The organism is Bacillus spizizenii TU-B-10, assembly GCF_000227465.1.
Lineage (GTDB): Bacteria > Bacillota > Bacilli > Bacillales > Bacillaceae > Bacillus > Bacillus spizizenii.
The window spans coordinates 648,783-706,453 of record NC_016047.1; the positions used below are offsets into that span (position 1 = coordinate 648,783).

60 protein-coding genes and 2 pseudogenes (2 of these 62 cut by a window edge) are annotated in these 57,671 nt (G+C 37.3%); 35 read left to right on the forward strand and 27 right to left on the reverse strand.

What is annotated here, in order from left to right:
- Positions 1–221: the beginning of an alpha/beta hydrolase gene (locus tag GYO_RS25050; protein WP_014112743.1), read on the reverse strand. 907 nt of this gene lie to the left of the window's left edge; 221 of the gene's 1,128 nt are visible here — the first part of the coding sequence; its start codon is at positions 219–221; its stop codon lies off the left edge, out of view.
- 224 nt (positions 222–445) lie between these two features.
- Here GYO_RS25050 and GYO_RS25055 point away from each other — a divergent pair, with 224 nt between their 5' ends.
- The gene (locus GYO_RS25055) at positions 446–991 is read left to right on the forward strand and encodes a TetR/AcrR family transcriptional regulator (RefSeq protein WP_014112744.1); all 546 of its coding nucleotides are present in this window, start codon (positions 446–448) and stop codon (positions 989–991) included.
- A gap of 41 nt (positions 992–1,032) precedes the next feature.
- Here GYO_RS25055 and GYO_RS44265 read toward each other — a convergent pair.
- Positions 1,033–1,426: pseudogene (locus GYO_RS44265) on the reverse strand (SMI1/KNR4 family protein).
- Between the two features lie 218 nt (positions 1,427–1,644).
- Positions 1,645–2,931 carry an APC family permease gene (locus tag GYO_RS25065; RefSeq protein ID WP_014112747.1) on the reverse strand — a complete coding sequence of 429 codons (1,287 nt, stop codon included), beginning with the start codon at positions 2,929–2,931 and terminating at the stop codon, positions 1,645–1,647.
- A gap of 153 nt (positions 2,932–3,084) precedes the next feature.
- Between GYO_RS25065 and GYO_RS25070 the strand changes: the two genes are divergently transcribed.
- The 4 genes from GYO_RS25070 (at position 3,085) to GYO_RS25085 (ending at position 7,046) form a co-directional block, all read left to right on the forward strand.
- Positions 3,085–3,528, forward strand: coding sequence for an Lrp/AsnC family transcriptional regulator (locus tag GYO_RS25070; protein ID WP_014112748.1), 444 nt, complete (start codon positions 3,085–3,087; stop codon positions 3,526–3,528).
- Between the two features lie 861 nt (positions 3,529–4,389).
- Positions 4,390–4,965: a TetR/AcrR family transcriptional regulator gene (locus GYO_RS25075; RefSeq protein ID WP_014112749.1), complete on the forward strand. Its 576-nt coding sequence runs from the start codon at positions 4,390–4,392 to the stop codon at positions 4,963–4,965.
- A 59-nt stretch (positions 4,966–5,024) separates the two neighbouring features.
- Positions 5,025–5,774 (forward strand): SDR family NAD(P)-dependent oxidoreductase, encoded by a 750-nt coding sequence (locus GYO_RS25080; protein WP_014112750.1) that lies wholly within the window; start codon positions 5,025–5,027, stop codon positions 5,772–5,774.
- Positions 5,775–6,032: 258 nt separating this feature from the next.
- Complete coding sequence (locus GYO_RS25085; protein WP_014112751.1) at positions 6,033–7,046, forward strand: NADP-dependent oxidoreductase; 1,014 nt, start codon at positions 6,033–6,035, stop codon at positions 7,044–7,046.
- Positions 7,047–7,890: 844 nt separating this feature from the next.
- On the opposite strand, the gene GYO_RS25090 is transcribed toward GYO_RS25085, so the two are convergent.
- A complete protein-coding gene (locus tag GYO_RS25090; protein ID WP_014112752.1) occupies positions 7,891–8,892 on the reverse strand; it encodes an LLM class flavin-dependent oxidoreductase in 1,002 nt (333 codons plus the stop codon).
- Positions 8,893–9,154: 262 nt separating this feature from the next.
- Here GYO_RS25090 and lrpA point away from each other — a divergent pair, with 262 nt between their 5' ends.
- From lrpA to GYO_RS25135, 9 genes are all read left to right on the forward strand, one after another.
- A complete protein-coding gene (lrpA, locus tag GYO_RS25095) occupies positions 9,155–9,565 on the forward strand; it encodes a transcriptional regulator LrpA (RefSeq protein ID WP_041521128.1) in 411 nt (136 codons plus the stop codon).
- Positions 9,566–9,914: 349 nt separating this feature from the next.
- On the forward strand, positions 9,915–10,679 hold the full coding sequence (locus GYO_RS25100; protein ID WP_014112754.1) for an MBL fold metallo-hydrolase: 765 nt from the start codon (positions 9,915–9,917) through the stop codon (positions 10,677–10,679).
- Positions 10,680–10,871: 192 nt separating this feature from the next.
- Positions 10,872–12,182, forward strand: coding sequence for an MFS transporter (locus tag GYO_RS25105; RefSeq protein WP_014112755.1), 1,311 nt, complete (start codon positions 10,872–10,874; stop codon positions 12,180–12,182).
- Between the two features lie 753 nt (positions 12,183–12,935).
- Entirely contained in the window at positions 12,936–13,733 is a 798-nt protein-coding gene (locus GYO_RS25110) for a dihydrodipicolinate synthase family protein (RefSeq protein ID WP_014112756.1), read from the forward strand.
- 154 nt (positions 13,734–13,887) lie between these two features.
- Positions 13,888–15,135 carry a CynX/NimT family MFS transporter gene (locus GYO_RS25115; protein ID WP_041521130.1) on the forward strand — a complete coding sequence of 416 codons (1,248 nt, stop codon included), beginning with the start codon at positions 13,888–13,890 and terminating at the stop codon, positions 15,133–15,135.
- 96 nt (positions 15,136–15,231) lie between these two features.
- Positions 15,232–16,122 carry a LysR family transcriptional regulator gene (locus tag GYO_RS25120; protein ID WP_014112758.1) on the forward strand — a complete coding sequence of 297 codons (891 nt, stop codon included), beginning with the start codon at positions 15,232–15,234 and terminating at the stop codon, positions 16,120–16,122.
- 75 nt (positions 16,123–16,197) lie between these two features.
- Positions 16,198–16,830 (forward strand): MOSC domain-containing protein, encoded by a 633-nt coding sequence (locus GYO_RS25125; protein WP_014112759.1) that lies wholly within the window; start codon positions 16,198–16,200, stop codon positions 16,828–16,830.
- 95 nt (positions 16,831–16,925) lie between these two features.
- Positions 16,926–17,552: a LysE family translocator gene (locus GYO_RS25130; RefSeq protein ID WP_014112760.1), complete on the forward strand. Its 627-nt coding sequence runs from the start codon at positions 16,926–16,928 to the stop codon at positions 17,550–17,552.
- A gap of 119 nt (positions 17,553–17,671) precedes the next feature.
- Positions 17,672–18,043, forward strand: a complete 372-nt coding sequence (locus GYO_RS25135) for a DUF1304 domain-containing protein (protein ID WP_014112761.1) — start codon at positions 17,672–17,674, stop codon at positions 18,041–18,043.
- A 368-nt stretch (positions 18,044–18,411) separates the two neighbouring features.
- Here GYO_RS25135 and desA read toward each other — a convergent pair whose 3' ends face one another.
- Positions 18,412–19,440: a Delta(5) desaturase DesA gene (gene desA / locus GYO_RS25140; RefSeq protein WP_014112762.1), complete on the reverse strand. Its 1,029-nt coding sequence runs from the start codon at positions 19,438–19,440 to the stop codon at positions 18,412–18,414.
- A 187-nt stretch (positions 19,441–19,627) separates the two neighbouring features.
- Here desA and GYO_RS43230 point away from each other — a divergent pair, with 187 nt between their 5' ends.
- On the forward strand, positions 19,628–19,720 hold the full coding sequence (locus GYO_RS43230) for a molecular chaperone TorD family protein (protein WP_080010053.1): 93 nt from the start codon (positions 19,628–19,630) through the stop codon (positions 19,718–19,720).
- A gap of 467 nt (positions 19,721–20,187) precedes the next feature.
- Positions 20,188–20,388, forward strand: a complete 201-nt coding sequence (cspC, locus tag GYO_RS25145) for a cold shock protein CspC (protein ID WP_013351108.1) — start codon at positions 20,188–20,190, stop codon at positions 20,386–20,388.
- Between the two features lie 778 nt (positions 20,389–21,166).
- Here the strand turns inward: cspC and GYO_RS25150 are convergent.
- The gene (locus GYO_RS25150) at positions 21,167–21,628 is read right to left on the reverse strand and encodes a CarD family transcriptional regulator (RefSeq protein WP_041521131.1); all 462 of its coding nucleotides are present in this window, start codon (positions 21,626–21,628) and stop codon (positions 21,167–21,169) included.
- Positions 21,629–22,055: 427 nt separating this feature from the next.
- On the opposite strand from GYO_RS25150, the gene GYO_RS25155 reads away from it, so the two are divergent.
- From GYO_RS25155 to GYO_RS25165, 3 genes are all read left to right on the forward strand, one after another.
- The gene (locus GYO_RS25155; RefSeq protein ID WP_014112767.1) at positions 22,056–22,748 is read left to right on the forward strand and encodes a FadR/GntR family transcriptional regulator; all 693 of its coding nucleotides are present in this window, start codon (positions 22,056–22,058) and stop codon (positions 22,746–22,748) included.
- Positions 22,745–23,953, forward strand: a complete 1,209-nt coding sequence (locus tag GYO_RS25160) for a CynX/NimT family MFS transporter (RefSeq protein WP_014112768.1) — start codon at positions 22,745–22,747, stop codon at positions 23,951–23,953. The genes GYO_RS25155 and GYO_RS25160 overlap by 4 nt, the downstream gene beginning before the upstream one ends.
- A 416-nt stretch (positions 23,954–24,369) precedes the next feature.
- A complete protein-coding gene (locus GYO_RS25165; protein ID WP_014112769.1) occupies positions 24,370–25,155 on the forward strand; it encodes a helix-turn-helix domain-containing protein in 786 nt (261 codons plus the stop codon).
- A 399-nt stretch (positions 25,156–25,554) separates the two neighbouring features.
- Here GYO_RS25165 and GYO_RS25170 read toward each other — a convergent pair whose 3' ends face one another.
- Positions 25,555–26,427: an AraC family transcriptional regulator gene (locus GYO_RS25170; protein ID WP_014112770.1), complete on the reverse strand. Its 873-nt coding sequence runs from the start codon at positions 26,425–26,427 to the stop codon at positions 25,555–25,557.
- 499 nt (positions 26,428–26,926) lie between these two features.
- On the opposite strand from GYO_RS25170, the gene GYO_RS25175 reads away from it, so the two are divergent.
- Positions 26,927–27,301: a YdeH family membrane protein gene (locus GYO_RS25175; RefSeq protein ID WP_041520863.1), complete on the forward strand. Its 375-nt coding sequence runs from the start codon at positions 26,927–26,929 to the stop codon at positions 27,299–27,301.
- Positions 27,302–27,689: 388 nt separating this feature from the next.
- A complete protein-coding gene (locus GYO_RS25180; RefSeq protein WP_014112772.1) occupies positions 27,690–28,283 on the forward strand; it encodes a YdeI/OmpD-associated family protein in 594 nt (197 codons plus the stop codon).
- A gap of 195 nt (positions 28,284–28,478) precedes the next feature.
- On the opposite strand, the gene GYO_RS25185 is transcribed toward GYO_RS25180, so the two are convergent.
- The 5 genes from GYO_RS25185 to GYO_RS25200 form a co-directional block, all read right to left on the reverse strand.
- Positions 28,479–29,087 (reverse strand): CPBP family intramembrane glutamic endopeptidase, encoded by a 609-nt coding sequence (locus GYO_RS25185; protein WP_174269683.1) that lies wholly within the window; start codon positions 29,085–29,087, stop codon positions 28,479–28,481.
- A gap of 131 nt (positions 29,088–29,218) precedes the next feature.
- Positions 29,219–29,392: a hypothetical protein gene (locus GYO_RS43945; RefSeq protein ID WP_165762157.1), complete on the reverse strand. Its 174-nt coding sequence runs from the start codon at positions 29,390–29,392 to the stop codon at positions 29,219–29,221.
- A gap of 610 nt (positions 29,393–30,002) precedes the next feature.
- A complete protein-coding gene (locus GYO_RS25190; RefSeq protein WP_014112775.1) occupies positions 30,003–30,716 on the reverse strand; it encodes a YdeJ family lipoprotein in 714 nt (237 codons plus the stop codon).
- A gap of 303 nt (positions 30,717–31,019) precedes the next feature.
- Positions 31,020–31,727, reverse strand: a complete 708-nt coding sequence (locus tag GYO_RS25195; protein ID WP_014112776.1) for an SDR family oxidoreductase — start codon at positions 31,725–31,727, stop codon at positions 31,020–31,022.
- A gap of 249 nt (positions 31,728–31,976) precedes the next feature.
- The gene (locus GYO_RS25200; protein WP_014112777.1) at positions 31,977–32,252 is read right to left on the reverse strand and encodes an HPr family phosphocarrier protein; all 276 of its coding nucleotides are present in this window, start codon (positions 32,250–32,252) and stop codon (positions 31,977–31,979) included.
- A 333-nt stretch (positions 32,253–32,585) separates the two neighbouring features.
- On the opposite strand from GYO_RS25200, the gene GYO_RS25205 reads away from it, so the two are divergent.
- Positions 32,586–33,131: a TetR/AcrR family transcriptional regulator gene (locus GYO_RS25205; RefSeq protein WP_014112778.1), complete on the forward strand. Its 546-nt coding sequence runs from the start codon at positions 32,586–32,588 to the stop codon at positions 33,129–33,131.
- A gap of 420 nt (positions 33,132–33,551) precedes the next feature.
- Here GYO_RS25205 and GYO_RS25215 read toward each other — a convergent pair whose 3' ends face one another.
- Entirely contained in the window at positions 33,552–34,313 is a 762-nt protein-coding gene (locus GYO_RS25215; RefSeq protein ID WP_014112780.1) for an MBL fold metallo-hydrolase, read from the reverse strand.
- Positions 34,314–34,585: 272 nt separating this feature from the next.
- Here GYO_RS25215 and GYO_RS25220 point away from each other — a divergent pair, with 272 nt between their 5' ends.
- Positions 34,586–34,996: an Lrp/AsnC family transcriptional regulator gene (locus GYO_RS25220; RefSeq protein WP_014112781.1), complete on the forward strand. Its 411-nt coding sequence runs from the start codon at positions 34,586–34,588 to the stop codon at positions 34,994–34,996.
- Positions 34,997–35,149: 153 nt separating this feature from the next.
- On the opposite strand, the gene GYO_RS25225 is transcribed toward GYO_RS25220, so the two are convergent.
- Positions 35,150–36,013, reverse strand: a complete 864-nt coding sequence (locus GYO_RS25225; protein WP_014112782.1) for a DMT family transporter — start codon at positions 36,011–36,013, stop codon at positions 35,150–35,152.
- Between the two features lie 160 nt (positions 36,014–36,173).
- On the opposite strand from GYO_RS25225, the gene pdxR reads away from it, so the two are divergent.
- Both pdxR and GYO_RS25235 read left to right on the forward strand, forming a co-directional pair.
- Entirely contained in the window at positions 36,174–37,565 is a 1,392-nt protein-coding gene (gene pdxR, locus GYO_RS25230) for a MocR-like pyridoxine biosynthesis transcription factor PdxR (protein ID WP_014112783.1), read from the forward strand.
- Positions 37,566–37,841: 276 nt separating this feature from the next.
- Entirely contained in the window at positions 37,842–38,267 is a 426-nt protein-coding gene (locus GYO_RS25235; RefSeq protein WP_014112784.1) for a MaoC family dehydratase, read from the forward strand.
- Between the two features lie 52 nt (positions 38,268–38,319).
- Here GYO_RS25235 and GYO_RS25240 read toward each other — a convergent pair whose 3' ends face one another.
- On the reverse strand, positions 38,320–38,892 hold the full coding sequence (locus GYO_RS25240) for an alpha/beta hydrolase (RefSeq protein ID WP_014112785.1): 573 nt from the start codon (positions 38,890–38,892) through the stop codon (positions 38,320–38,322).
- A gap of 83 nt (positions 38,893–38,975) precedes the next feature.
- A pseudogene (locus GYO_RS25245) lies at positions 38,976–39,304 on the reverse strand (winged helix-turn-helix transcriptional regulator).
- 254 nt (positions 39,305–39,558) lie between these two features.
- On the opposite strand from GYO_RS25245, the gene GYO_RS25250 reads away from it, so the two are divergent.
- Positions 39,559–40,431 carry a YitT family protein gene (locus tag GYO_RS25250; RefSeq protein WP_014112786.1) on the forward strand — a complete coding sequence of 291 codons (873 nt, stop codon included), beginning with the start codon at positions 39,559–39,561 and terminating at the stop codon, positions 40,429–40,431.
- A gap of 178 nt (positions 40,432–40,609) precedes the next feature.
- On the opposite strand, the gene GYO_RS25255 is transcribed toward GYO_RS25250, so the two are convergent.
- Complete coding sequence (locus GYO_RS25255; RefSeq protein ID WP_041520865.1) at positions 40,610–40,996, reverse strand: winged helix-turn-helix transcriptional regulator; 387 nt, start codon at positions 40,994–40,996, stop codon at positions 40,610–40,612.
- 109 nt (positions 40,997–41,105) lie between these two features.
- Here GYO_RS25255 and GYO_RS25260 point away from each other — a divergent pair, with 109 nt between their 5' ends.
- From GYO_RS25260 to GYO_RS25280, 5 genes are all read left to right on the forward strand, one after another.
- A complete protein-coding gene (locus GYO_RS25260) occupies positions 41,106–41,702 on the forward strand; it encodes an NAD(P)H-dependent oxidoreductase (RefSeq protein WP_080010054.1) in 597 nt (198 codons plus the stop codon).
- Positions 41,703–42,049: 347 nt separating this feature from the next.
- A complete protein-coding gene (gene aseR / locus GYO_RS25265; RefSeq protein WP_041521134.1) occupies positions 42,050–42,364 on the forward strand; it encodes a metal-responsive transcriptional regulator AseR in 315 nt (104 codons plus the stop codon).
- 12 nt (positions 42,365–42,376) lie between these two features.
- Positions 42,377–43,684 (forward strand): arsenical efflux pump membrane protein ArsB, encoded by a 1,308-nt coding sequence (locus GYO_RS25270; RefSeq protein ID WP_014112791.1) that lies wholly within the window; start codon positions 42,377–42,379, stop codon positions 43,682–43,684.
- Between the two features lie 15 nt (positions 43,685–43,699).
- Positions 43,700–44,119, forward strand: a complete 420-nt coding sequence (gene arsC / locus GYO_RS25275; RefSeq protein ID WP_014112792.1) for an arsenate reductase (thioredoxin) — start codon at positions 43,700–43,702, stop codon at positions 44,117–44,119.
- Positions 44,120–44,339: 220 nt separating this feature from the next.
- Positions 44,340–45,119 (forward strand): GNAT family N-acetyltransferase, encoded by a 780-nt coding sequence (locus GYO_RS25280; RefSeq protein WP_014112793.1) that lies wholly within the window; start codon positions 44,340–44,342, stop codon positions 45,117–45,119.
- Positions 45,120–45,197: 78 nt separating this feature from the next.
- Here the strand turns inward: GYO_RS25280 and GYO_RS25285 are convergent, their stop codons facing one another.
- The 6 genes from GYO_RS25285 to GYO_RS25310 all read right to left on the reverse strand — a co-directional run bounded on the left by GYO_RS25285 (position 45,198) and on the right by GYO_RS25310 (position 51,799).
- Positions 45,198–46,085: an LCP family glycopolymer transferase gene (locus tag GYO_RS25285; RefSeq protein ID WP_080010055.1), complete on the reverse strand. Its 888-nt coding sequence runs from the start codon at positions 46,083–46,085 to the stop codon at positions 45,198–45,200.
- A 212-nt stretch (positions 46,086–46,297) separates the two neighbouring features.
- The gene (locus GYO_RS25290) at positions 46,298–47,128 is read right to left on the reverse strand and encodes a polysaccharide deacetylase family protein (RefSeq protein WP_014112795.1); all 831 of its coding nucleotides are present in this window, start codon (positions 47,126–47,128) and stop codon (positions 46,298–46,300) included.
- 248 nt (positions 47,129–47,376) lie between these two features.
- Positions 47,377–48,510 (reverse strand): hypothetical protein, encoded by a 1,134-nt coding sequence (locus GYO_RS25295; protein ID WP_014112796.1) that lies wholly within the window; start codon positions 48,508–48,510, stop codon positions 47,377–47,379.
- Positions 48,507–49,958: a sensor histidine kinase gene (locus GYO_RS25300; RefSeq protein ID WP_014112797.1), complete on the reverse strand. Its 1,452-nt coding sequence runs from the start codon at positions 49,956–49,958 to the stop codon at positions 48,507–48,509. Before GYO_RS25300 ends, GYO_RS25295 begins: the two co-directional genes overlap by 4 nt.
- Before the next feature lie 3 nt (positions 49,959–49,961).
- Positions 49,962–50,663 (reverse strand): response regulator transcription factor, encoded by a 702-nt coding sequence (locus GYO_RS25305; RefSeq protein WP_041521135.1) that lies wholly within the window; start codon positions 50,661–50,663, stop codon positions 49,962–49,964.
- 233 nt (positions 50,664–50,896) lie between these two features.
- Positions 50,897–51,799 carry a DMT family transporter gene (locus GYO_RS25310; RefSeq protein WP_014112799.1) on the reverse strand — a complete coding sequence of 301 codons (903 nt, stop codon included), beginning with the start codon at positions 51,797–51,799 and terminating at the stop codon, positions 50,897–50,899.
- A 133-nt stretch (positions 51,800–51,932) separates the two neighbouring features.
- Between GYO_RS25310 and GYO_RS25315 the strand changes: the two genes are divergently transcribed.
- On the forward strand, positions 51,933–53,381 hold the full coding sequence (locus tag GYO_RS25315) for an aminotransferase-like domain-containing protein (RefSeq protein ID WP_014112800.1): 1,449 nt from the start codon (positions 51,933–51,935) through the stop codon (positions 53,379–53,381).
- A gap of 118 nt (positions 53,382–53,499) precedes the next feature.
- On the opposite strand, the gene GYO_RS25320 is transcribed toward GYO_RS25315, so the two are convergent.
- Positions 53,500–54,123, reverse strand: a complete 624-nt coding sequence (locus tag GYO_RS25320) for a flavin reductase family protein (RefSeq protein ID WP_014112801.1) — start codon at positions 54,121–54,123, stop codon at positions 53,500–53,502.
- Positions 54,124–54,212: 89 nt separating this feature from the next.
- On the opposite strand from GYO_RS25320, the gene GYO_RS25325 reads away from it, so the two are divergent.
- Entirely contained in the window at positions 54,213–54,893 is a 681-nt protein-coding gene (locus GYO_RS25325; protein ID WP_014112802.1) for an ArsR/SmtB family transcription factor, read from the forward strand.
- Between the two features lie 64 nt (positions 54,894–54,957).
- On the opposite strand, the gene GYO_RS25330 is transcribed toward GYO_RS25325, so the two are convergent.
- The 3 genes from GYO_RS25330 to GYO_RS25340 all read right to left on the reverse strand — a co-directional run bounded on the left by GYO_RS25330 (position 54,958) and on the right by GYO_RS25340 (position 55,833).
- Entirely contained in the window at positions 54,958–55,401 is a 444-nt protein-coding gene (locus GYO_RS25330; RefSeq protein WP_014112803.1) for a carboxymuconolactone decarboxylase family protein, read from the reverse strand.
- Positions 55,402–55,489: 88 nt separating this feature from the next.
- A complete protein-coding gene (locus GYO_RS43240) occupies positions 55,490–55,666 on the reverse strand; it encodes a hypothetical protein (RefSeq protein WP_072183088.1) in 177 nt (58 codons plus the stop codon).
- Entirely contained in the window at positions 55,663–55,833 is a 171-nt protein-coding gene (locus GYO_RS25340) for a hypothetical protein (RefSeq protein WP_014112805.1), read from the reverse strand. The genes GYO_RS43240 and GYO_RS25340 overlap by 4 nt, the downstream gene beginning before the upstream one ends.
- 271 nt (positions 55,834–56,104) lie before the next feature.
- Between GYO_RS25340 and ydfH the strand changes: the two genes are divergently transcribed.
- Together ydfH and ydfI are read left to right on the forward strand one after the other, a co-directional pair.
- On the forward strand, positions 56,105–57,328 hold the full coding sequence (gene ydfH / locus GYO_RS25345; protein ID WP_087941762.1) for a two-component system sensor histidine kinase YdfH: 1,224 nt from the start codon (positions 56,105–56,107) through the stop codon (positions 57,326–57,328).
- Positions 57,321–57,671, forward strand: partial view of a two-component system response regulator YdfI gene (ydfI, locus tag GYO_RS25350; RefSeq protein ID WP_014112807.1) — the 5' portion only. 291 nt of this gene lie beyond the right edge of the window; the window shows 351 of its 642 coding nt (coding positions 1–351); it begins with the start codon at positions 57,321–57,323; the stop codon falls past the right edge of the window. The genes ydfH and ydfI overlap by 8 nt, the downstream gene beginning before the upstream one ends.

Here is a 57,671-nt window from a genome sequence, read left to right on the forward strand (position 1 = left end):
TTAAACGAAACATTCTTTTTGTTTACCTTGTTGCTTTTGTAAAAGTTGTCTGCTCCATTGGACAGATCCGGCTTGTATCCAACGGTGGTCTTGGATACAGTGTCAACGCTAGCCTTTGATGCAACGTCAGCACTAGTCTTTGATGCAAAGGTCACCGCGGATAAAAGCAAGCCCAATGATATCCCTGTGAGTACAAGCGTGATAGTAAACTTTTTTTTCAATTTTACATAACACCCTTTCTTACTTTTGTTTTAAAAATAATTCTCTTGTAATTAAATGGTGTATATTGACTTTGTTGAAAGCATCGTTGATTGATTAATCAACATTTGTTTATAATTATAAATAGATCCACGATGCTCTCAATGGTTAAATGAAAGCAATTCGTTGATTAATCAACACTTCAACCTAAATTGTTGATGATCTTAAGAAAGTGTGGTGACCAGCTATGTCCAAAGTGGATAGAAGAATAACCAAAAGTCAAGAAGCGATTAAGAGTGCTCTGATTGAGCTGATGAGTGAAAAAAGTTTTGATCACATTACAATTAAGGATATTGCTGACAGAGCAAATGTTAATCGAGGAACCATTTATCTTCATTACTTAGATAAATTTGATCTATTAGATAAGATTATGGAAGAACATATAAACAATATGGGGGATTTTTGCGAGTCAGCTACTGAAATGGATTGGATTGAATCGACTGTTCACTGCATGGAATATCTTGAGAGTAATTATTTATTCTTTTCGACGATGTTGGCCAGTGAGGGAGCTCGATATTTTCGCAGTCAGTTCCTTAAGTTTAATATCGAAGAGTTTAAGAAAGATGTAGATATAACGAAAGGCAAAAATTATGGCCAAAGTGAAGATGTCATTGTTGAATTTGTTGCAAATGCTTACGTGGGAGTAGTGGAATGGTGGCTAAAAAATGAAATGCCTTATCCACCTCGTGCTATGGCAGAAAAAGTGGGAGAGTTGTTAGAGAGGATTATATAATCACTACTATCAAAATTTCATATCATCAATGAACCAAGGGGTTATTCAAGAAAATTATTTACAGCAGTATAACCGTATCCTTCATGGTTGTCCCAAAGGATAACAGGATATTCGCCATCTACCATTTTATTTGTATCAAGACAATAAGAGTATTCATCTATATACTCAATAACAACTAGACCTGGTATAAGTTTGTAAAACGTTCTGTATTCTTTTGTTTGCTCTACAACTTCAGCTCCATGAGAGTCATAACCGAGTATCATAGTCCGAACGTGCCTCCTGAACCATACTCAGTTAAAACCACTTATAACTGTCTGGAAGGGTTACTCTGAGAACTTCTTCTATCTCTTTAATTTGTTTATCAATGACTTCTCCAGTAAGAATTGAATATTTTTTATTCTCATCAAAGAATTTTTTCACTTTAGAGTAATTCACATTTAGCCTCACGTACATTTAATTTTGGTTTGCAATTCATCGATCTTATTAAGTTCGTACTCATAATCACAGTTTTCTTCTCAAAAAAGTTCATAGGAGTAGTATTTATTTTCATATGCCTATTTTAATAGACATGCCACCAAGTTCATGTCATGGGAAAGAGATAGGCAATATACATCAGCCTACCTCAGCGATTTTAAAGAATACCATACCCTCTATTATTTATTTTCTTCTCTTTTAGCTCTCCAGGTGATGTATCCAATACATGAAAGTGCAACAATAATAGGAATAGTAATAAAGGAACCAATAAAAGGATAAGCCGCAAGGCATAATAGACAAGCAATAACAGCTAGCAACTTGCCGAAGGCATTTGTAATCAGCCGAACTCCTGCTGCTGTACCAAATATATAGGTGGCTATCGCTAATGAATTAGGAATAAACACTAACTGGTCTAATCCAATATGAAAAATACAACTAAATAGTAAGCCAATCCCTGCAATTGATCCTACTAATAGTACAGCACGGCTAGGGGTTGAATATTTTTGATTCAGGTTATCCAGCCATGAGGGAGCAAGACGTTTATGAGATAAGGAATAACCTAATCGGCTCATACTTGCCACAAACGCATTGTTAGTTCCTAAACATATGATAAAGGCAAGTATTGCTGTTGTCCAAGCACCATTTACTCCTGCCACTTTTTCAACAACATGTGCTATTGAAGCATTATTCATAGCACTATCAACGGTTTGTTCCCCAGTTGAATAAGAGTTTGTGCCAATGACAGCCAAAGCAATGCCTATGTATAATACACCAATTATAATAATGGCCCACCATGTTGATCGCATGATGTTTTGTTTTCTTGGGCTTTTAAATTCAGGTGCCAGACTAGATATTGCTTCCCACCCAAAGAATGACCAAAAAATGAGCATTGCGGATTGGCCGATTGGCATGATGCTGTGTTTTGTGATGTGTGGTGTTATGCTCTCATGGTCAATTGCTGGAAATGCTAAAACTGATGTACCTAATAATATCAATAAAGTAAGTCCGGCTAATACCAATTGAATTTTTCCACTTGTTTGTAGACCTACATAGTTTCCGATTACAGCGATTGAGAGTAATATGCTTGCAATAATATATGAGTGAAAATATGGTAAATTAAATGCAAAAGCTATGTAAGTTCCACCCGTTAATGAAACTATAATCTGTCCTACACTTCCTGCAATGAAAAAAAACCATCCACAAATAGCACCTGCATAATGCCCAAAAGCTTTATCCGTAAAAGTTAATATTCCACCTGAGCTAGGGAAATCAATTGAAAGGAATGCAAATGTGCAAGCTAATGGAATACTTAGCAGTATCATAATCATCCATGAAACTAATGCGTTTGAACCCGCAATACCTGCTGTCATTCCAGGTAATATTAAAATTCCTGATCCTAAAACTGCTCCCACATATAGAGCGGTGCCTTGTGAAACTGATATAGTTTGCTTCAATGGCTGAGTCAAAGATATTCTCTCCTTACATTTCTGAACTTATTTTTATTATAGAAGGTTATTCTCTTTGTTTATATAAACTAATGAATGTTTTATTCTCTTATGCTTTACGATATGTATGAAAAACAATAGAATTATATACAATTATGAAAAGGAGAGATGGAAATGGATGAAATAGACCGGAAATTATTAGAACTGCTTCAAGAGGATGCACGAATAACAATTATTGAATTATCGAAAAAACTGAATTTAAGTCGTCCGAGTGTAAACGAACGATTACGTCGTTTGCAGGAAAACGGTGTTATTCAGGGGTTTACCGCGCGTGTTTCAGCTGAGGCTATTGGAAAAGGTACAATTGTGATTATACAAATAGGAAATTTAAAAATAGAGTGTCGTCGATTTGAGGAATTGATCAAGGAAGAAACGGATATTCTAGAATGCCATAGAGTTACAGGAACGAATAGTTACTTTCTAAAGGCAGCAGTAGCTACGATGAAGGATTTAGAAGCCTTAGTAGACCGCCTAGTTCCTTATGGGCAATTAAATACATCTGTCGTACTGTCATCGCCTATTCTTTCTCGCCCTCTGCTGCCTGTCACTGATAGATAAAAAAACTTTGTGTATGTCCCTAAGTCTGGCACTCTAAGAGACTGGTATTAATTGAATGAAAAGCATTCCCTTATTTTACACGGAAGAGTTTAAAATTCTTAATCAATAAGATGAAAAAGTTAGGACGGATATTTATTGTTTTGACTCACTATTTTTTAACCATTATTGATATAAACGTATAGAAATGATGGCAAATAAGATAAGGAGTGTAATGAAAATAAGCTTTCATAATCAATGATATGGATTTACTATCTTGAGGGCCTAGTGGGTGAATAACCCGTGCGAGCTTCAAGTCCTCTCGGCCGCATCATTATACCAAGGGTTTTGACGCCTTTGGTATTTTTTGTGTTTTAATTTTTATGTACTGTCCACAAACTGCCCAATTAATTACCTAAAGTAAGTCATCTAACTCATCAGCTTTTGCCTTTTATTTATAAGTGCCCAAAGAGCCAATTAAGATCTTAACAGAGTTTCCTAAATGTTCTATAATTGTTATGCTATCCTCTTCCTGATAAATGAAAAATTAGACATATGATAGTTTAAAGTTACTTCAAGATCAGAGTTTTTACAAAAGAATCAAATAGACTACCTAGTTTATTTTAAAGTTCTTGCTGTTGAACATTAAAATAGAGACACATGAATAGTTCCAAATTCTTTACTGTTCGTTCTCAAATTGTTATACTTGGTGTACGTTAGATCTAACAGTTTTGTTTCTCTGTCCAAATGAGAATGATCGTTCTTTAATTGGTATAGAATATATTGAGGGAGGGATGAATGGTTTAAAGTTGTTGTACTCTAGTGCATCAAATATTCACAATCTTTCTCAGAAATAAGAGGTAATACGTTCTAAGGTGGGATTACATGGCTAGAATTAAAGAATTTGATGAAAAAAAAGCATTAAGAAAAGCAATGGACCTTTTCTGGGAACAGGGTTATGAAAAAACATCCATGCAAGACTTGGTGGACCACATGGGCGTTCACCGCAGAAGTATCTATGACACATTTGGCGACAAACATACTTTATTTATGCGAGCCTTAAGTCACTATGTAGAAGTAATGGAAGTAAGAATGAAGAATGAAGTGAAGACAGAATTAACGGTTAAGCAGGCTATACGAAAATTATTTGAAATGGCTATTTATCCAAAAGAAAATCAGCCAAAAGGATGTTTAGCTGTTAATGCAGCAGTTGAATTATCCTTAATAGATGAAGAAGTAGCTAAGAGAATTACAGAGATTTTTATAAATACAGAAGCCTTATTATTTGATCTGCTAAAACATGGTCAAGAACAAGGAGAAATTCCTAAACACTATGATATCAGAGGGCTTTCTCAATTCATTCATAATTCACTCGTAGGGGTACGAGTATTAGCAAAAACGACAAATGATAAGCAAAAATTAGAAAATATTATTGATTTGACTTTGTGGACTCTAGACTGAATCTATTTTGTTATATGGAACAACTACTTAAAAAAATTTGTTTTCGAGGAGAGAATAATATGAAGTACACAGTTATTACAGGAGCAAGCTCAGGTATAGGATATGAGACAGCATTAGCGTTTGCTGCTCGCGGCAAAAACTTAATTATTGTAGCTAGAAGATTAGATAAATTAGAAGAGCTTAAATCAGCCATTCAGAATATCAATCCTGATTTGGATGTTATTATTCGTACAAGTGACTTATCTGTCACAGATCAGGCATATACACTGTATGACAATTTAAAGGAATATCAAATTGAGACTTGGATTAATAATGCTGGGCTTGGTGAATCCTCTTCTGTCACAGATCAAAATTTAGATAAAGTGGAAACCATGTTACGTGTCAATGTAGAATCCTTAACGATTCTTTCTACACTATTTGTACGTGATTATTCTGATGTAGAGGGAACTCAGTTAATTAACGTATCATCAGCACTTGGATATGCAATTTCTGTTGGCAGTATTACTTATTCTGCATCTAAATACTTTGTTAGTGCATTCACAGAAGGGCTTGCAAAAGAACTGGAACTCAAAGGTGCGAAGATGAAGGTGAAAGTTTTAGCACCAGCAATGACGGAAACAGAATTTATGAAAAATGCAACTGATACGAAAGAATTTGATTATAAAGCAAATATCCCGATGTACCACACAGTTGAGCAAGTGGCGAGTTTTATGATGGAGCTTTATGATAGCAATAAAGTAGTAGGGGTCGTAGACGAAAACTATGAACATCAATTAGTAAATCAAATTTATCCGATACTAGAGGCATAATAATTTAAGTTATTAAAGCTATATAACATACTTAATACAATAATCCTTGGCGGATTAAAAACATTTATTTTCATTATCGGTTCTGAAAAAATTTTAACCAATTGAGAATGATCGTTCTAAAAAAGATCACTAGTGCTGAATAAATACGAAATTGAGTAATTCTTTATGATTTAGGGTGGTGGGTTTATCGAAGTCAGACTTTGATTAAATAAGATTCCCCTCCATCTAAAAGATTAAGATAGAGGATGCTGATAAAAAATGAAAACACTCATGAAAGCAGCTCAGATCACCAAGTACTCAAAGAATCTCTATGCCCAAATCAATGACATTCCAATTCCAGAAATCGATGACAATGAAGTCTTGGTAAAGGTCAAAGCTGCGGCGGTTAATCCACTCGAAATGTTGATTATGTCAGGTAGCGTGCAACTGATTCAAGATTATGAATTCCCTCTAACGCTTGGTAATGAATTGACAGGTGTTATCGAAAAAGTCGGGAAAAATGTGACAGACTTTCACGTAGGAGATGCCATCTATACACGTCTCCCGCTAGAAAAAATTGGTGCCTTTGCGGATTATGCCGCAATTGACGCTGCCGGAATTGCACCCATGCCAAAAAACTTGTCCTTCGTGGAAGCCGCTGCTGCACCACTGGCTGGACTCACAGCATATCAAGGTCTACATGAAGAACTTGAGGCGCAGTCTGGTAAATCTGTTTTCATTCCAGGTGCATCAGGCAGCTTTGGTCAAATGGCTGTTCCAATCGCAAAGGCAATGGGCCTAAATGTCATAGCTAGTGGCAACTCAGAAGCGCGCGAACGCACTTTGGAAATGGGTGCCGATCAATATTTGGATTATTCAACAGAAAACTATGTTGACTTGTTGTCTAATGTGGATTACGTGATTGATACACTGGGTCCTAAAGAGTTTGACAGTGAATTGAGTATCATCAAACCGGGCGGAAGATTGCTCTCTCTCCGTACAGGGCCAAATAAATGTTTCGGGAGAGACCGAAATTTCCCATTATGGAAACGAGTGCTATTTTCCCTTGCTGGTGCAAAGTATGACCGCAAAGCCAAGAAACAAAACGTGGAATATCATTTTATCTTCGTTCGTTCTGACGGCGCACAACTTAAAGAGATTACTAAAATCATCGAAGAAAACAACATTGTTCCAGCAATTCATCCAACACTATTTACCATAGACAACGTAAATGAAGCGCTAGAACTAGTCGCAAATGGACGACTAAAAGGGAAAGTGATCATTCATTTTTAAGGGGAACATGATGAAAGCAGTTAAAAAGTGGAGATCATTTATGTATAGATTTTGAAAAGGCAATAAGTGTTCCAGACAGCGAGTTCTGCTCAATTAGAAATGGAACAAGGTAAAAAACTAGATCAGGTCATGTGCAAAATTTGAGTTAGCCGGTGTCCTGTATCAGTAATTATGAAACATGCAGTACTAGCCCTTACAATTATGTATTATAAAAAAATGTGGGTTTCAAATTGAGATAGGCGTTACTCTAACAGACGTGCTACCATCTGTCTGGCAATGAAAAGTACTACTTTATTTTACACGAAAGAGATTAAAATTCTTAATCAATAAGATAAAAAAGTTAGGATGGACATTTATTATTTTTTGCTCACCATTTTTTAACCATAATTGATATAACGTATAGAAATGATAGTAAGTGAATATAAGGAGTATAATGAAAATAAGCTTTCATAACCAGTGATATGGATTTACTATGTTAAGGGTCTAGTAGGTGAATAACCGTGTAGGAAAAGTCCTCTCGGCCGCATCCCAATAATACCAAGGGTTTAACCACCTTTGGTATTATTTTTTTATGCGGAAAATACGGCTATGGAAGAATACTTACTCACCAACTCACCAGTTACTTAAAGTAAGTTATCCAAACGTCGGCAGTTTCCTTCTGTTTATTAGGAAAAGATGTCCGTAAGTATTCATTGTATAAAGAAACAGAACTATGTCCTAAAAATAAGGGTGATACATATTATACATGGCTAATATGCATTACCCATTTCTTTTTTGTTCAACAATCGCGCCCGATTGTTGAAGAACATAAGCTAATACAACTGACTCTAAAGTGCTCCATTCTTTATTCAAACAACTCATCCACAATATGTTTGAAAATCTCGTAAGATTGAATTTCCTTGCTCAATTCGTAAATATTAGACAACACAATTAATTCATCTACTTGATACATCTGTTGGAATTCAATTAGTTCGTGACGAATTGTTTCTGGATCACCCATGATTGTATACCCCAGTCGACTATGGAGAATTTCTAATTCAAACTGTGATAACGATTCTAGGAAGTTTTCAGTGGGTGGAATAAGCTTACTTAAATTATTTGTGTAAATATCAATATACACCTGCAAATGACTTGCAGAAATAAAAGATGCCTCTTCCATAGATTCTGCTGCAATCACATTAATGCAAGCGATCACATAAGGTTCTTGTAAATAAGAAGACGGTTGGAAATTTTCTCGATAAATAGAGAGCGCTTCTTCCATCGCATGGGGTGAAAATTGAGCGCCAAATGCATAGGGTAAACCAAGCTTTGCAGCAATTTCCGCTGAATCCGTTGAGGATCCTAACACAAAAACAGGCACATGCGTTCCAATACCCGGATAAGCGCGAACCTCTCCCTGCACACTCTTATCCCCGACAAAACGCAAAATATCATTTACTTCTCTTTCAAAGAAAAACACTCCATTATGGTTGGAACGACGAATCACATCGGCCGTTTTTTGATCCGTTCCGGGTGCGCGTCCTAATGCCAAATCTACCCGATTTGGATATAATGTTTCAAGTGTTCCAAATTGCTCCGCTACGATTAATGGGGAATGATTTGGCAACATAATACCCCCTGAACCTACGCGAATGTCTTTTGTATTTGCTAATATATGTTGTACAATTGATACGGTTGCTGCACTTGCATAAGCGTCGTGATTATGATGCTCTGCAAACCAAATCCGTTTATAGCCCATATTATCTACAGCTTTAGCTAATGACACTGCAGAATCAATCCCTTGTTTCATTGTTTCTCCTTGTCTTAATGGAGCAACTGACAAAACAGATATATCAAATTTTTTCATAATTTCACCTCTAAAAATAATGAACTTATACAACATCAATGGAAAAACATTTTAAATAAATGTCTCATTTAAAATGGTGTACATTCCTCTTTTGATTTGTATGCAAATAAATATATACTTTCTCAATCGATCAATACATAGGGAAAGTAAAGTGATTTCACCATTTCACTTTATTTTTAAAGTTTTAAGCAAACATAAAAAAATTGTACAGCGAACAAACTATGTAAAATACATCTTATTTTTTCAGAAAGGATACAAGAAAATGATTGATGAAACAGATAAAAAAATACTCGATGAGCTGTCTAAAAATAGTCGCCTTACAATGAAAAAATTAGGGGAAAAAGTACATCTCACTGCACCAGCAACCGCATCAAGAGTAGTAAAGTTATTAGACAATGGCATAATAAAAGGATGTAGTATTGAAGTGAATCAAGTGAAATTAGGCTTCTCTATACATGCTTTTCTTAATATTTATATCGAAAAAATCCATCATCAACCTTATTTAGCTTTTATAGAAACACAAGGTAACTATGTCATAAACAATTATAAAGTTAGTGGAGACGGTTGCTATTTGCTTGAATGTAAATTCCCCTCAAACGAGGTATTAGATCAATTTTTAAATGACTTAAACAAACATGCAAACTATAAAGTGTCGATTGTTATTGGTAAATAGTTAACTTTATAAAACGGAGATGTGTGGTCATATAACACGATATATATCTGCTCTAAAAAAGCCCTAGTTTGGATATGAAATTTACCAAGCTAGGGCTTTTTTTATACATATGGAACTGCAGCTGCTGGCTATGTTAAATGTACTCTCTCCCAGATCTTCATTGTAATTTGGCTATTATGACATACTTTCTCTATCATTTTTTATCTGTATTTGAACGTTAATTCCTTTCGAAAATAAAGTCAAAGAGTTAAAACACTTTTTTTTATCTATGTATTTGAACACTGCTGATATTATACACTTAACTCTGTTCGAACTTAGACAAATAAAAAAAAGAAAGTGAGTTGTAAATATGAATATTACACAAATTCGAAATGCAACAATTGTTGTAAAATACGCAAATAAAAAATTTTTAATAGATCCTATGTTAGCAGAGAAAGGTACGTACGCTACTTTCCCTGAAACGATCAGACAAGATCTATTTAATCCTTTGGTGAGTTTGCCAACATCAATTGATAACATTCTGGATGGCGTAGATGCAGTAATTGTTACTCATCTACATCTAGATCACTTTGATGATGTGGCAAAAAACGTATTGCCAAAAAACATCAAAATGTTTGTTCAAAATGAAGCAGATGCAAAAGAAGTAAAAGCAAGTGGTTTCAAAAATGTAGAAGTACTGCAACAAGACACTGTTTTTGAAGGGATCCAATTAGTAAAAACAAAAGGTGAACATGGCAGAGGAGAAGAGTTATTAAACTTAATGGGTGATGTTTGTGGATTAGTATTCAAGCACCCAAGTGAAAAAGTTTTATATGTAGCTGGGGATACAGTTTGGTATGATGCTATCGAAGACGAGATTCATACACATCAACCAGAAATCATTGTGGTTAATGGTGGAGACAATAAAAGATTAGATTTAGGTTCACTCATCATGGGAAAAGAAGACATCTATGAAGTTCACAAGGCTGCTCCTCATGCTAAGATTATATCTGTTCATATGGAAGCTGTTAACCATTGGACACTATCTAGAGAAGAATTAAAAAACTTTAGTAAAGAAAAAGGATTCTCAAGTAATATTTTAGTTCCAGAAGATGGCGAGTCTTACACATTTTAATATGAACACCAACAAATAAATAGAAGAAGCTCATAATTATAAAAACTAATCATGAGCTTCTTCTAATAATGAATATATTAAATTTTAAATATATCGAAAATCCTAAATATACGGAAAAACAAAAATGGAATGTTCCAATGATGACAAAAAACTTGAAAAGCAACAAAGATGTGTCGTTAGGAGGTAGAATTCATGGTAATGACAAAAAAAGATACAAATATATCAAAACAGCAGCCTGTTTGGTTACAAGGTTATATTGATTCACCAGAAAAACAAAACCAACTTTATAAAAAAACATTAAAAATCTTGATTTTTTCACAAATTTTTGGGGGAGCAGGACTTGGTGCTGGGATAACAGTTGGGGCGCTTCTTGCACAAGATATGATAGGATCGGAAAATGTAGCAGGAATTCCAACTGCCCTCTTTACTTTTGGATCTGCCGTAGCTGCCTTACTTATAGGAGCATCCTCACAACGTTTTGGTCGTAGAGCCGGACTTGCAGGTGGTTTCCTTATAGGTGGATTAGGTGCTATAGGTGTTATAATTGCGGCTTTAATCAACAGCGTTGCCCTATTATTTGTTTCCCTTCTTATTTATGGAGCAGGTATGGCTTCTAACCTTCAAGTTCGGTATGCTGGGACAGACCTTGCTAATGAGAAACAACGGGGAACTGCTGCAAGTATGGCCTTGGTTTCTACTACTTTAGGTGCTGTAGTAGGCCCTAACTTAGTTAATACAATGGGAGAATTTGCAGATTCAATTGGTGTTCCCAATTTAGCTGGTCCGTTTATCATGTCAGGAGCAGCTTTTATAATTGCTGGATTTATTCTCTTCATTTTTCTTCGTCCAGATCCGCTGTTTGTATCTACAGCTATTGCGAATGCTGAGAAAAAAGACGATAAAGTACAAATAGGAGGAAGTCTAAAAGATCCTGCCATAAACAAAAAAGGAATAATGGTAGGAGCTGTCATTATGGTTTTAGCTCAACTAATTATGACAGCTATTATGACTATGACACCAGTTCACATGGGACATCATGGTCATGGTTTGAGCGAAGTGGGATTAGTTATAGGGCTCCATATTGCAGCGATGTACCTTCCTTCACCATTGACTGGTTTATTAGTAGATAAGTTTGGTCGCACTACTATGGCTATTGCTTCAGGTGCTACACTTCTTGCCGCTGGATTGGTGGCAGCTATTGCACCGGCAGACTCATTATTATTACTAATCCTAGCACTAGTATTACTAGGAGTAGGTTGGAACTTTGGTTTACTAACGGGAACTGCCCTCATTATAGATTCAACACATCCATCTGTACGTGCAAAAACACAAGGAACATTTGATGTCTTAGTAGCACTATCAGGAGCAGCGGGTGGAGCCTTGTCAGGAATGGTTGTTGCACATTCTAGCTATACAATACTATCAATTTCTGGAGCCGTTTTATCATTGCTACTTATTCCTGTAGTTATTTGGTATTTTAGAGGGATTCAGGAGAAAGCATAAGCTTAAATAATTTGCTATACATTTAAAGAACCTAAGTAGACATTACTTTAAGGTGGCAACGGAAAAACCTCCTTTTTTATTTATTATAGTAAGTTGACATGGCATTAGTGGCATGTGTATAACTACACAATTATTTAGTTGTTCGTTTACAATCTAAAAATAGTGCCCATTTTGTGCCCAGAATTCGTGAAAAATGATGAAAATAGGTATAAATAAAATAAACAGATGCTTTGAATAAAAGCTTTTGTAAACCACGATATGTTTTTACTAGGTTGAGGGCCTGGTGGGTGAATAACCCATGGAGGTTCAAGTCCTCTCGGCCGCATCAATGATACCAAGGGTTGTAGACCCCTGGTATTTTTTTATGCTTATTTTTAAATTGTCTATTGCCCAGTTACCTAAAGGTAATCAACTATTTATCAGCCGTTTCCTTTTGTTTGGATGATATTATGAAGAAGCAAAAGGTAAAGATATTAAGTAAGAGGAGTAAACCATGTGTTTGCTCCTCTTTTTTTCTCTCTATAAAATGATTGTCCTGTGAATTCAATGCGCTTTTTAACGATTTAGTCAGTTTAGCTTTATTTTTGTGATTATAAACGATAGTTTTTACCTATCATTTCTATATAAATAATTGAATTGTATTATAAGTAAAGCTGACCTATACTTTTATTGAAAATTGACTTTGCTTAGAAAGCATCAAGGTATAAGGCAATTGTTAAATGCTAATTCCGAAAAAAACCACGGAGGTATTTCATGAAAAATTTTAATGTTGCTATTCCAACTCCATTTCATAATGATGAGAGTTTATATTTAGAAGGTTTTAATGACATTCTGGACTACTTGACAGAAAATGAGATAGATTCTGTACTTGTATCTGCTACAACTGGTGAACAAAATTCAATGAGCATCGAAGAACGAATCCAGATTATTAATTATTTTAATCAAAAAAAATTCAAAAATGTTGAACTTATGTTTGGTGTGTCAGCAACAAGAACCAAAGATGCAATAAAACTAATTAAGGAGCTTGAGGATTCTGTCTTTGACGCAATTCTAATTCAGTTCCCACCTTATATTCAACCAACTCAAAAACAGGCCATTAGCTATATTAATGAGTTGCTGCAACACACAACTAAAAATGTAGTGCTTTATAATAATCCTTTTAAAACAGGATTTGAGCTAAGTGCTGAATCATTTGAAACTCTTATCAATCAAAAACATTCAAATCTTGTAGGACTTAAAGAAGAGAGCGATGCCAAACGTCATTCAAGTACAAACTTACCGGATGACTTTGTGATGTTCGCTGGTGGTGATATCAATCTTCCGGAAAAAATACTTAATGGTTGTAATGGGCTGTCTAGTATGGTTGGGAATGTATATCCAAAGGAGATTAAACAACTATTTAATCAATTAATTTTGAATAAACCAGTTGATCTTAGGAAATTAAACGATTTAATTATTGAAGTTACAAGCGGTCAAGCAATAATGAATATAAAGAATCACTATAACTCTTTGGGAATAAAAGTAGGGCCATGTCGTTCCCCAATTAATTGATTATAAGAGTGATTTAGTATTTATATACTTACAAACCAGTAACGATTTCACTGCTTGTAATCTTATTACATTGATGAAACACAAGTGCAGTTGAAGCAGTAAACATATTGCAACTTAAGGTGTCATTGGGTTATACGGAGGGTCAATATTGATCATGGGTAATTCACAATTAACAAATTACGTAGGACAATCGCGGTTGGATTTAAAGCCTAGGATAGGATGGCTTATTTTAGGTATCATCCTAATTGGCGCAAACCTTAGAGCCTCACTAACATCAGTTGGTCAGCTAGTAGCTGCAATTCGTGATGACTTGGGGATTTCTAATACACTAGCAGGAGTCATAACCACAATACCTTTACTTGCTTTTGCATTTTTATCCCCTTTTGCTTCCAATTTAGCTCGGCGTTTTGGTATGGAGTTAACCTTATTAATTTCTTTAGTGATATTAACAATTGGGATTGGAGTACGTTCTTTTGTTGGAAAAGAAACATTATTTATAGGAACTGTTTTAATCGGATCATCTATTGCCATTTGCAATGTTTTATTACCCGGTCTTATCAAATATAACTTTATGAAGAAAATAGGTATGATGACAGGACTTTATGCAGTATCTATGAATTTATTTGGAGCTGTTGGCTCTGGTATAAGTATTCCCATTTCGTCATCTTTGGGTTTGGGGTGGTCAGGAGCCCTTGGATGTTGGGGACTTTTATCTCTGCTCACCATTTTCATTTGGCTACCACAACTGCAATATCAACAAAAGTCTGGTCAGGTTGAAAAAACTAGGGAGGAAGTTAAAGCAATAAGCTTATGGCGTTCAGAGCTAGCTTGGAATGTTACGTTATTTATGGGGTTTCAATCTTTCATTTTCTACACAGTGATTACATGGATACCTGAAATTCTTGAAGAGAAAGGGTTAAACACTCATGAAGCTGGCTGGACGTTGTCTTTAATGCAACTTGCTATGCTTCCTGTAACATTTCTCGTTTCTATTTTAGCTGGACGTTTAAAAAGCCAGCGGTTATTAGTAGCTGTATCTGCTTCTCTACTAATTTTTGGGTTTGCTGCTATCATATATGGGGATAAACTCCTTATGCCTTTATGGATGATCATAATTGGAATCGGAATTGGATTTGCATTTAGTTTAGCTATGATGTTCTTTAGTCTGCGTACTCAAAATGCTAACGAGGCAGCTGAACTTTCAGGTATGGCTCAATCTTTAGGTTATCTTCTATCTGCTATAGGGCCTGTTTTATTTGGATGGTTACACGACATTACACATAATTGGACTGTTTCTTTACTTATGTTAGTTTTTACTTCAGTTATTGTTTTGATCTCGGGTATAGGGGCAGCGAAAAACGAATATGTACCCATCAAGGGATCGAGTTTAAAGTCACTATAATAGAGACAGACTAAAAAAAGTAGAACAGGTGCATAATTGTACACTCTTATGCCCCTTTTCAAACTGTATCTATTCATTTCCTAAAGGAGGCACTAGATGGAATTAAAACAACTTGAATATTTCTATGCAGTATGCCAAGAACTTCATTTTACAAGAGCAGCTGAAAAAGTAGGAATTTCTCAGCCTTCTTTAAGTCAACAAATTAGATTATTGGAACATGAAATTGGCACTCCTTTATTCGATCGTATTGGTAAAAAAACAGCACTTACTGAATCAGGAAAGCTTCTCTTAAAGTATACTCGCAAAATTTTTTATGAGGTAGAACAGGCTAAAACCTCAATAGATGAATTGAATGGGCTTCAAAGAGGGACAATTTTGGTTGGAACTTTGTTGACAGTCGAGGATTACCTTATCACGCCTACTTTACTGAATTTTCACCAAAAATACCCTGGTGTGAAGATATCCGTTTTTGGGCTGCGCACTGGGGACATTCACAAACAACTCATAGAAAATAAGTTGGATTTGGGGATTGTATTCTTACCTATGAAAGGCGATGAATTAGAATCAATTTCTTTATCCACAGAGGAAATGGCTTTTGCAGTGCCTAAAGGTCACCCGTTAGAGAATCAGGAAATGTTAGATGTAGAGGTGCTAAAGACAACACCCTCGATTTTACTCCCTCAACAGTATTTTATTAGGAAACTTATAGATGAAGCTTGTAAAGACTTAGGGTTCTTTCCTAAGCCGATTTTTGAAATTACAACCATGCAATCTTTAATTAATATGGTTATTAAAGGGGTAGGAGTAACAATACTTCCTAAACCTTATTTAGAGTACCTTAATCATCCTAATATAAGAATCATTCCAATTTTAAAATCTAATCTTTCTCGTGAAATTGGAGTTGTTTATAGAAAAGATAAATATTTGAGTACTGCAACTCATGCTTTTATTAGTGCTCTTAAAGAAACTGTATTTCATTCAAATTAACTAGTGGAGACCTTGATTTGTTTTGAATACAGGACAAACTAACTCAGATCAACAAATGGCGATTGGAGGGGTATCATGAATAGACAAATTATTCATTTAGCTGTTGGAAAACCTAAGGAATATGATTGGAATAATAGAAAAGAAATGTCCGCGATAGGTAAGTCTACTGTATCATCTATTGAGCTGAAAAAATCCGGTTTCGTTGGTGATGATGTTGCTAACCACAAGTTCCACGGTGGTGTTGATCGAGCAGTATGTTTATACCCATTTGAGCATTATTCTTATTGGGAACGAATGTTTAATAAAAAAATGACTCCGCCTATTTTTGGAGAAAATATTACTGCAACAGGCATGTTGGAAGAACAGGTTTGTATAGGTGATGTGTATAGAATAGGTAGTACCATCATTCAGGTAACACAAGGAAGAGTGCCATGTGCAACTATATCGAAATACAATGAAGAGAGAGATTTTCTGAAGAAAGTGGTTGAAACATGTCTAACCGGTTATTTTTTTCGGGTGCTAAAAGAAGGGACGATTGAGTCTAGTTCAGAAATAGAGCTTGTTGAAAAGGACCCATGTGAAATATCTGTACTTTCTGCCACACAAGTTCTTTTTCATCAAAAAGAGGATAAAAAATCAATTGAAGAAATATTGAAAATCGATGCTCTCGCAGAGGATTGGCGGAAAAGGTTTTTAAAACTGTTATGAGTTCCTAGCATGGAGTTGTTCAAAAAATTTGATTCGTTGAAATTTAGTTATTGAAATTTTCGTAGATGGAATGTGGAATTTTGGAGTTGAACTATATGTTTGGAATTCATGATCTTTTTTTGTTTGTATTGTCATCATTTGTTTTTATAGCTGCTCCTGGCATAGACGCTGTGTTTGTATTAAGCAGAAGTATCTCAAATGGCAGAGCAAGTGGTTTTGCTGCATCTGCTGGAATTGCTACCGGTGCTTTTGTTCACACAATACTTGCTACTGTTGGATTATCTATTATCTTAGCTAAGTCGGTTGTTCTGTTTACTGCTATAAAACTTGTGGGAGGGCTATATTTAATCTACATTGGAATGAAAGCACTTCTTAAGAAAAATGACGGAATAACTTTAAAGGATGCAGCTAACGAGACGCTTAAAAAACATTATATCCAGGGGGTTATTACAAACATCGCTAACCCTAAAAACATTCTGTTCTATTTATCATTTTTGCCTCAGTTTGCATCAACATCAGGGTCGACTGTGTCATTGTCATTTCTTATTTTAGGGAGCATCTTCGCCGTAATAGCCTTATTGTGGTACATCTTAGTCACGTACTTTTCAACTATGGCCACAAAAACACTTAAAGACAACAAGAAATTCAATAATATCCTCAATAAAGTTTCTGGAACAGTATTTATTGCTCTTGGCTGTAAGTTGATGGTTAGTCAAAAATAATTTTTAAGGAGTAGACATAAATGTCTACTCCTTAAAGCAGCCGTCCAAGTATATGTCATATCGTCACCTTAGTTCAAAAATATAAAACTAATATTAGGGAGTATAGGGGAGAGAATAATGTGGAAATAATCGCAACTATTTTAGTAGGGATCGTAGCATTAGAACATTTATTCATTATGATCCTTGAAATGTTTTTTATTGATTCAAAGGCGGCAAAACGCGCGTTCAAATTGCCAAGGCATTTAGAAGGAGATCGAAACGTAGCCGTTATGTTTGCAAACCAAGGTTTATATAATGGATTTCTAGCTGCTGGTCTCATTTGGGGACTTATACTTGGGCTCAATCCAATTGGCTATATGGTTCAATTATTTTTCGTAATTTGTGTGGTAGTAGCAGCCATTTTCGGAGGTTTCACATCAAATAAATCAATTATTGTGAAACAAGGACTTCCAGCTATTTTAGCACTAGTTACCCTTTTATCTGTGATGTAGATCCCAAGCATTTTAATAACAAGAGCCCTTTTTTGAAAAAAGTATAGAACATGTAAGCATTGAGTTGTCAATTATGATGTTCCTTAATTGGCAACTTTTTTATGAAATCAAATGAGTATGTATTGATTATTCTAAGGCCAAGTGGGTGAATAACCCGTGGAGGTTCAAGTCCTCTCGGCCGCATCCCAATAATACCCAGGGTTTAATCACCTTTGGTATTATTTTTTTGCGGAAAATACGGCAACAAATGTACCACATTGTCGAGTCACTAAAAAAGTGCTGACCTCTGCACAAAACCGTTGCGCGAGTCTGCACTTTTATTCTGCAAGATACACTGTCCCTTATTATCGATTATATGGGGAGTTTATTTAATCCGTTCCTAGCCGCGCTGACACTTGGCTTTTAGAAGCTTTTTTTAAGTGGCTAAAACCGACAAATTTTTTGCCTTCTTCATCCCATAGGCGGAACTTTAACGACTTAAGACTTGTTGCCAGTGTAATGGTCGGAACGTTTTGCAATGGTTCAGTGTTGTTATGCGCTTTTTCAAGCTTATAGTTTGGGACTCTCGGGCTTAAATGATGAACATGATGGAAACCGATATTTCCTGTTAGCCATTGCATAACTTTTGGTAGCTTATAAAAAGAACTCCCTTCAACTGCTGCTTTTACATATTCCCAATGCTCATCTTCTTCAAAATAAGAATCCTCAAACGTGTGCTGAATATAAAACATCCAAATTCCGAGAGATCCTGATATCATAAAAATGGGCACCTGAACCAGCAGGAAGTTTTGCCAGCCAATAACCCAACATAAAAGTGCTGCCAAAGTGACGATCCCCAGGTTCGTTACATACGTATTCATCCGTTCTTTGCGTTTTGCCCCTTTACGATTAAAACGATTGGTAATCCCGAAGACGTAAATCGGCCCAATCATAAACATAACAAACGGATTTCTGTACAAACGGTACATGATTTTTGTCTTAGTTGAGGCTTTCTTATATTCTTCAACGGTAAGTACCCAAATATCGCCTGTACCGCGTTTGTCCAGGTTGCTGCTTGTCGCATGATGGACAGAATGGTCGTGTGACCAATGATCAAAAGGGTGCAGAGTCAGAATTCCTGTTATTGTTCCAAGGATTCGATTCGCCTTTCTGTTCTTAAAAAAGGAATAGTGGCAGCAATCATGAAAGATGATAAAGGTTCTTACTAAAAAACCTGCCGCAACGACAGAAATCGCTAATGTAAGGAAATAAGAAATCGACAAACTCTTATATGCCAAACACCATAGCAGGAAAAATGGTACCAATGTGTTAATGATTTGACAAATACTTTTTTGTAAATCGGACTTTTCATAAGGTGTAACCAGTTTTCTCAAAGTCCTTAGGTTTTGTTCTTTCATTTTTAAAAGTTTCCCCTTCCCTGATGATCTTCTAAGTGTAGAAAACGTTTTATAGCCTTTGAAGGCCCAACGTCATACACCACATATATGATAAGTATTCTTCCCCTCTATCTGTGAAATTATTGGAAATGATAAACTGATTTCCAGTTCAATTACATCTTTATTAGCAGAGCCAGCCGGGATACAAATGGTGTATGAAGATTATACCCGGCTCTTTATCGGGCCAAACTCGCTCACTGCTCCCCTATGGGAATCGATTTATTTAGACCGTGAACATTGATTGTTTGAGGTGAAAAGGTTTTGGAAAGTGATAATGAAGTAATGAGGATATCCATGAGTGACTGTTTGGAAACATCTGCAGTAACAAAGTTTTACGAGTGAACAGCCCTGCCTTTAAAAGATTATCTTGTACTTGAACAAGAAACAGCTGAGCTTTTTGACAATCATTAATGAAGTACTATTAAGCAAAGAAAAAGGTTTGAAGACACTCGTGATTCATTTTCACAGTGTTTTCAAACCATAGTTATTAATAGGCCTCTTATTCGCACTGGCATCCATATGTTTAACAAATAATGCCATGAATAAAACGACAATATTAATTTGCAGTTATTTCCGTTTCGTGTTATGATAAAGAAGAATTATTTTTGTTCGGTGTAAAGGATAGTATGAATATTGACTTTTCGTCTTGATGATACTTTGGGCAAGGATAGTATACACTGTGTGGTTACACACTAGGAGGCAACAAAAATGGAACAAGGTACAGTGAAATGGTTTAATGCAGAAAAAGGTTTTGGCTTCATCGAACGTGAAAACGGAGACGATGTATTCGTACACTTCTCTGCAATCCAAAGTGACGGATTCAAATCTTTAGACGAAGGTCAAAAAGTAACGTTTGACGTTGAGCAAGGTGCTCGTGGAGCTCAAGCTGCTAACGTTCAAAAAGCTTAATCTTCAATCGTTTATACAAACAGGCTCTTTCTATAGGGCCTGTTTTTTTATGTTCTCTTAATAATTCTCAATAAAAAACCCTACTCAACGTTCGAGTAGGGAGATGCTACAAGGTAATAGAAAAAGATTTAAAACTTCAAAGGTTTGTTTACAGTATAACATACTGGATTGACAATATGCGGAATGTATATAAATTAATTACTTTTCTTTTCGAATGCAACTGCATTTTATTCATTCTTTTTTCACTAATCTGCCCGTTAATTTAACTACAAGATTAAATGAATCATAAAAATGATTTCTAGTTCTAGAACTTCGTCATTTTTTTATTGTGGGCCATATATTTAAATGTTAACAACCCGTGTATCTCTTTTATGAAAAGAAGATAAACAATTACTATTCACTTTCGCAGTGGATATAAGAAATTCTTAAAGATAGAGTGGAAATTGAATGTTTTATCTACAAGAAATAATCACTTAGAGATACCTAAAACAATGAAAGCCCTACCTCTCTTCCATCCTTACGGCTCCTTGTCCGTGCCAGTGTGAATCAGGATTACAAACATCAAGTGACTATTTCATCGAGTTTTTTTGATCAAACTTCAAATGTTGTAGAAAAAATGTAAATAATAAAAATGGATTAGATTGTAGGAATAACAAAAGAGGTTAATGTTTTATAAGTAAGTTGAAGAAGTTGAACGTTTTTGAAATGGCTTTACTTTTTATCGTGATATTATCGAAAAATTCGGGATTTTCATGCGATACATTCTCTATAATTAACCTTAACAAAAACTTTTTATTTGTTTTTCAGTGATTCCTTTAATTACTTCCAGTTCACTAATCAAAAATTCATATGCATTATCCAACATTTTTTTTTCGCTTGCATTAAGTGCTTTTTCTTTCTTCATACGCAGTAAATCACGTACAACTTCAGCGCCTTCTTGTATTTCACCCGTTTTTATTTTGTTCGTGTTTACTATATACCTTTGCTTCCATGGCAGTAACCTATCTGATTCTCCATGCTGAAAAATGTGTATAATGTGTTTTAATGCACGTATATCAGTAACTGGTCGGATACTTGAGCTCAATATTTTACGCGTTGGAATCATAACTTGCATATTACTAATCGTCATTTTTATAACATAATACTGTTGTTTTTTCCCTAAGATTTCTTTTTCTTCTATAGCTTCAATTATACCTGCTCCGTGCATTGGATAAACAATGTTATCGCCAATTTGAAACATATCATCCACCTCCATGTATGGTAACCTTCTTAAGATTACCATATATGGAGGTGGAATATCAAACTTTTAATAATAACATGATCATTTTTTCGTTGTCAACAACTTTTTTAGAAAATCAGATCAAGCAAAAAGAATAGGGAACGTGTCGGATTCCCAATAAAGGAAAGGGCAATGGTCCGTGTATATCCTGAAACCCGACTAATTAATATCAATCAGTTTTTCATTGAAAATGAGTTATTAAATCTCCTTTTAGGTATCTTTTTTGTAAGGGATTTCTGTATTGCTGTTAAATTCAATATCTTTACATGAGCAGCAGGTTTCCCTTTCATTGGCTTATTATTTTCTTGTCTTAATTTTAGAGGCGTGATAAAATACCGATTAACCAAACATCCTATGTTTGATAAGTGCTTTACAGGAGGATAAACACATGCTTCAGAAAACAAACCGGCAGACGCTGGTTGAGCAAGTCGCTCTACAAATGGAAAGTTTGATCGAATCAGGCAAGTGGGGTGTCGGGATGCGCATTCCGGCCGAGCCGGAGTTGATGAACGAGTTGAATGTTAGCCGCAATACATTAAGGGAAGCAATTCGGGCATTGATACATGCAGGACTCTTGAAGACGAAACAAGGTGACGGAACTTATGTCTGCTCTTCAAGTGCTTTGGGAGTCGTGTTGAAAAAACGCATTTCGCGTACCGATACGTTGCAAACATTAGAAGTTCGGTATGCTCTCGAACGTGAGGGGGCCCATCTTGCTGCACAACGCAGAACCGACGACGAGGCCCGCGAACTTCTTCTCCAACTGGAACGCTGCGAGGCAGCGGCAGAACTCGGTAACATTGATGACTTTGTAACGGCGGATATCCGTCTACATCAAAGCATTGTCAAGGCGTCGCATAATGAAATACTGATCGAAATATACAACCATATCGCTGAAGCGTTACAAGATTCGATTACAAGCCTGACTAGTTTTGAAGTCGATACGGATTTTTTGGAAATGCACCGACAACTGGTCGAAGCGATTGTCGGTCAGGACGCAGATCGTGCCGTGGAAGCAGTTCATCGTTATATCCAGGAATCGAAGGATGTTATCGCTGTTGAAGAGGGGGAGCGGTCATGAGCGTACAAAGTGATACCAAACCAACTGGGTTAAAGCGTTCGCTCTCATTGAGTTGGCCGATCATCATAGGCATCGTCCTTATATCATTGACGATGCGGTCACCGCTAACGTCGGTAGGCCCACTGGTAGGATCGATTCGCGAGTCCCTTGGATTATCGCATACCGCGGCAGGCTTGCTCACGACATTGCCGTTGCTTGCTTTCTCGCTTCTTTCCCCCTTCGCGCCTATCTTGGCGCGCCGCTTCGGGATGGAACGGATCATACTTTATGCATTGGTTCTTCTCATGGCAGGTATTGCTGTCCGCTCGCTGACCGCAACAGTTCCTTTATTTGCAGGCACCGTTTTGCTTGGGCTCGCGATTGCGGTGTGCAACGTGCTAATTCCAGGTCTTGTTAAACGGGATTTTTCTCATAATGTCGGTCTTATGACAGGGCTGTATTCAGTGTCGATGAATTTATGCGGTGCGATAGCCTCCGGTGTAAGTGTCCCGCTCGCCCGCAATCTCGGTTTTGGCTGGAATGGCGCACTTGGAATCTGGGGCCTGCTCGCTCTGGTAGCCGCACTATTCTGGTTTCCTAAAGTGCGGGCGAGTCACGCGTCAGCCATGATAACTACTAGCGGTACGTCGACGCGGCGAAATCTGTGGCGTTCACCGCTGGCATGGATGATTACACTTTTTATGGGATTGCAGTCTCTGCTTTTCTATGTTTTGATCGCTTGGTTACCTGAAATCATGGCAAGCCGGGGCTTGAGTGAAGACAGCGCTGGTTGGATGCTATCGCTATTTCAATTCGCTTCGCTTCCCGTATCATTCATCGTACCGATCGTTGCGGGACGCATGAAGAATCAGCGTTTATTGGTTGTCATGATGACTGTCCTGTTTTTTGTTTCATTGGGTGGCCTTTATTTCGGCGATAATGCACTGATTTTGTTATGGACAATTTTACTCGGGTTTGCTGGGGGATGTGCGTTCAGTTTGGCTATGATCTTTTTAAGCTTGCGGACGAAAGATGCCTCCGATGCGGCTTCTTTGTCCGGTATGTCGCAATCTGTTGGATATTTGCTGGCTGCAACAGGACCGACATTGTTTGGTTTGCTCCATGATGTCACGGCAAGCTGGAACTTCCCAATATTACTGTTGCTTATGGTCAGCATTCTGCTGTTCATATTCGGCCTGGGTGCGTCAAAAAATCACACGGTATAAAAGGGGCTTTGCTTCAGTAAAGCTCTTAAGAACCCATGAATTTCCTGGTGGGGACAACCCCGTGGAAATTCAAGTCCTCTTAGCCGTATCAATGAAACCAAGGGTTATAGATCCTTGGTTTTTTTATGTTTCTTTGGACGAATGAAATAACTAGGAGTGAACATCACAAGTTAAGGGGAATCGATAAAAAGTGGAAAATAATGAGTTGTTTATCTATACTAAAGAATAAAAAGGAATTGGATGTTTATTTTTGAAAACATTTACTCTTTTTTGTTCAAGACATGGTCTGAACAGGAATAAACAACAATGTATAACATCGTTGCAACCGTAAGTTGACAAAGTGCATTTGCTGGAAGATAGAACGGGGAGCGTTGTTTTCATAAAATGTAGTCATCAAAGCAAAGGAGTTCTAAACTATGACATTTGGTGAGAAACTTTTTAAGTTACGAAAAGAAAAAGGACTGTCTCAGGAAGCTTTAGCTGAAAAAGTAAACACGACAAGGCAGGCGATTAGCAAATGGGAAAATGGGCAAGGGTTTCCTGAAACCGAGAAACTTTTAATGATTGGAAACATTTTTGAAGTGTCAATTGATTATTTGTTAAAAGATTCTGTTGAGCCGCATCGTGACAATAAAGAAGGATATTATGTAAGCAGGGAAATGGCAGATGGCTTTTTATTGCATGAACGCAAAGTTTCCAAATATGTTTCTTTCGGACTGAGCCTGCTTATTTTATCCACTGTCCCTTATTTGGTTTTTAAACAAGAACCAGCCATCTATACACTCCTTATCATGATCATAGCTGTACTCGGCATTGGGGCTATTGTGACAGGATTGATTACGGTAGAAGATAAATACAAGGTACTCAAGAAAGAAGCTCTGATTTTTGACCAAAATCATCATAAAGAACTGACAGTAAAATATAAAGATATGAAAAGACGGTATGCTGCTGTCATGGTTGCTGGTGTTTGTTCAATTGTAGCAGGCGGAATTCCTTTTTTTCTGGAAAGAAAACATATAGTCTCAGGTTTCAATGCCTACTATCCGGTTTGTGTGGTTTTGATCGCTATTGGTGCGTACATTTTAATTCGCACCTTGCCAATAATCGAAGCTTATCAAATCATGGCTAAAAATGAAGAGTATATAAATAGATTCGGTTTTAAGCTAAGTAAGAAAGTGAGAAAAAGAGTGGATGATTTCTAATAATAGGTGCTAACCAATTTTATTCAGGAAAATCGTGATTAAAAAGAGCCTAAAAAGGTTCTTTTTTCATTATAGAGGAGAAAAAAAGATAGGAAGCTTACAGACAGATATTCTGACCTAGGTTCATAGGAGATCACCTGATATTTTCATTATCCGTGGAAATGAAGAGCCATCAAATGATTAGTATCATATGAGCATTGAGGCGAGATGAAACATAAAAAAGGGGAGATGATAAATGAAGATCAGCCGAATTCTAAGTGGTATCTCAATATTTACTCACTTTGAAGATGCAGACAGCGCTTTTCAAAATTGCCGCAGATCGAGTTGGTGCATAAAGAGGAAGGGATTAGCCCCTTCCTTAAAGGCCCTTCAATTCCTCTTACTTCATCGTAAAATATATTACTTTTTTGAAACCGGTATCCAAATTTCACTTTTAAAAGATGGCGATGTTACATCCTTATGCTCGTTCCACAGTATGTCTGGACCTTCTATTTGTTCATAATTTGATGATGGAAACCATTCGGAATAAATGCGTCCCCATACGTCTTGCAGTGTATTCGGAAATGGTCCGATTGCTTCGAATACAGCCCACGTTGAGGCAGGAACTTCAAGCCGTGATAAGTTATTTGGACACTGTTTCGTTGTGGCTGCGCCAATATAGTGATCAAGCTCTCCATTCTCCTCCATCCGACCTTCAGAAAAATTCGTGGATGCACTAATGAGTCCTGATGGTGCTACATTAGAAAGCTCTTTTAGTTTATTTATTGCTTTTTCATCTAAACTTTCCCACATAGATGCAATTTCCGGATTAATCCCATTGAAAATAATAGGAACTCTTTTTTTAATGCCAACGATGCGAAATGCCTCTTTTTCTTCAATACGGTAATTCATTTCATTTCCTCCTTTGATTGATAGCTGGAAGGTCATTCGTGGATAGGCTTTAAGGGAATGGCCATTAAGTCTGGCTTTTGATGGGTTTATGCCATGTAAATTCTGGAATGCCCGCGCAAAAGAATCTGGTGAGTTATAACCGTATTTTATTGCAATGTCAATCACTTTTACATTGCTGTCTTTCAGTTCAAAAGCTGCAAGAGTAAGACGTCTGCGACGAATATATTCCGATAATGAAATACCTGCAAGGAAGGAAAACATCCTTTTAAAATGATATTCAGAGCAGAAAGCAAGCTTTGCTACTTCTTTAAAATCAATATCATTTGTGAGGTTTTCTTCAATATACTTTAATGCTCTATTCATCCTTTTAAGCGAATCCATTTATTTGACCTCCTTTAACAAAAGAATAACAGGAGTGAAATGTATCTACCCGACATTCCGTGCACCGTTTTGCAGGATAACTCATATGAAATAAAGTAAGTTCTTCACCTGTATTTGTACAGGTTTTTTAAACATTCTATAAAGACATGTGCATACTGCAACAATTATTCAGTTGTTTATTTTGAAATTTCTTTTGCTCCTATTGATCTAGCAGTGATGTAAGTTCTAAATTGCCTAATTTCCATTAAATTGTTATATTGTTAGATAAAGGTTCCAATACTTAATTTGGCGAAAAGAGAGTGAGGTTGTCAAGAGGCAATGTAAACGAATTGATATTGCTTGGATAATGAAAATAAGCGAAAAATACAGAATTCACTAGAAGAATTAATGAAAAATAGAATTGCATTCATATTCTGCAGTGAATAACATAAAATGGTTATGGAAATTGAAAAAAAGCAGGATACCCGTTTTTAGTACATTTAAAAAAGGAGTTATAACGTTGTTAAAAAGGTTTTCTTTAGTTTTTCTTACACTGATTATGTCTATCATTGTTTTACTAGTAGCTGGTAAAGATTCACCTGGAGATCATGTCATTTCATTTGATGAGCCTATTATTTTAATGATCTCATTTGGGATCGTTATATTTTTATTCATCCCTCCTTTAGCCATGTCCTTTTTTGGTAACTTGGTTGTAAGAATAATTTCAGGAGTATATCAATGTGTTATCGTTTTAACTTTTCTGGGACTCATTCCAATTGGATTTCTTATTCCCAATGGCTTTTTGACAATTCTTGTTTCTATTGCAGGAACTTTAGTCAGTATAGCTAGTGTTGCAGTAACCTTATGCGTTGGCAAGAATAAAAAAGGTACATAATAATAGAATTGTTATTTTTCAGATTGACAGTGAAGTAATAAAACAAGGTGAGAAGGCTATATTGGCCTTCTTTTTTTATATTGTGGACATCGATATAACCCTTGATGACTGCTGTTGCTGTTTGGATATAGATACTCGGCAAGCAAGTCTACCCGGGCATATCTTATAAGATGTCCGTCATATGAATCCCTGTGTTTTTTGTTGTTGCATCATCTCCACTTTAAGCTTAATCTATTGACTAATAAGAGAAGGAACCTATAGAAGAATAAAATAAATACCCAGATGTCAAAAATAAAATTGACTGGGCTTCATTAGTGTCAATTCATGTAAATGAACGACGAACCATTAAGCCTTCATTAAAAATGCCTGGAAAGAGGGGAATTCCTTCATGACAAATAACAGAACGAATCCTAAGGTTGATGAATTTTTAAGTAAAGCGAAAAAGTGGAAGGAAGAATATGAGAAGTTGAGAGCTATCGTTCTTGACTGTGAGCTGACTGAAGAATTTAAGTGGAAGCATCCTTGCTACACGCTTAATAATAAGAACATCGTTTTAATACATGGATTTAAAGAATATTGTGCGCTTCTGTTTCACAAAGGTGCCTTGTTACAGGATGCCCATGGGATTCTCATCCAACAAACGGAGAATGTACAGGCGGCACGCCAGATTCGGTTTACCAATGTTCAGGAAATTGATGAAATGGAAACGATCTTGAAAGCCTATATTCATGAGGCCATTGAAGTTGAAAAAGCCGGGTTGGAAGTGGATTTAAAAAAGAATACAGAATATAAAATTCCTGAAGAACTTCAAAATAAATTCGATGAAATCCCTGCCTTGAAAACAGCTTTTGAAGCATTGACGCCAGGACGGCAAAGAGCATATATTCTTCATTTTTCTCAAGCCAAACAATCCAAAACCCGAGAGTCAAGGGTTGAAAAATATGTGCAAAAAATTCTCGATGGAAAGGGATTAAAGGATTAGTAATTTTCCGTAACTCTAAGTATTACTAGTTACTCGAACTGCTTCGGATTCCTAAAAACAAAAAAGATTCGAAAGAAGCAATAATTAGTGTGTGGCATTGAAAAAATAGATACGCTGAAATGTCGAGGAATGTGTAAAAAAACCTTAATTAAAAGTTAATCAAGGCCCAAATATCAATAAATTAAGTTATATGCGTTATCTTTTCATCCGTAATATATTGTATTTAAATAAAAGCGTTATGCCTAAGTTCATTAGAAAATGTACAACAAAAGGTACTAAAATATTGTTCGTGTCAAAATATATCCACCCGAAAGTCAAACTTGGGATGCTTATATTTATGAGCATCATAGGCTTTTGAAAGTATTGGATATGAAAACCTAAGAAAATTAGAGTGGCAGTTATAATTGCAATCCATTGGTTCTCTATGAATATAAAAAGCAAATTTTGAATAGTTCCCCTGAACAAAAGTTCTTCAAATAACGCACCTGCAAACATAAAGGCAACAATACTTAACAGTGAATAATTTTGATAGCTCTTGTTTGTATCGTCAATATATTTGGAGGGAATGGAAAGCGATAAAATTACACCAAACAAAAGCAGAGCAAATGAAGCAATAAATACATGCAGTATCATTCTGATTGGTTTATCGAATGACAGGAAATTTTGAATCGTGAGCACATCATAAACCACTAGCATAAAAATGATAGCCACGCAAATGAATGTAAAAGAAGAGAATACGAAAACAGCGTCTTTTGGATTGAAATCCTTTTTTATTTTCTTGGTTTCGTCTTTTATATTTTCCATGCTTACCTTCTTTTCTGTATTTTTAGATGAATGAAAAACACTTTATATCTCTATTTTGTAGAAGGCACTCGCCGAAAAACAGTGCCCGTTTCGTGCCCCCTGCCTCTTTCTAGGAAGGAGACATTCAAAAGTTAGTTAGTTGCCGATTGCTTTTTGAGTTTCATGAGACTTCCAATAGATGTTGATGCTATAAAAGCTCCAGCAAAACTAATACACTGAGGGTAATCAAATTTTGCTTCTGGCAAAAGAATACCAGTAATAAATAAAGTAATACCAACTAAAATTCCAGTAACTCTAATTTTCATGATGTAATGCCTCCTGCAAGTAGATAGGAAGAATTATACATTATGTTGCTGGATACCGCATCTCAAAAAGGTTGAATAAGGCCCGAGCAAACAAATAATGGAACACGTTTTTTACTGTGATGTTGCTCAAAAGAATTATAGTTTGCTGTTATAGATAACGTGAATGTAATAGTTCAACCACGTTTAAGATCTAAGAGGCTGAATATGGAGTCAGAGTTTGAAGGAATTAGCTACTATATGTAGAAGAAAAACAAGCATATTGTTATATGCTTGTTTTTCTTAAGACATCATTCACTTACTACTAAGATGTTATTTTTTGATTAATATTGTATGCTACTAGACATACAGCGCTATAAAATAATAATGCAACACCTAGTAATAATACGATCCAGTGAAAAGGCTCTGATAATTTTAGGGTAAGACTCATCACATTTAGAATGCTTCCAACTGATAGGATAGCTAATAGAATCGGTAGATTTTTCAGCAAGTGATCACACTCCAAACTTTGTTCAATAGTAATGCATCATACTTTTTTCCTTATTATCCATTATTTATAAAAGGGGATTCAGGTGAAAAAGCGCGGTGTCTGCTGTAAACAAACGATTACTGACTAATGAATAACCATAATGTCAATGAGTCGCTTGATTTTTTCATTGTCACCTGGATCAACGTACACTTTTTTTATATTTTTAATGATATTCTCAGTCACTTCCCGCATCACGCCTTGATCGAGATCCTCAGCGGAATCCCAGCGTAAAGGGACATTGTATACATGAATCGTGCCATCTCCATTTCCATGATAAGTGACTGATCCATCCACTAATCGAGAACCAGCTAACTGGATCACATCTTCTGGATAGCTCGCACTTGTATCATCATTAGGATTAATCAGTTCGCCAGCTGAAATGTGTCGAACATTCAATTCATCTATCTCTTGATTGGGTCCAAGCTGGAGCCAAACTCGGGCATATTCGATTTTTTCAGAAGAGTATGCCGCCAATACATTGCCTTCTTTACCTTCCTCTTCGTTTTTTACTTCTTTTGATGAAGTTTCATTTGATTCATCCGCTGCGGTTTCTTTTGAAGGATGTTCATTTGAAGCCTTTGTTACGGATTCTTCTGATTCTGTTGTTGGCTCCGATTCATCTTTGTCTATTTTGGTGCTATCTTCAGTCCCATTATGATTTTCATCAGATTGTGCAGCAGCATCATGATTTGAAGATTGTTTTGATACTTCGTTCTTACTGCCCGTACATCCAACAAGCAATAAGGCGAGAAGCAACAGGGTAACATTACTATAAAATACCTTTCTAAGTTTCTTCATTCTTTCATTCCTCTCCATCAACTCGGTTTCAGCTTTATATAAAAGTTTATGTATCTAAATATTACCATGTAATAGATATGATCGTTTTGAAATTTGTTTAAAAAAATGGAGAGATTAGATATGAAACGTCTGTTATTCTTTCGGCATCCAACAATCCCAAGGGTATAACTGCCCTTGGGGTTATTTTCTTATGCAGAAAGATGCCCGGCGGCATTCATTATAAAGGCAACCGAACTGCGTCCTAAACGTTCTTTAATTGAGGTAAGCCTTTAAATAATAAACGATCATAAAATATGTTTTTGCTTACCAATCAATTCGTTCTCTGTCTCTGAAGAATTCCCCGTTAGGTCCATCTGGCCCAGTCGTCGCTAACCAAAGGATAGACTCGGCAGCTTCCTTAGGCGTTCTCGGAGCAGATGGCCCACCCATATCTGTACTTACCCATCCCGGATCGACCGCGTTTATTTTGATATCGCCCTTGATTTCTGCAGCGGCCAATCGTGTCAATCCATTTAGTGCAAGTTTGGATAACTTATAAGCCCCGACTCCTTGGTCAGACATTTCGCTCACAGCTCCATATTCTGAAGAAACATTAATAATTCTCCCGTAGCCCTGTTTTTCCATGAGAGGAATAAAGGACCGCATGACATGATAAGCGCCGAAGAAATTAATTGCCATCGTTTTCTCTAGGATGGAAGGGTCCATATACAATAATTTTTCATTCTTATCTAAATACACACCTGCATTATTGATTAACACATCTAATCTTCCATATTGCTCATTTACTGTAATCACAGCTTGCCGGATGCTTTCTTGATCTTCTACATCAATCGGCACAAATGAAACATCAAGACCTGAAGCCCTAAGTTTTTGTGCCGCTTCAGGACCTAACACTGGATCTCGGCTTGCCAGAATGACCTTAAACCCATTCACACCTAATTGCTTGGCCAGTTCATATCCAATTCCGCGATTTCCGCCGGTGACAAGTACAACTTGTTTGTCCTGTGACATATATAAATCCCCCATTCTTGCTTGTGATCATTTTTTGGTTTCTCTGTTTCTGGTTGAATCATAACCAGAAGAAAAATGAAATCGTGATCTGGAAAGCTGTTTTGTCGAACGATAAAAGCTACCTTAGCCAACATTATGACCATCGATCATTGTGTGTCTGGTTTTGATATGAAGAACCGTCTGCGGCTGTACCAAAAACAAAACAGACGCTGGGCTATATTTGATATGATGGCATGAATTGAACATTGATTACTGTATATAATCGTTTTTTATTAAATGCTCTTTCATTTTTTGAATAGCCTTCGCTTCGTCGGCTCCATGAGCGTATATATATATTTCGGTTCCGGGTTTAATTCCTAAATCCATAATGTCCATGATGGATTTTGGTGCTTGTTTGAGGTTGACAGTTTTCCCTTGATGTTCGAGAAAAATATCAGATGTAAACCGATGAGCCAAACTGACTAATAGGGTAGCTGGTCTCGCAAATCCTGTTTCATTAATGATCGTAAATTGTCTTTTAATCATTCTTCACCTCATAAGATATTTTTGATACAAGTCTGCTTCTTGACGGATTTATCGTTGGGTTGCGGGTCAAATTTGAATTTAGATAAGCGGACTCATTCCATCATTTTCTCTGTATTTTGACATAACGCCCTTTCTTTGTGTTTACAAAATAATTCTCTTGTCACTAAAATGGACATTGACTTCATCCAAAAAAACATGATTCATTAATCAACATTTGTTTATTATTGTAAATAGAAACATGGTGCGTACAATGGTTAAATTCAAGCGATTTGTTGATTATTCAACATTCCACTCTAAATTGTTGATTATCTTAAGAAAGTTAGGTGAAAAGCTATGTCCAAAGTGGATAGAAGAATAACCAAAAGTCAAGAGGCTATTAAAAGGGCTCTGATTGAGCTGATGACTGAAAAAAGTTTTGATCATATTACGATCAAGGAAATTTCCGACAGGGCAAATGTGAACCGGGGAACTATCTATCTTCATTACTTAGATAAATTTGATCTATTAGAAAAGATTATGGAAGAGCATATCAACAATATGGGGAATTTTTGTGAATCGGCAACTGAAATGGACTGGATTGGATCGACCGTACACTGCATGGAATACCTTGAGAGTAATTATTTATTCTTTTCCACGATGTTAGCCAGTGAAGGAGCTCGATATTTTCGCAGTCAGTTCCTTAAGTTTAATATCGAAGAGTTCAAGAAAGATGTCGATATAACGAAAGGAAAAAATCATGGCCAAAGTGAAGATGTCATTGTTGAATTTGTTGCAAATGCTTACGTAGGAGTAGTGGAATGGTGGTTAAAAAACGAAATGCCTTATCCGCCGCATGTCATGGCAGAAAAAGTGGGAGAATTGTTAGAGAGGATTGTATAATGGCAATAGATGGTGGGGCATTAATGCCACGAAGAATGATTACGAGCAAGAGTTGCGCTTTTACGATCTCAACGGGAATACAGATGAAAAAAAGACCAAGCCATTGCTTGATCCAGTTGATATATTTCTCTCACTAGCGAAGGAATGCCAAGCTGATGATGAAGAATATCGTGCACATCTGATATGATCTTTGTTCAATGGTTTTACTCTTCAATACGCAATAAAATCATAAGAGAAAATGCAACGAATTTCCCAATTTGCAGGGACATCAGTAAATCGAGTTTCTTGATGCTTGGCTTCAAGTATAAAATAAACAGCTACAAGGCAGTCCCTACAGCCATATTCGCTTAAATTAGCATTTTGAAATCTTGGAAAGCATCATAGTTTTTCTTCTCAGATCTCTCCTTAAAGCAGTAACATTTAAAATGAATATGATTCGCCATCATCAGGCACTAACACACGAGAGGAGATTCCGTTTTCATGAATAAAGGATTTTAATTCTTCTCTTGATAATCCCCAATGGTTGACAGCCTCCATGTGGCTCACGATGATTTTTGCTTTTGCAGCAGCCTTATACGTTTCATAGATATCTTCTTTACCCATGACGAGAGAACCGCCTTCAAAGAATTGATTATCTCCGCCGTTCACTACAATGATGTCTGGCTGATGTGTATCAATCTCTTCTTGAACCGCATCATACCAGACTGTATCTCCGGCTACATATAACGTTTTTTCACTTTGGTGCTTGAACACAACGCCGCATACAAGTCCTGCAAGTTTCAAAATTTCTCCTCTTCCGTGTTCGCCTTTGGTTTTGATTAATTGAATGCCTTCAAAGACTGTATCCTTTGTTAAAACTTCGACGTTTTTGAATCCGGCATTTCGTATTTCTTTTGCATCGTCTTCATTTTGGGAGAACAACTTGATATCTTTTGGCAATAACTCTTTAGCTGCCTCATCCCAATGATCATCATGTAAATGAGTTACAATGACAGCATCAATATGGTGAATAATATTGTCGACAGAAGTTGGCAATTCAACCAAAGGGTTGTTTTGATCCTGTCTTGGCGCATTTGGGAATGGAGGGTAAGCACCTTTCTCAGCTAACATTGGATCTATTAAAAACGTTTTGCCTGCATATTCGACAACAAGTGTAGCATTACGAATTTGTTGAATGTTCATGTATAAAACTCCTTTTCTTTAATGTGTGATGTATAGTTTACATACAGCCGCTGAATAAATACATGGAACTAATCAAGTCTTTCTGTCGATTGACTTGATTTTTGAAAGTATGTATTTTATTTTGTATAAATTGTCACTAAAGTAGAATCAGGGTAATTTAAAGCACGGATAAGAAAACGAATTTTTAAAGTAATGTGCAGGACTGCACCTTTTTAGAGAGAGGATGAACAGGAGGATTTTATTCTTAACGAATATTGAAGGGATTTGATTTCATGTTGGATCACACAGACGTGCAAATATTAGAAGAGTTATCTAAAAATAGCCGTATTACGATGAAAGAATTAGGAGAAAAAGTTCATTTAACAGGGCAAGCAGCAGCCTCGAGGGTTGCAAAATTAGAAGACAACGGTGTGATTGAGGGATATACAATTAAAGTGAACCAAGTGAAATTAGGGTGTTATATACATGCTTTGCTTAATATCTATACAAAAAGCACCCATCATCAGCCATATCTGTCATTTATCAAAACACAAGAGAAATTTGTAATCAATAATTATAAAATTAGCGGCGATGGCTGTTATCTGCTTGAATGCAGATTTCCGTCTAATGAAATGTTAGATCAATTTTTAGTAGTATTAAACAAGCATGTCAATTATAAATTATCGATTGTGATTAACAAGTAGAGAGACCTTTTACTGTATTGAGGGCTAGTGGACAATTAACCCATGAGGTTCAAGTCCTCTCGGCCGCATGAAAAATACCAAGGGCTGCGGCCCTTGGTATTTTTCATACCTTCATTTGTTTTTACTCATCGGCCTTTTTTAAAATGGCCTGCCTTACTTTGCAAATCGCCGAGCAGCAGCCACGCACATGATAACGGCGATATTCACTGCCACGAGCGCCCAGCCCACTTTCTCGTGCAGAATCACTGAGGCAAGCAGCAGTCCAAAGAAAGGCTGGAGAAGCTGCAGCTGACCAACCGCCGCAATTCCGCCTTGGGCGAGACCTCGATACCAGAACACGAAGCCGATCAGCATGCTGAATAAGGACACATAGGCAAGACTGAGCAGCGCAGGAACGCCGATGCCTGACCATGAGTCCGGTGTAAAAAAGAACGACAAAGGCAGCATAAGAGGAAGCGACAGAACGAGTGCCCAAGAGATCACCTGCCAATTCCCCAGACGCCGTGAAAGCCTAGCACCTTCTGCATAACCAAGACCGCATACGACGATAGAAGCCAGCATGTACGCGTCGCCGAGCGGGGATGATCCTCCCCCTTGGATCAGAGCGAACCCTGCTACTAGTAAGCTGCCAGCAGCTGAGAAAATCCAGAAGACTGGGCGGGGGCGTTCGCCTCCGCGCAGTACACCGAAAATCGCCGTCGCGAGCGGAAGAAGCCCAACGAAGACAATGGCATGTGCGGATGTGACATACTGAAGTGCTAAGGCTGTCAGCAACGGGAAACCGATTACTACGCCGAATGCTACCACCAATAGTGAAATGATGTCTCTTTTGGCAGGATGCTGCTGCCGGAAGATGAGTAGGAGACATCCAGCCAATACACCAGCTATCGCAGCGCGGCATACGGTGAGGAACAATGGGTTGAAGTCCGTCACCGCCAAGCGGGTTGCAGGCAGCGAGCCGCTGAAAATGAGTACGCCTATAAAACCATTTATCCAGCCATTTGTTGTTTTGTTCATGACAATCACTCCAAATATGTTTCTTTCATTCACTATTGATCTGAATTTTCTTAACAAACAAGGTATCTAAGGATTACAATGACTATAAACTGGAATTGACCTTTTATAAACAGCCAGTTTTCATAAAAAAATGCATACCAGTTAGGAGAACAATGTGTAAATGGATATCACGCCTTTTTTGAATAGAAATCTGGATATTCCGCTTTATCAGCAGCTTTATCGCTATTTCAAAGAAAACATGCATCAGGGGCGTATTCAAAAAGGAATGAAGCTCCCTTCCAAAAGACTCCTGGCGAGTCAGCTTTCCATCAGTCAAACGACTGTAGAACGTGCCTATGAACAGCTTGCTGCTGAGGGCTATATCATAAGCAAGCCCAGAAGCGGATGGTTTGCTGATTATCATGATTCTGATTTTGCCTATCGTAAAATGCCAAGCGCATCACCAAGTGAAGAAAAAGCCCAAGAACATAAACAATGGATTGATTTTCACTATGGAAATGTAGATTCTTCTTACTTCCCTTTTTCTGCATGGCGAAGAAGCATGGTCAATAGTTTAGACCAATATGGCCACGAGCTTTATCGGCCGGGACATGTTTTAGGAGAGTTTGAGCTAAGAACACTCATTGCAGAGTACCTGTATCAATCACGCGGTGTTCATTGTGCCCCTGAACAAGTCATCATAGGTGCCGGGAACCCTATTCTTCTGCAAATCTTGTGCCAGGTTTTTGAGCCGAATATTTTCATAGGATATGAGGATCCAGGTTATCCAAGAGCACGCAAGATTTTTGAAGCCAATCGTATGAATATTCTTCCTATACCAGTTGATAATGAAGGAATCTGTATACAGAAGATCAAAGAGCAGCAGCCAAACCTTATATATGTCACGCCTTCTCACCAATTTACGCTGGGAACCATTATGACGATTAACAGAAGAATTGAACTGCTCAAATGGGCGGCTGAAAATCAATCTTTTATCATAGAGGATGATTATGATGGGGAATTTAGATACACAGGACAGCCGGTTCCTTCCTTACAAGGGCTAGACCAGCATAACCGTGTCATTTATATGGGCACTTTTTCCAAGTCTCTTCTTCCCTCGCTGCGCATCAGCTATATGATTCTTCCTTCGCCTCTTTTAAAAAAAGGCCATGAAATCACGTCATTATATAAGCAAACGGTATCCTGCCACAGTCAGCTCACGCTAGCTGACTTTATAAAAAATGGAGAGTGGCAAAAACACATCAACAGAATGAGAAAGCTTTACCGTAAAAAAAGAGCCATTTTACTTGAAACTGTGCAAAGAGAATTAGGGGAGCATGTCAGAATTCGCGGAGAAAGCTCTGGACTTCGCATCTTACTTGACGTTTATTTGCCATTTAGTGAAAAAGAGTTAATTGAGAAGGCAAAGGAACATGGAGTAAAAATTTATCCTGTATCTCTTTCCTATAAAGACCATCCTCCTACAAAAACGGTCTCACTTGGATTTGCAGGGGTTTCTGAATTCAACATACAGGAAGGCATAAAAAAACTGAAAGCTGCCTGGAAGATATGAGGGTGCTTTCAGTTTAGATTATAAAATAAAATACTCTGATATTCGAAAGGATAGCGGTTTCTCTGGTTGTGAAATATTGTCTCATGCAATTGATCCATCTTTCTCTTTTTTATGGCGAATAAATACTTCTTTTACTATACAAATTATAACCTTACGTCTTCATGAAACGCTTTGGAGGATAGGGAGATGAAAAAAATTCCGGAACGATTTTTTTATTAACTGTTTTGGCAGTGCTAAAATAAACAAGTACATAATTGACAAAATAGAGGTGTAAGGATGAAATTAGATGAGTTTACAATTGGTCAGGTATTCAAAACGAAATCACTAAAAGTAACAAAAGATGATATTATGCGGTTTGCGGGTGAATTTGATCCTCAGTATATGCATTTAGATGAAGAAAAAGCGAATAAAGGCAGATTTAATGGAATTATCGCTTCCGGAATACAAACGCTGGGCATTTCTTTTAAACTTTGGATTGAAGAAGGTTTCTATGGAGACGATGTGATTGCCGGAACAGAAATGAATAACATTAAATTTATAAAACCCGTATATCCTGATGATGAACTGCACACAATTGTTGAGGTTCTTGATAAGCAGCCAAAGAGAAATGAATTGGGAATACTCACTGTATTGTTATCTACTTATAATCAAAAAGAAGAAAAAGTATTTGAAGGTGAGTTATCTGTATTGATGAAACAATAACTCAGAAAGCCCGTTTTTCGCGGGCTCGAGTGAAGCAGATGGGTGAAAGATTTTAGCGAGTTTCTTTTGAAAAATAAGAGGTTAAAACATCATAAACAATAGGCAAAGAAGTAAACCCTTCATTTTCTAGAAAATGACCCCCGTGCTGGACTTCGTATAACGCAGCGTCAATTTGTTGTGCCAGATCCTTGCTCCATGAAAATGGAACAATTTGGTCGTCCTTAGAAGCAATGACAGCACGGTGCTTCGCGGACTCGATGATTTTTTGATGATCAAACGATCCCTGTGTAAATTCATCTAATATCTTTAAAGTGGGCAATGATTTGGCAAAGCCGGAAACAAGTATGATTCCGCCAAGTTGTTTTCGTAATTGAATATGTTCCAAAAATCTCAAAATGGCGGGGCACCCTAAGCTGTGCGCAACCAAATACGTATTTTCATGTAAAGTGTGTTGATAAAAAGAGAGTGTATCCAGCCGATCCTCAAGTCTTGGCTGGAGCGGATTAGGCATGTTTAAAATGTCTGCTTGGACCCCATCTGCGAGCAGACGTTTTTTCAGCCAAGGGAACCAATGATTTGTTGAGGAGGCTCTGTAGCCAGGAATGATATAGACTTGTTTTGTCATTTTTTCCTCCTAACGAAGTATTTTCATTCAGTATAAAATTCCCCTCATTGGGAAACAAGTACGCACTTTTTTGTAAGTAGCTTTTACATATGAGGCATTCCTTGTGCTATTCCCCACTTACACATTTCATCTATGAGGGGATACAAAGATAGCCTCTGTCAGATAACGAATACTCTACTTTCAGTGGGATTTGAGAAACCTCAGACCGATGAATAAGGCCGTCAGTTTGCAATTCCTTAAGTTGTGCGCTTAACATTTTATGCGTGATGAAAGGCATAGCCCTTTTCAGCTCGCCGTATCTCATCGTTTTTTCACACCCTAACTCATAGAGAATTCTCATTTTCCATTTGCCCCCTATTAGAGATAAGGTGTATTCAAATGGGGCTTGTTTACTGCGGCACAGGCTATTCATTGTAATCAAACCTCCTTTTTTAAGTATCATATCAGAATAAATTAGGATTTTCGGTGTTGAAGTTTGAGGGCGGTTCACGATCTGAACTGAAAGGGCCGCTTGCTCAACAGGCGGCACTGCACATATGTTCTAAGTCAAAGAGGGGTTACACCTTACTGTTAATTAATTTATTTAAAAAAACGCATGTTTTTAGCTGAAAATATCTCTTATGGTATATTTAAATATAACGAAATATTTGAGAAATGAGGAATGGTATGAATAGAATCGAAAAACATAAGAAATTTAAAGTGAAAAAGATACTGCAAGTCATCATGGTCATTATTGGAGGAATCATAGCGGCATATGGATTAGAAACAGTTTTGATTCCGAACAGTGTCTCTGATGGAGGGGTGACAGGCCTCAGCATTGTTGGTTCACAGCTATTCAATTTGCCGCTGGGGATTCTTATTGCTGTCATTAACATTCCGTTTGTTTGGTTAGGATATAAGCAAATTGGGAAAAGCTTTGCGTTATTATCAATTATCGGAATCATATCACTCGCTGCGGGGACAAGTTTTTTCCACCACACACCCGCTATTATAGAGGGAGATACCTTGTTAATCACCGTTGTTGGCGGGATTATCCTTGGATTCGGAATGGGGTTGGCGCTGCGTAATGGCGGCGCATTAGATGGGATTGATATGCTTGCTGTGCTGCTATCCCGAAAACTGCCATTTGGAACGAGCGATCTCATTTTATTCTTAAACCTTTTTGTGTTTATTTTTGTTTCCACTGTATTTGGCTTGAAAGGGGCATTGCTTTCAGTCATTGCTTACTACATTGCATCGAAAGTCATTCATGTCGTTGAGGAAGGCTTAAGCGGTTCTAAAATGTTTCAAATTATTACAACCCAACCTGAATTGATGGTAGAGACCATACGTGATCAATTAGGCCGAAGCGCCACATATAAAGAAGCTTACGGGGGTTTTTCCCACGAGAAATTTAAAGAAATCACATGTGTCATCAACCGCTTAGAAGAAACCAAACTAAAGGAAATTATTAATGATATTGATAAAACTGCCTTTGTTACCGTATATGACGTAGCTGAAGTGAAGGGCAGCAATTTTAGAAAGCTTAATAATCATTAGAAAAAAGAATGACCTTTTTAACGATAGCCCTCTTTGCCACCATACGTTTAGACATGCCGCCAGTGATATAACCAAAAACGCTTTATTGAGGTCTTGCGGATGAATAATCGGTGAGGGTCTCAATCATAGAAATACCAAGGGTTTTAACGCCCTTGGTATTTTTTGCATTTTGCTGAATTTAGATTTCTTCTTCAGCTTTACGTGTTGTTTCAATTTTATTGATTCTGTCTCTGTACTTTTCTCCCCAGTCTTTCATGTGCAGGATAACAGGTTCTAACGTTCTTCCAAACTCGGTTAAAGAGTATTCCACTTTTGGAGGGACCTGTTTATAAACCTCGCGGTGAATCACGCCATCCCGCTCCAATTCCCTTAATTGTAGAGTAAGCATGCGTTGGGTAATTTTAGGATATAATCTTCGGAATTCATTAAACCTCTTTTTACCGTCAATGAGATGATAAAGGAGAATGCCTTTCCACTTACCCCCGATGATATCTAATGTTGTCTCCACGGGGCATCCTTCAAAGTCATCCGAAGAATAATCAATACCAAGTTTTCTATTTCTCAAGCTGTTCACTCCTAATAGTATACTTTTTGATACTATATACAATCAATGTGCGTACTTTTTATATCTTAATATACATCATATAATGATTCACATCAAAGGAAAGAAAGGAATGGATGATATGAAAACATTAGTACTCGTTGTACATCCGAACTTCGAATCCTCTCGTATAAATAAAAAGTGGAAAGAAGCGGTTTTAAGTGAACCGGATGTAACTGTTCATGATCTCTATGAAAAATATCGCAATCAACCGATTGATGTGGAATTTGAACAACAGCAGCTTCTTGCCCATGACCGTATTGTTTTTCAGTTTCCGTTATATTGGTACAGCAGTCCCCAGCTGTTAAAACAGTGGTTTGATGAAGTGTTTACTTTTGGCTGGGCTCATGGCCCTGGCGGAACGAAATTGAATGAAAAAGAGTGGGTGACTGCCATGTCCATCGGTTCACCTGAACATTCTTATCAAGCCGGCGGATATAACTTATTTTCAATAAGCGAACTGACAAAGCCGTTCCAAGCATCTGCCAATTTAGTAGGCATGACTTATCTGCCTTCCTTTGCTGAATATCGCGCTAATCGAATCAGTGACCAAGAAATCGCCGAAAGTGCGAATCGCTATGTAAAGCATATAACAAATATAGAATTAAACCCTAAGGTTCGCCTGCAAAGGTATTTAAAGCAACTGGAGAGTGTTGATTTAAAATCATGATGTAATGTGTGAAAAATTATCGGAAATCCTGTTCTCATCAGACAGGATTTTTTCTTGTTTTGCAAACTGCCTTAGTTTATACATAAGGGAAATGAATGAAAGAGGCTATATGCAGCTTTTATAATGACGAAAGGTATGCAAAGTGAGGATTCTCATCATGAGATGTGACATTAAGCAAATCAATTTTATTTAATGTTTCAAATATAAGTTATTGTTTATATAAACAATAACTTATATAATGTCGGAGTGATATAAATAATGAATTGGCTCATTTATAATGATTTAATTATATTGTTTTGGAAGGAGGAGTTCATTTGGCTGTTGATACAAAAATAGGAGTTGCCACGATGACCCGCTGTTTAAAAACACTTAGTGATCAAACAAGGCTTATGATGATGAAATTATTTCTTGAAAAAGAATATTGTGTCTGTCAATTGGTTGATATGTTTGAAATGAGTCAGCCTGCTATAAGCCAGCATTTGCGAAAATTAAAAAATGCAGGATTTGTAAATGAGGATAGAAGAGGGCAATGGCGCTATTATTCAATAAATAGATCATGTCCTGAGTTTGATACATTGCAATTTGTTTTACTTCAAATCGATCAGGAGGACAAATTGTTAAAGCAGATCAAACAAAAGGAAACTCAAACGTGTTGCCAGTAAGGAGGCATTAGATTGACTTCAGTGATTTTGGCGTTATTGATATTTTTAGTAACTTTGGTTTTGGTCATATGGCAACCGAGAAACTTGTCTATTGGGTGGTCAGCCTGTGGAGGAGCTGTTTTAGCTCTAATAGCCGGAGTTGTCAATTTTCATGATGTATTAACTGTGACAGGGATTGTGTGGAACGCGACATTGGCATTTGTGGCAATTATTATTATATCGTTAATCCTTGATAATATCGGTTTCTTTGAATGGGCAGCGCTTCATATGGCTAAGGCTGCAAAAGGAAACGGTGTGCGGATGTTCATATATGTATCTATATTAGGAGCTATCGTCGCCGCATTATTTGCAAATGACGGTGCGGCTCTTATAATGACACCAATTGTATTAGCGATGGTCAGAGCATTACATTTCAATGAAAAATTAGTTTTTCCTTTTATCATAGCCAGCGGGTTTATTGCAGATACGACTTCGCTTCCATTAGTAGTGAGCAATTTGGTCAACATCGTTTCAGCAGACTATTTTCATATTACGTTTATTGATTATGCATCCAGAATGATTGTCCCCAACTTGTTTTCGCTACTGGCGAGTATCATTGTACTTTACCTTTTCTTTAGAAAAAGCATACCCAAACGTTATGATCTGACTGAGGTTAAAAAACCTGAAGAAGCCATAAAAGATCAAAACATGTTCAAGCTATCATGGTATATCTTGGGGCTGCTGATAGTTGGATATTTTGCCAGTGAATTTTTCTCTATTCCTGTATCAGTTGTAGCAGGTATCATTGCAATCTTTTTCTTAGTTGCTGCGCAAAAGAGCCCAGCCGTTCAAACAAAGAAAGTACTGAAAGGAGCGCCGTGGGCTATCGTGTTCTTTTCAATTGGCATGTACGTTGTTGTGTACGGTGTCCGTAATGCTGGATTGACAGATGTCCTTTCAGATGTAATTCAAGCCGTCGCTGATCAAGGGATGTTCGCAGGTACAATTGGAATGGGCTTTATCGCGGCGATTCTTTCTTCCATTATGAATAACTTGCCGACTGTCATGATTGATGCACTGGCTATTGCCGGCACAGATACGCATGGAATGATGAGAGAAGCGCTCATATATGCAAATGTCATTGGTTCAGATTTAGGACCTAAAATAACGCCGATTGGTTCCTTGGCGACATTATTATGGCTTCATGTCCTTTCACAAAAAGGTGTGAAGATTTCCTGGGGCACGTATTTTAAAACAGGAATCATTTTGACAGTCCCAACATTATTTATTACACTTGTCGGCCTGTATCTTTGGCTGATGATCATCCATTCATGTTTCTAAAAGGAGAAGATAAACATGTCAAAGAAAACAATCTACTTTTTATGCACCGGAAACTCTTGCCGCAGTCAAATGGCTGAAGGGTGGGGGAAAAAATACCTTGGTGATAAGTGGAACGTGTACAGCGCAGGAATCGAGGCTCATGGATTAAACCCTAATGCTGTCAAAGCAATGAAAGAAGCGGGGATTGATATTTCCAATCAAACTTCAGATAAAATTGATCCGAACATTTTAAACAATGCTGATTTAGTTATTACTCTCTGTGGTGATGCAGCTGACAAGTGCCCAATGACGCCGCCGAATGTAAAACGCGAGCACTGGGGATTTGATGATCCGGCAAAAGCACAAGGAACAGACGAAGAAAAATGGGCATTTTTCCAAAGAGTGCGTGATGAAATTGGAGACCGCTTAAAACAGTTTGCTGAAACTGGGGAATAATTAATAGATATACTCAGCTTTTTCTTTGGTTTATATAAGTTCAATGTGTTGTTCAACAGGTGTCTGCGGGCTAATGCAGACACCTGTTTTTTTGGTTTAACTTATCTGTGATCCGTGAGCTGTCCGCTTAAAAAGGGAAGTTATTTAGCTTGTGACAGAGGAAAATTGATTTTGTTAACAGAATCATGAAGGAGACGCTGTTTTTAAAGGAGTTGTCAGTTTGCAGGAATTAACAAAAGAAAAATATAACGGCTTAAAAACATTGTTTGATGAAACATTTTGCCCAACATTTGTCTATTCAATATTAGAACAAACCATTCCGGGAGTTGTTTATGTAGATGACCAAACATTCCCTAGATCGTTTTTAATAGGGACTGAATCAGGAATTTATTTTATTGCAGGAAACCAAGGGAATCGAGCTTTTAATGAGTTCATTGCAGGATATTATGAAGAGCAAGCGAGATCCACAAAACGATTTACCTTGTTTTCTTCTAACGATACATGGGATAGAGTAATGAACACAATACTGAAAGACGATTTGAATCAAATGAAAAGAGTGGCATTTTCTTATCAGCAAAAACCTTCTAAAACAGATATGGTTCCAAAGGGGCTTGAACTGAAAAGAATAGATGAAGACGTCATTTCAAACAGCACAGAATTTAACAGAGCTTATTATGAGGAGTATTGGGATTCTGTCTCACATTTTTCATCAAAAGGCTTTGGGTTTGCCGTATTACATGGCAATCATGTTGTAAGTGAGTGTACCTCTATATTTTTAGGACATAATCGTGCGGAAATGGATATCTATACACTTGAAGAATATAGAGGTATGGGTTTAGCTTATTGCGTAGCAAGCGAATTTATAGAATTTTGTCTGAAGAACGGGATTATTCCTAGCTGGGATTGTGATGTTTGCAACAATGCGTCCATTACATTGGCAGCTAAATTAGGCTTTAAGCCAGTAAGCGAATACTCTATTTTTTATTCCGGGAAATCGTAAAACATTGATCTAAAAAAGAGAGAAGAGATAAGAACTCTTCTCAATATCTGAATAAGCGGTTTTATGAATACATTTATTTTAAGATTCTAGATTTAATTGCAGGCGAAGTTTTTTCGATAAGTCCTTTCTCGTTTCATCAGTTACAACATGATACCATAAGTGATCTATTTTTTTATCCTCACCTTTTATTTCGATCTGTTTCACATGTTGAACGGCTTCTTTATAAGAACGTTGAATATCGATCATTTTATCAAGTGTTAAGTTTGTTTGAATATTTTTTTCTAAGGCAGTCAAAATTCCTTGATAGTTTTTTAGTGATTTTAATTGTGCGCCTTCGTGAATAATTTCATTAATAATTTCACGCTGCCGCTGCTGGCGCCCAAAATCACCGCGGGGATCTTCTTTTCTCATCCGTGCATATGTAAGAGCAACCTTTCCATCAAGGTGCTGTTCCCCTTTTGGTATATGCACTCCTTCAAGGGTGAAAGGGAAATCATTATGCACTGTTATTCCGCCAATGGCATCTACAATATCTTTAAAACCTTCCATATTTACTTTGATATAGTAATTGATTGGAATGTTTAAAAATTGTTCGACGGTTTGAACGGTACCTTCAATTCCCTCATAAGTATATGCTGAGTTCATTTTAATATTGGTATTCTTTGATCGCATAAATACCCTGGTATCACGCGGTATACTGACCATTGTCGATGTTTTCGTCTCTGGATTTACCGTCAGAACGATCATCGAATCAGGGCGTCCCTTATCACCGGGACGCTCATCTATTCCCAGCAAAAGAATGGATATAGGGTCATGCCCGATATCAGCATCTTGTTGCTTGGAATCTTTATCTAGAGGCTCATACATATGATTGACTGATTTTGCTACGTTGCGGTAAATACTGTAGCAAGTCAGGCCTCCAATGGTTAACAAGAGGGCTAGAATAAACAATATAATACTATGCATTTTCAGTTTCCTTCTCCCGATTTTCACTATCATAATCCTTTCTAAACAATTGGTAGATTCTAATACAAATTGTTATGCACTGTATCTTATGCTTCGTATCTCAGATATTTTTGGAATGAAATTGTGGTATACAGGTTAACGGTTCTCTTATAAATAATTCCTTTATCTCCGTGATATTTTTTAGTTCATATAAGATACTTTAGACTTTTACTTCAATTGAATCTGAATTGTACCGGCTTTATTGAATCATGGATTGCTTTCATGTCGTAGCCGCTTTCGCGGAAATATTTTAATAATTCTTCTAGATATGCCGCAGTAGTCGGTTTTTCATGCATTAATACAACAAGCGGCTCTTTCCCTACAAGATTGTTTACTTGTTGAATTGTATTTTTTACAAATTCGCCGTGAGTGTATTTCCAGTCTTCTGAATCAACTGTCCAATCCCATAGATTAAAATGATCACGCTTAACAACTTCTCTAAATGGGCCTGTAATGTAAGGCTTTGACCCGTAAGGTGCTCGTATCAAATGTGTGTTGACTTTGGTTGTATCTTTGATATAGTTCAGCGTATCGTTCATTTCTGTCGCAAAGCTTTCAGGGGATTTATAGATTTCGGAAACCTGATGCGTCACGCCGTGAGACCCAACAGAGTGACCGCTTTCTACCATTTTTCTCACAAGAGCAGGATTTCGCTCGATATTAGGTTTTAACATGAAAAACGTTCCTTTAGCATTGTATTTATGGAGCAAATCCATAATTTTCTCTGATGCAGCAGGGTTTGGTCCGTCATCAAATGTTAAATAGACCACCTTTCCGATTTCAGGTGATGTTTTTTGTTCCTCCTTTTTCTGTGCTGTATTTTTGTTCTTATCTTTGTGCATTTGCTCAGAAGTAGCGGCACTTTCTTTTATTGGTTCCTGCTTTGGACCAGCAAGTGCTTTCCAAGAAATGCATAATAAAGTGACACCTAGAATAATCAATATCCCAAAACCTATTTTGCCTATTTGATTTAATTTACGGTCCCTTCTTGGTGAATTTGACACTTTTTCCAACTCCTCAATTGTAAATATCAAAACTAGTCACATAGATAAGAATGAAACTTTGGAAACAAAGTTTGATAGTAATGATGCTCTTTTACTATAAATAGAAGATATCGCAGAAGTTTGATCAACTTGTAAACAAAATGTCAAAAAAAGCAGGAATACTGCAGCGGGACTTTTTCATTCTTTTGCTGACACAATAAAAAAACCTTATTTCCGTATTCAACAGAAATAAGGTTTAAAATCATAGATTATTTAAATGTAATGATATAAGAGTGAGCGTCAAAAAATCGCACTGATGAATTTTCTATTGAGGCATACTGATTCTGGTTAAAAACGAGCAGGTTGCTGCCATCAGGACTCCAATATATTTCTGATGGATTGGGGCCATGGTATATTGGTTCTGCGTACAGGATATTTTTCCCTTGCAGTTTTCCTGCATACGTATTGTCCTTATTAGATAAAGAGTAAGCGATTTTCTTTCGGTCGTTTGAGATCTTGAAAACAGCTACATTTTCGAGCAGGACAGAAAGCTCATTGTTTCTGAGATCGTATTCGTATAAGGTTTCTCCGGTACCTAAAAATACAAATTTGTCATTGTTTAACCAAACAGGCCCGTCATAGCTATTCTGCCGCTTGTTCTGAATGGTGATGCCATCACCGCTAATGGTCCCCGTCATAATGCGATATTGTTGCCCGTGTAACATCGTAAACAGCAAACTGCGTCCATTATCAGAAATTGCCGCTGCTGTAGGCGACTCTTTGTCATCAAGATTCTTCAATGGATACGTTTTGAGAGTTCCAGAATCTATATGAAATACATTGACCGCAGTCTGGCCATTTTTCGCAGGATCAATGACAAGATAACAAATGTATTTGCTATTATTTGACCATGAAACATCTTGTACATAGGCATCCTTGCTAGGAAAGCTGGCTATTTCCTTTTTGTTTCTGTTCGTCAATGACATCAGATTTAATGTTGTCTTATCCGATGACATCGTTAATCCGACGATACTTTTCCCGTCGGGAGACATCTTTAGGTTAGCAGTATTGCTTTCGATGCTCTTCAGGGTTTCAGGTTTTTCAAAGGGGAAGGGAAGACGCTGAAGATGATGCGCTTCACGTTCAGTTGAGTCATTTCCTTTGAAAAAACCAACTATAGCGTTCGATGAAGACCATCCAAGCAACTGGTCAGCTTTGGGGAGGCGATATATCTTCTTCACTTGAAAGGAGCCGGACTTCTGATCATCCTCACTCTGATTTTCTTCCTTGTTTGGAATGATAATGGTTTCCGATCTTTTTCCCATATTATAACTGGATACAAAAATCACGAAAATCAGTAGAATTCCTAATAAAATAATAAACTGTTTGTTCTTCATGATCATTTCTCAACCTTCATGTAAGCTAGTTCAATCGTGATTATAGTGTGGTTTTCTTTGTAGAACATCTTGATTGTTCCCTGATGTTCCTCAACAATTGTTTTCACTATGCTTAAACCCAAGCCTAAACTTCCTTCTTCCGTGACCTTTTGGTTAATCGAATAAAAAGGCTGAAACACTTTAGTGTATTGGGTGTCATCATATGGATCACTTGGATTCTTGAATATAAAAAGAACCTGATCTCCAACAGCTTTAGCCTTAATCATGATTTTTGAATTCGATAAACTGTATTTGATTGCATTGTCCAGAAGATTAATAAAAAGTTGGCGCAGTCTATTCGTTTGGCCATACACATAGAGGTCTTCGTCCATTTCACAGATGATCTTTTTGTTATATCGTTCTGCACGAAATTTCATAGATTCGCATACATCTTTCAAAATTGTTCCTGCATCGATCCTATCGGAATGACGATTTTTAGATGTTTCTCGAGATACCTCAAGAAGTTTTATGACCAAATTGTGCAGACGCCGGCTTTCTTCAACAATATGATTCATTCCTTTATTAAAAAACTTCGGATCTGATTCCCCTTTTTCTTTTATGATTTCCGCATAGCCTTGAATAGAAGTCAAAGGTGTTTTCAGCTCATGGGTCATATTGTCAAAAAAACGTTTTTCCTGCTCGTTAAGTTCCTTCAACCGATCCCGATCTTTTTCGATGGTTGAAATTTGATCTCGAATTCTGGTAATCATATCATTGAAATTAATAGTAAGCTGGCCAATTTCATCTTTTCTAGGAAAGTGGATATCCACATCCAGCTTTCCTTTTTTGACTTCTGAGGTAGCCTCTGTCAGCTTGACGATTGGTATCGTGATATGTCTGGAAAGTATATAAGAGAAAAGGAACGCCGCCACAAATATCGCAAGGGCGATATAAAAAATAATATTTAAAATCTCTCCACTTTGTTTGTAAAGCAGATTAAAATCTTTAGAAAAGCGTAATATGCCAACTTTTGCACCATCAATGACAACTGGATAAGAGAAAAATACCTGTGCTTTATTTCGATCATAGGTGATGTGATAAGCATTTTTTCCGTTAATCGCTTTTTCTAGGTCCTCATCAATACCTTGCGAAAACACCGTTTTATTAGAAGAAGACAACAAATTGCCATCCACGCTATAAACACCTACATTGCTTCCGGTTGAATGAGTTAAACTTTCCACTATTTCATCAGCCATATCGTCGAAGTATAGTTCATTGTTTTTATAATGATTGATTAAAAACGCTTGGTTGATATACACAATACTGTTTTTTTTCAACTCTATTAAATCTGAGGTCACAATTTTTTCATTACTTGACCTAATGACGCTCTTGACCGTTTGATTGAGCACAAGGAAAGAGAGAGAGAAAATCAGAAAAAACCCAATAATGAATTTACCCTTGATGGTCCGTAACACTCTCTACTCCTCCTGCTTCTCACATTTATATCCGATGCCAAATACTGTTTTAATCAAGTCACTTGCATTCAGTTTTTTACGGAGTCTTTGAATATGAGTATCTACCGTACGTGTATCCCCGGCAAAATCATATCCCCAGATAAATTCCAACAGCTCTGAACGTGTGAAAATTTTCCCCCGATGGTCAATCAACGTCTTAAGCAGATCGAATTCTTTAGGAGTCAAATCAACAATGATCCCGTCTTTTTTTACTATTCTTTCGTCTGGGATGATCACAATATTTTTAAACTGAATAGGTTCCTCATTAGACGTTCCTCGATCATGAACGTGGTTAGCTTGTTCAAGACGCCTAAGTATCGTACGAATTCTAGCAATAACCTCGCGTAAGTCAAATGGCTTTGTAATATAATCATCGGCCCCAAATTCCAACCCAAGTACTTTATCGGTGATGTCTGACTTTGCGGTGATCATAAGGATAGGGATATTATAGCGATGGGTCACTATTTTACAGATATCCAATCCGCTGCAATCTGGCAGCATCCAATCGAGCAGCAGAAGATCGGGTTTGAATTGATCTAGCTGTTTCAATCCTAAAGCGCCGTTAGCCTCAGTACACGTTTGAAAACCTTCCTGCGCAAGCCCGTATGAAAGTAGATCAGCTATTGCTTCGTCATCTTCAATAATAAGTATTTTAGTTTTATCCATCATTTCATTCATTCCCTATTTCATGATTATATTGAATATATCTATCCTGGAGTGTACATTATCAATTCATTATAGCATCCTTTAATATAGATTATTAATAACTTCAGATCATACTATAATTGGATATTTTCACCATATTCGCATAATGGGGGGGGTTGGATTAGAGCATTAGGGAGATACAATTCTATTTGATACTTAAGAAGAAGATACCAAACCATATTGGTATCTTCTCTTTATTTGTGTCTAAGAGCGTTTCCATACCAATTCATTTTGTTTTGTCTTAAATAGGTGAAACACACCCCGCCGACTGTCACCACTCCGCCTAGCAGAGAAATGAATGCGGGTATTTCACCTATCCACAACCAAGAAATAAGCAAGGCTAAAGCTGGTGTTGCATAAAGCGAAAGGGTTGCTTCTGATGAGCCGACGAGTGAAGTGACATATGCAAGGGCAAAGTAAGGCACGATTGTTGGCAGCAAACCTAAATAAACAATAGACAATGTTGAGTTCATGGAAGCGTTCATCATCTCTCCGCCTAAGCCTGGCAGAAATATAAGCATAGGTATTGTTCCACCCCAAATTGAAAATGTAACGAATCGGATAAAGCCATATTTTTTTATATAGCGGGGTTGAAAAACGAAATAAATACTCTCCGAAAAAGCGGCCAGCAGGATGAACAAAATACCTTTCATTGAATAGGTATAGTCTCCAGACCCAAATGCAATCAATGACACACCCAATAAACTGATCATAGAGCCAATCCATTTCGTAAATCCAAAACGCTCTCTAAAAAACAGGCGGGATAACATGGCAGAAAAGATCGGTGCTGTGGTGACGAGTAAGCTTGCAACTCCAGCACTAACTGTTTTTTCACCGATATTCAGCAAAATGTGATAGAGTGCAAAACCTAAAAACCCTAACAGAAAAATGGCAGGAATGTCTTTCATGTCAGGCAATCGCATCTGAGTCAAAACAGCAAAAAGCAATAATGCCATAGAGCCGATTAACAAACGAAATAAAGCAAGGTGTTCTGGTGTGTACCCTTCCAGACCTGCGCGAATTCCCGGAAAAGCTGATGCCCACAAACCGATCATCAGACTGTTAGATATGATCATTTGAACTGTTTTCTTTCGCATATTTCTCACTCCTCTTTACAAAAACCAACCAGTTATTTAATGTGTTTCTATACTAATAAAGATTTGGTGATATGACTTCAACCAGTTAAACGAATTTTGACCCAACCAATTTAGTTGTAAGGAGACTGCTTTCATGAGCTTTCCAGAAGAAAAAAAGACGAAAAAGCTTCCTAAGTACAGACAAATCGTTCATTTTATTAAGGAGAAAATAGGAAATGGAGAGTGGCCGATTGGAAGCCAGATTCCAAGCCAGCGCACGCTTGCAAAAGACTTTCAGGTAAATCGAAGCACAGTGATTACGGCCTTAGAGGAATTAATGGCAGATGGGTTAATAGAAGGCAGAATGGGGAAAGGCACAGTTGTTATCAACAATACATGGACACTATTAGCTAAGAATTCTGCTCCTAATTGGGATCAATATGTAACCTCTGGAATTCAGCAGCCTAGCCAAAAAATCGTACAGGAGATAAACCAATCAGAATCAAATATGGATCTTATACAGCTCAGTAAAGGCGAACTTTCAACTGAGATTTTTCCTTTAACTGCTATGAAAGAGATGATGGGCAAGGTATCTCAAAACATGGAAGCATTCGGATATGAGGAACCAAAAGGATATTTTCCGTTGAGAGAGGCATTAAGCAACTATTTAAGAACCTTTGGCATCAATGCCTCATCTTCTTCCATTCTAATTGTTTCGGGAGCATTGCAAGCCCTGCAGCTGATATCGATGGGGCTTTTGCAAAGAGGATCAACCGTTTATCTTGATCAGCCATCTTACCTTTATTCATTACACGTATTTCAATCAGCTGGCATGAAACTGACCGGGCTTCCTATGGATAATGAGGGACTTTTGCCGGGAAATCTTCATATCACAAGAGGGGAACGGGGAAGGGCTATATTATATACAAATCCTTGTTTTCATAATCCGACCGGTATTTTAATGTCGCAAAAGCGGCGGGAAGAAATCATTGCAGCTAGTGAGAATACACAGCTTCCCATTATTGAAGATGACATTTATCGCGAGTTATGGATAGATGAAATTCCGCCCTATCCTATTAAAACAATAGATAAAAATGGGCATGTGCTATACATAGGCAGTTTATCGAAAACATTGAGTCCGGGCTTGAGGATTGGATGGATAGTCGGACCAGAACCGGTGATTGAACGTTTATCTGACATTAAAATGCAAACAGATTACGGATCCAGTTCATTATCCCAGAGAGTAGCGGCGGAGTGGTTTACATCCGGCCAATACCAGCAGCATTTAGAAAAGGTTAGACAGCAATTAAAGGTGAGAAGAGAATTGGCCTTGAGTGCATTAGAAACCCATTTGAAGGATGTTGCGACATGGAACATGCCAAAGGGAGGGTTCTTTGTCTGGATAAAAATATTGCCTTCAATATCAATGAAATTACTTTATACTAAAGCTTTATCAAAAGGGATTCTTCTCAATCTCGGCAGTATCTATGCTCAGGAAAAAGGGAATTATGTTCGCTTATCATATGCTTATGCATCCCTTGAAGACCTTCAAAAGGGGATTTATGAGTTGGGTTTAATGATAAAAGAATTGGCAAGTAAGTAACTTTTATATCCTTAAATGGATGTTTCACTAAAAAAGAGACCAAGCCTAATGATCGCTTGATCTGATAATAACAAGGGTTACTAGAATAGATCAAATCATGGCTCGGTCTTAAAAAGGATCATGTTTCTGAACGAAAGGTCTTTCCTATTTCTCTGCCTAAACCAAAATAATGTCTAAAATTATAGATCAGCGGACTCCATTTTGAAGGATTGATATGGTTTTCGTTCAATATGATACTCTCCTCGGCGTGAAAATGTAGTGCCTGTGTCTCTACAATCGCAAATGATGGCTCATATTCTGGGAACCGAATATGTTTGACTTCGGCTTCAATGTGAATAGGGCATTCTTTAATGCGTGTTGGTGAAACTGTTTTTGATTGTAAAGGTGTTAAGCCTGCTGACTCGTATTTTTCTTTTTTATATGTAAACCCGAGCTCTTTCTTCAAAGGGGGTATATTCTTTTTTCCGCTATAAGACGAAATTCTTTCAACGTTTTCCCATAATTCCGGGCCAGGCAAGTTTATGACACATTCTTTGTGTCTTTCCAAATTTTCAATGGCTTTTCCTCCTAGTCCAACTCCAAGGACAATATAGTTTCCGAGAGCCCAAGAAGAAGACATAGGACTGATATTAGTGGTTCCATCTTCATTCAATGTGGTAAGAAGAAATGTAGAGGTACCATAATACATGATGTTTGGTTTGATTTCTTTAAAATGAAGAGTATCTTGTTTTTCAATGTCCAACGTTTATTCCTCCTTGTCATCCTTACATTCATATTGTAAAGGTTTAACATTTCAACTATCATCGAAATATGAATGTAAGGAGGAAAATCATGAATCCTAATATCGCAAAAATCTCATCGTTGCTATCTGATCCCTCGCGTTCTTCCATTCTTCTCACCCTAATGGATGGAAGGATACACCCTGCGGGAGAGCTTGCATATCTCGCGAACATTAAACCTCAAACCGCAAGTTTTCACCTGAAAAAATTGCTTGAAGAAAAGCTGATCAGTGTAGAGAAGCATGGAAGACATCGGTATTACAGATTGTCTAACTCTGATACTGCAAACATGATTGAGCAATTGCTTCGTATGGCGCCTAAAGCCAAAGTCACATCTTTAAAAGATTCAAAAGAGAAAAGTGACTTGCATTTCGCCCGAACCTGTTATGATCATCTGGCAGGTTATGTGGGTGTGCAAATGACACATTCACTAGTTGAGCAGGGAATATTAAAAAAAGTCGATTTAAACTTTGAGGTGACTTCAGAGGGTTCTTTGTTCTTTTCGAAGTTAGGCATCAATGAAGAGCACCAACGACATAAGAGGAGAGCATTTGCCCGCTGCTGTTTGGATTGGAGTGAGCGGCAGCATCATATTGCAGGGGCGTTAGGAAACGCCTTATTGGTGCGCATGTTAGAAGAAGAATGGATCGTTCGTATGCCGAAAACGAGAGCGGTTAGGATGACACAAAGCGGGAAAACCGCATTTGAGAAATACTTCAAAGTGAATATTTAGGGAACTTTTTAATAAGAGAATGAGAAAGAAGGAGTAAGATTCGTTAAAATCTTACTCCTTCTCATTATCTCGAAGTTGCTTGATTACCCATTGCAATAGAGATGCGATTCCAACTGTTTATTTGATTGATGATGAGAACAAGGTCAACATATTGTTTTTCATCGTAATGTTCTCGCACTCGATGATACAGCTCATCAGGAACCCTTTTAGAGGGAATGAGCGTGATGTGTTCAGATAGTTCGAGCGCTGCTTTCTCTTCAGGTGAATAAAAATCACATTCATTCCAAGCATGTAAACAGTAAATTCGCTGTTCAGTTTCGCCCATTTTGCGGGCATCAGAAGTATGCATATCTAAGCAGAAAGCACAGCCGTTTATTTGAGAAACTCTGATTTTAATTAGCTCTCTCGTCGTTCGGTTAATTGAAGATTGTTTCGTGTATTTCTCCATATCCATCATCATCTTCATACCTTCAGGTGCAACATCATAGTAGGACACTCTTTGACTCATAAGGCAAGACTCCTTTCCTTAAGATACATAAATTGTATCCCGACATTGACCATTTTACCAATGTGCAGTTTGTATGGCGTCTATTTCATTATCTTTTGGCAAGAAGCTGCTTTGAATAAAAGTAAGGATAGCCCACAATGATGAGTGGAGCTGCTAATGCAAGGAGTATCCATGAGCCTGAGTGACTGTCTCTAATGACTCCAATGAATATACAAGTACCGATGAGAAAATATAATAAAGCGCCTAAAAACCAATACATATTCATTCCTCTTTTTCTTTACACGTGTTCTTTGATTGAGCATTTTTGTTTCTATGCTTGTCTGTTTTTTGGTTCACATTGCTTAATCGATCAGGGCACTGATTTTTTAACACTTTCTCAGTTCGGATTCCTTTTCTTTTTAATGATAAAATTGTGAGATCAATCGATTTCAATGATGATCATTCCTTCAATGAATAGTGAGTTCCTCATTATTTTAACTGTAAATTTGGAAAGATAAAACGTACATAAAGGCAGAACGCTTATGTACGTTTGGGCAATGGTCACATGTCAGGAACTCTAGTTATTCACTGTATCTTGGTATTGTTGTGTTCCTGCTCTTCCTATAAAATGAGTGGATAAAAGTATGAGTTGCACGTTCAAATAAATGGTGTGCCGCTGTCATTAGGATCGGTTCGGTAAACAGTTAAAGGAAGTGGATGAGGTTTGTTTAGAAGGAATCCTTTCAAAGAAAAATACCACTCACATGATAGGCGGGCATTAAATATGCTTGCACTCAGAGTTCCAGGACTGGCTTTTATTCTCATGATCTATATAGCCTCTATCGTGCTGCAATTTATTATTGGGAGCTGGTCCATTTTATTGCTTCATGTGTTTACAGTATTGACCGCCATTTTTGCTTTGCTGCATTGGCATTCATATCGCTGGGTTAAAAAAAGGGTCATTCTATATTTTGTGCTGCAAGGTTTGATCACTTTTACACTGGCTAATGTCATGACTGGCTTCTTAGTGCTGATCATCATTGGCCTTTATGCATTTTTGATTGGACAGATTGCAGGAATGGCAGACAGAAGAAAGACGTTCCTCATCCTTTATTTATTGCTTCTGCTGTCAATCAATGTACCACATCAGATTCACAAAGGTGAATATTTGCATTTTCTTGTCATTGCCGTACCTATTATGAGCGTGATTATTACTTATGCCGCTACATTATTTGCCCAAGTCGATGAAAAGATAAAAGCGCAGCTGACTCTTGAAAGGCTGGAGCTTGCCCATCAGCAGGTAGAACAGCTGACACTGCAAAACGAGAGACAGCGTATGGCCCGGGACTTACATGATACGCTTGCTCAAGGGCTGGTTAGTTTAAACATGCAGCTGGATGCGATTCATGTTCATCTCGCCAAAGACAACACAGAGAGAGCAAAAGAAATCGTTCAACAATCTATGAATAGAGTGAAAAGCACATTAGCTGATGCACGTTCAGCGATTGACGATCTGCGCAGCAAATCAGAAGAAATCGGTTTTTTAAAAGAAAGAATTACCTCTTTAATGGATCATTTTCAGGAGTCAACAGGCACGGCTTGTTTTGTAGACTACAGGTTACATCAGGTGTTAGACGTTCGTACAGCTGAAAACTGCTATTACATCATTGGAGAATGCATAACGAATGCAGCAAAGCATGCCGAAGCAGAAACGATCTGGGTATCCATTTGGGATGATGAAAAAGGGAGACTGCATCTAACTGTCAAGGACAATGGCAAAGGATTTAATGTTGAGAAGGGAAAGAAAAAGAGAGGACATTATGGGCTTCTTGGTATACAAGAACGCGTCAGAGCAATGAATGGCCAATTCAATATAAAGAGTACAAAATCTATAGGAACACACATCGAGATTAACGTACCAATTCAGGGAGAGATGCAGGATGAATAAGGTTTTAGTCGTTGATGACCATCTTGTCGTGAGGGAAGGTCTGAAGCTTTTAATTGAAACGAATGATCACTACACCATCATAGGAGAGGCGGAAAATGGCAAAGCAGCAGTCCGCCTTGCAGATGAATTAAAACCGGATATCATTCTCATGGATTTGTATATGCCTGAGATGAGCGGGTTAGAAGCCATTAAACAAATAAAAGAAAAACACGACATCCCCATCATTATTTTGACTACGTATAATGAAGATCACTTAATGATCGAAGGAATTGAATTAGGGGCGAAAGGATATCTATTGAAGGATACGAGTTCAGAAACCCTCTTTCATACAATGGATGCAGCA

What these genes read in the sequence shown, in the direction of transcription:
- GYO_RS25125 (WP_014112759.1), top strand. Translation starts at nt 16,198, where the DNA reads ATGAATAGACAAATTATTCATTTAGCTGTTGGAAAACCTAAGGAATAT.
- GYO_RS25285 (WP_080010055.1), bottom strand. Translation starts at nt 46,085, where the DNA reads ATGCATAGTATTATATTGTTTATTCTAGCCCTCTTGTTAACCATTGGA.
- GYO_RS25120 (WP_014112758.1), top strand. Translation starts at nt 15,232, where the DNA reads ATGGAATTAAAACAACTTGAATATTTCTATGCAGTATGCCAAGAACTT.
- GYO_RS25330 (WP_014112803.1), bottom strand. Translation starts at nt 55,401, where the DNA reads ATGAGTCAAAGAGTGTCCTACTATGATGTTGCACCTGAAGGTATGAAG.
- GYO_RS43945 (WP_165762157.1), bottom strand. Translation starts at nt 29,392, where the DNA reads ATGAAAATTAGAGTTACTGGAATTTTAGTTGGTATTACTTTATTTATT.
- GYO_RS25130 (WP_014112760.1), top strand. Translation starts at nt 16,926, where the DNA reads ATGTTTGGAATTCATGATCTTTTTTTGTTTGTATTGTCATCATTTGTT.
- cspC (WP_013351108.1), top strand. Translation starts at nt 20,188, where the DNA reads ATGGAACAAGGTACAGTGAAATGGTTTAATGCAGAAAAAGGTTTTGGC.
- GYO_RS25215 (WP_014112780.1), bottom strand. Translation starts at nt 34,313, where the DNA reads ATGAACATTCAACAAATTCGTAATGCTACACTTGTTGTCGAATATGCA.
- GYO_RS25220 (WP_014112781.1), top strand. Translation starts at nt 34,586, where the DNA reads ATGTTGGATCACACAGACGTGCAAATATTAGAAGAGTTATCTAAAAAT.
- GYO_RS25310 (WP_014112799.1), bottom strand. Translation starts at nt 51,799, where the DNA reads ATGCGAAAGAAAACAGTTCAAATGATCATATCTAACAGTCTGATGATC.
- GYO_RS25090 (WP_014112752.1), bottom strand. Translation starts at nt 8,892, where the DNA reads ATGAAAAAATTTGATATATCTGTTTTGTCAGTTGCTCCATTAAGACAA.
- GYO_RS25150 (WP_041521131.1), bottom strand. Translation starts at nt 21,628, where the DNA reads ATGTTTCAAATTGGCGATAACATTGTTTATCCAATGCACGGAGCAGGT.
- GYO_RS25070 (WP_014112748.1), top strand. Translation starts at nt 3,085, where the DNA reads ATGGATGAAATAGACCGGAAATTATTAGAACTGCTTCAAGAGGATGCA.
- GYO_RS25235 (WP_014112784.1), top strand. Translation starts at nt 37,842, where the DNA reads ATGAAATTAGATGAGTTTACAATTGGTCAGGTATTCAAAACGAAATCA.
- GYO_RS25170 (WP_014112770.1), bottom strand. Translation starts at nt 26,427, where the DNA reads ATGGATTCGCTTAAAAGGATGAATAGAGCATTAAAGTATATTGAAGAA.
- GYO_RS25085 (WP_014112751.1), top strand. Translation starts at nt 6,033, where the DNA reads ATGAAAACACTCATGAAAGCAGCTCAGATCACCAAGTACTCAAAGAAT.
- GYO_RS25225 (WP_014112782.1), bottom strand. Translation starts at nt 36,013, where the DNA reads ATGAACAAAACAACAAATGGCTGGATAAATGGTTTTATAGGCGTACTC.
- GYO_RS25325 (WP_014112802.1), top strand. Translation starts at nt 54,213, where the DNA reads ATGAATCCTAATATCGCAAAAATCTCATCGTTGCTATCTGATCCCTCG.
- GYO_RS25055 (WP_014112744.1), top strand. Translation starts at nt 446, where the DNA reads ATGTCCAAAGTGGATAGAAGAATAACCAAAAGTCAAGAAGCGATTAAG.
- pdxR (WP_014112783.1), top strand. Translation starts at nt 36,174, where the DNA reads ATGGATATCACGCCTTTTTTGAATAGAAATCTGGATATTCCGCTTTAT.
- GYO_RS25180 (WP_014112772.1), top strand. Translation starts at nt 27,690, where the DNA reads ATGACAAATAACAGAACGAATCCTAAGGTTGATGAATTTTTAAGTAAA.
- GYO_RS25160 (WP_014112768.1), top strand. Translation starts at nt 22,745, where the DNA reads ATGAGCGTACAAAGTGATACCAAACCAACTGGGTTAAAGCGTTCGCTC.
- desA (WP_014112762.1), bottom strand. Translation starts at nt 19,440, where the DNA reads ATGAAAGAACAAAACCTAAGGACTTTGAGAAAACTGGTTACACCTTAT.
- GYO_RS25260 (WP_080010054.1), top strand. Translation starts at nt 41,106, where the DNA reads ATGGATGATATGAAAACATTAGTACTCGTTGTACATCCGAACTTCGAA.
- GYO_RS25100 (WP_014112754.1), top strand. Translation starts at nt 9,915, where the DNA reads ATGAATATTACACAAATTCGAAATGCAACAATTGTTGTAAAATACGCA.
- GYO_RS25305 (WP_041521135.1), bottom strand. Translation starts at nt 50,663, where the DNA reads ATGGATAAAACTAAAATACTTATTATTGAAGATGACGAAGCAATAGCT.
- GYO_RS25075 (WP_014112749.1), top strand. Translation starts at nt 4,390, where the DNA reads ATGGCTAGAATTAAAGAATTTGATGAAAAAAAAGCATTAAGAAAAGCA.
- GYO_RS25115 (WP_041521130.1), top strand. Translation starts at nt 13,888, where the DNA reads ATGGGTAATTCACAATTAACAAATTACGTAGGACAATCGCGGTTGGAT.
- lrpA (WP_041521128.1), top strand. Translation starts at nt 9,155, where the DNA reads ATGATTGATGAAACAGATAAAAAAATACTCGATGAGCTGTCTAAAAAT.
- GYO_RS25165 (WP_014112769.1), top strand. Translation starts at nt 24,370, where the DNA reads ATGACATTTGGTGAGAAACTTTTTAAGTTACGAAAAGAAAAAGGACTG.
- arsC (WP_014112792.1), top strand. Translation starts at nt 43,700, where the DNA reads ATGTCAAAGAAAACAATCTACTTTTTATGCACCGGAAACTCTTGCCGC.
- GYO_RS25155 (WP_014112767.1), top strand. Translation starts at nt 22,056, where the DNA reads ATGCTTCAGAAAACAAACCGGCAGACGCTGGTTGAGCAAGTCGCTCTA.
- GYO_RS25110 (WP_014112756.1), top strand. Translation starts at nt 12,936, where the DNA reads ATGAAAAATTTTAATGTTGCTATTCCAACTCCATTTCATAATGATGAG.
- GYO_RS25190 (WP_014112775.1), bottom strand. Translation starts at nt 30,716, where the DNA reads ATGAAGAAACTTAGAAAGGTATTTTATAGTAATGTTACCCTGTTGCTT.
- GYO_RS25315 (WP_014112800.1), top strand. Translation starts at nt 51,933, where the DNA reads ATGAGCTTTCCAGAAGAAAAAAAGACGAAAAAGCTTCCTAAGTACAGA.
- GYO_RS25240 (WP_014112785.1), bottom strand. Translation starts at nt 38,892, where the DNA reads ATGACAAAACAAGTCTATATCATTCCTGGCTACAGAGCCTCCTCAACA.
- GYO_RS43240 (WP_072183088.1), bottom strand. Translation starts at nt 55,666, where the DNA reads ATGAATATGTATTGGTTTTTAGGCGCTTTATTATATTTTCTCATCGGT.
- aseR (WP_041521134.1), top strand. Translation starts at nt 42,050, where the DNA reads ATGACCCGCTGTTTAAAAACACTTAGTGATCAAACAAGGCTTATGATG.
- GYO_RS25105 (WP_014112755.1), top strand. Translation starts at nt 10,872, where the DNA reads ATGGTAATGACAAAAAAAGATACAAATATATCAAAACAGCAGCCTGTT.
- GYO_RS25200 (WP_014112777.1), bottom strand. Translation starts at nt 32,252, where the DNA reads ATGATTAAAAGACAATTTACGATCATTAATGAAACAGGATTTGCGAGA.
- GYO_RS25250 (WP_014112786.1), top strand. Translation starts at nt 39,559, where the DNA reads ATGAATAGAATCGAAAAACATAAGAAATTTAAAGTGAAAAAGATACTG.
- GYO_RS25195 (WP_014112776.1), bottom strand. Translation starts at nt 31,727, where the DNA reads ATGTCACAGGACAAACAAGTTGTACTTGTCACCGGCGGAAATCGCGGA.
- GYO_RS43230 (WP_080010053.1), top strand. Translation starts at nt 19,628, where the DNA reads ATGGTGTATGAAGATTATACCCGGCTCTTTATCGGGCCAAACTCGCTC.
- GYO_RS25185 (WP_174269683.1), bottom strand. Translation starts at nt 29,087, where the DNA reads ATGGAAAATATAAAAGACGAAACCAAGAAAATAAAAAAGGATTTCAAT.
- GYO_RS25080 (WP_014112750.1), top strand. Translation starts at nt 5,025, where the DNA reads ATGAAGTACACAGTTATTACAGGAGCAAGCTCAGGTATAGGATATGAG.
- GYO_RS25205 (WP_014112778.1), top strand. Translation starts at nt 32,586, where the DNA reads ATGTCCAAAGTGGATAGAAGAATAACCAAAAGTCAAGAGGCTATTAAA.
- GYO_RS25295 (WP_014112796.1), bottom strand. Translation starts at nt 48,510, where the DNA reads ATGATCATGAAGAACAAACAGTTTATTATTTTATTAGGAATTCTACTG.